44 protein-coding genes, 3 tRNA genes and 3 rRNA genes (2 of these 50 running past the window's edge) are annotated in these 57,671 nt (G+C 50.1%); 20 read left to right on the top strand and 30 right to left on the bottom strand.

Going from position 1 to position 57,671, the window contains the following annotated elements:
* From DYH27_RS10465 to DYH27_RS10495, 7 genes are all read right to left on the bottom strand, one after another.
* Window positions 1-379, bottom strand: partial view of a glycan-binding surface protein gene (locus tag DYH27_RS10465; protein ID WP_004353744.1) — the 5' end (the start) only. The gene continues 815 nt to the left of window position 1, outside the view; only the first 379 of its 1,194 coding nucleotides appear in the window; it begins with the start codon at window positions 377-379; its stop codon lies off the left edge, out of view.
* A 25-nt stretch (window positions 380-404) separates the two neighbouring features.
* A complete protein-coding gene (locus DYH27_RS10470; protein ID WP_025067262.1) occupies window positions 405-2,165 on the bottom strand; it encodes a RagB/SusD family nutrient uptake outer membrane protein in 1,761 nt (586 codons plus the stop codon).
* A gap of 18 nt (window positions 2,166-2,183) precedes the next feature.
* Window positions 2,184-5,378 (bottom strand): SusC/RagA family TonB-linked outer membrane protein, encoded by a 3,195-nt coding sequence (locus DYH27_RS10475; RefSeq protein WP_029216550.1) that lies wholly within the window; start codon window positions 5,376-5,378, stop codon window positions 2,184-2,186.
* Between the two features lie 287 nt (window positions 5,379-5,665).
* Window positions 5,666-7,930, bottom strand: coding sequence for a GH92 family glycosyl hydrolase (locus DYH27_RS10480; protein WP_025067263.1), 2,265 nt, complete (start codon window positions 7,928-7,930; stop codon window positions 5,666-5,668).
* A 31-nt stretch (window positions 7,931-7,961) separates the two neighbouring features.
* On the bottom strand, window positions 7,962-8,732 hold the full coding sequence (locus DYH27_RS10485) for a discoidin domain-containing protein (RefSeq protein WP_025067264.1): 771 nt from the start codon (window positions 8,730-8,732) through the stop codon (window positions 7,962-7,964).
* Between the two features lie 34 nt (window positions 8,733-8,766).
* Window positions 8,767-11,388, bottom strand: coding sequence for a GH92 family glycosyl hydrolase (locus DYH27_RS10490; RefSeq protein WP_029754995.1), 2,622 nt, complete (start codon window positions 11,386-11,388; stop codon window positions 8,767-8,769).
* Between the two features lie 332 nt (window positions 11,389-11,720).
* Window positions 11,721-12,713: a hypothetical protein gene (locus DYH27_RS10495; RefSeq protein ID WP_025067265.1), complete on the bottom strand. Its 993-nt coding sequence runs from the start codon at window positions 12,711-12,713 to the stop codon at window positions 11,721-11,723.
* A 1,178-nt stretch (window positions 12,714-13,891) separates the two neighbouring features.
* On the opposite strand from DYH27_RS10495, the gene DYH27_RS10505 reads away from it, so the two are divergent.
* The 6 genes from DYH27_RS10505 (at window position 13,892) to DYH27_RS10530 (ending at window position 19,848) form a co-directional block, all read left to right on the top strand.
* Window positions 13,892-15,422, top strand: a 16S ribosomal RNA gene (locus DYH27_RS10505).
* Window positions 15,423-15,591: 169 nt separating this feature from the next.
* A tRNA-Ile gene (locus DYH27_RS10510) sits at window positions 15,592-15,665 on the top strand.
* Window positions 15,666-15,681: 16 nt separating this feature from the next.
* A tRNA-Ala gene (locus tag DYH27_RS10515) sits at window positions 15,682-15,755 on the top strand.
* Between the two features lie 229 nt (window positions 15,756-15,984).
* A 23S ribosomal RNA gene (locus DYH27_RS10520) occupies window positions 15,985-18,889 on the top strand.
* A gap of 189 nt (window positions 18,890-19,078) precedes the next feature.
* A 5S ribosomal RNA gene (rrf, locus tag DYH27_RS10525) occupies window positions 19,079-19,191 on the top strand.
* Together the 16S, 23S and 5S rRNA genes with 2 tRNA genes alongside form the textbook arrangement of a ribosomal RNA operon.
* A 489-nt stretch (window positions 19,192-19,680) precedes the next feature.
* Window positions 19,681-19,848, top strand: coding sequence for a DUF362 domain-containing protein (locus DYH27_RS10530; RefSeq protein WP_007367116.1), 168 nt, complete (start codon window positions 19,681-19,683; stop codon window positions 19,846-19,848).
* Between the two features lie 496 nt (window positions 19,849-20,344).
* On the opposite strand, the gene DYH27_RS10535 is transcribed toward DYH27_RS10530, so the two are convergent.
* The 3 genes from DYH27_RS10535 to DYH27_RS10545 are packed head-to-tail and all read right to left on the bottom strand — an operon-like array spanning window position 20,345 to window position 22,051.
* Window positions 20,345-20,614, bottom strand: a complete 270-nt coding sequence (locus tag DYH27_RS10535) for a DUF4834 family protein (protein WP_025068370.1) — start codon at window positions 20,612-20,614, stop codon at window positions 20,345-20,347.
* Between the two features lie 22 nt (window positions 20,615-20,636).
* Window positions 20,637-21,341: a CDP-alcohol phosphatidyltransferase family protein gene (locus tag DYH27_RS10540; protein WP_029216665.1), complete on the bottom strand. Its 705-nt coding sequence runs from the start codon at window positions 21,339-21,341 to the stop codon at window positions 20,637-20,639.
* On the bottom strand, window positions 21,341-22,051 hold the full coding sequence (locus tag DYH27_RS10545) for a phosphatidylserine decarboxylase family protein (RefSeq protein WP_013671937.1): 711 nt from the start codon (window positions 22,049-22,051) through the stop codon (window positions 21,341-21,343). The genes DYH27_RS10540 and DYH27_RS10545 overlap by 1 nt, the downstream gene beginning before the upstream one ends.
* A 131-nt stretch (window positions 22,052-22,182) precedes the next feature.
* On the opposite strand from DYH27_RS10545, the gene dnaE reads away from it, so the two are divergent.
* From dnaE to DYH27_RS10605, 11 genes are all read left to right on the top strand, one after another.
* Window positions 22,183-25,902 carry a DNA polymerase III subunit alpha gene (gene dnaE, locus DYH27_RS10550; RefSeq protein ID WP_013671938.1) on the top strand — a complete coding sequence of 1,240 codons (3,720 nt, stop codon included), beginning with the start codon at window positions 22,183-22,185 and terminating at the stop codon, window positions 25,900-25,902.
* 79 nt (window positions 25,903-25,981) lie between these two features.
* A complete protein-coding gene (gene trxA, locus DYH27_RS10555; RefSeq protein ID WP_004354564.1) occupies window positions 25,982-26,296 on the top strand; it encodes a thioredoxin in 315 nt (104 codons plus the stop codon).
* Between the two features lie 990 nt (window positions 26,297-27,286).
* Window positions 27,287-27,371: transfer RNA gene (locus tag DYH27_RS10560), tRNA-Ser, on the top strand.
* A gap of 312 nt (window positions 27,372-27,683) precedes the next feature.
* Window positions 27,684-28,910: a site-specific integrase gene (locus DYH27_RS10565; protein ID WP_013671939.1), complete on the top strand. Its 1,227-nt coding sequence runs from the start codon at window positions 27,684-27,686 to the stop codon at window positions 28,908-28,910.
* A gap of 36 nt (window positions 28,911-28,946) precedes the next feature.
* A complete protein-coding gene (locus DYH27_RS10570) occupies window positions 28,947-29,414 on the top strand; it encodes a DUF1896 domain-containing protein (protein WP_009347101.1) in 468 nt (155 codons plus the stop codon).
* A 139-nt stretch (window positions 29,415-29,553) separates the two neighbouring features.
* Entirely contained in the window at window positions 29,554-29,901 is a 348-nt protein-coding gene (locus tag DYH27_RS10575; RefSeq protein WP_009347100.1) for a hypothetical protein, read from the top strand.
* A gap of 355 nt (window positions 29,902-30,256) precedes the next feature.
* A complete protein-coding gene (locus DYH27_RS10585; protein WP_025068371.1) occupies window positions 30,257-30,688 on the top strand; it encodes a hypothetical protein in 432 nt (143 codons plus the stop codon).
* A 5-nt stretch (window positions 30,689-30,693) separates the two neighbouring features.
* Entirely contained in the window at window positions 30,694-31,104 is a 411-nt protein-coding gene (locus DYH27_RS10590; RefSeq protein WP_009347098.1) for a PcfK-like family protein, read from the top strand.
* A 4-nt stretch (window positions 31,105-31,108) separates the two neighbouring features.
* Entirely contained in the window at window positions 31,109-32,383 is a 1,275-nt protein-coding gene (locus tag DYH27_RS10595; protein WP_025068372.1) for a PcfJ domain-containing protein, read from the top strand.
* A 24-nt stretch (window positions 32,384-32,407) separates the two neighbouring features.
* Window positions 32,408-32,662, top strand: coding sequence for a hypothetical protein (locus tag DYH27_RS10600; protein WP_013671942.1), 255 nt, complete (start codon window positions 32,408-32,410; stop codon window positions 32,660-32,662).
* A gap of 11 nt (window positions 32,663-32,673) precedes the next feature.
* Window positions 32,674-32,892, top strand: coding sequence for a hypothetical protein (locus tag DYH27_RS10605; RefSeq protein ID WP_013671943.1), 219 nt, complete (start codon window positions 32,674-32,676; stop codon window positions 32,890-32,892).
* A gap of 503 nt (window positions 32,893-33,395) precedes the next feature.
* On the opposite strand, the gene DYH27_RS10615 is transcribed toward DYH27_RS10605, so the two are convergent.
* The 16 genes from DYH27_RS10615 to DYH27_RS10690 all read right to left on the bottom strand — a co-directional run bounded on the left by DYH27_RS10615 (window position 33,396) and on the right by DYH27_RS10690 (window position 45,995).
* On the bottom strand, window positions 33,396-33,905 hold the full coding sequence (locus tag DYH27_RS10615) for a glycoside hydrolase family protein (RefSeq protein WP_029216664.1): 510 nt from the start codon (window positions 33,903-33,905) through the stop codon (window positions 33,396-33,398).
* The gene (locus tag DYH27_RS10620; protein ID WP_025068373.1) at window positions 33,892-34,377 is read right to left on the bottom strand and encodes a DUF3872 domain-containing protein; all 486 of its coding nucleotides are present in this window, start codon (window positions 34,375-34,377) and stop codon (window positions 33,892-33,894) included. The genes DYH27_RS10615 and DYH27_RS10620 overlap by 14 nt, the downstream gene beginning before the upstream one ends.
* Window positions 34,378-34,390: 13 nt before the next feature.
* Window positions 34,391-34,981, bottom strand: a complete 591-nt coding sequence (locus DYH27_RS10625; protein WP_025068374.1) for a conjugal transfer protein TraO — start codon at window positions 34,979-34,981, stop codon at window positions 34,391-34,393.
* Window positions 34,975-35,925: a conjugative transposon protein TraN gene (gene traN, locus DYH27_RS10630; RefSeq protein WP_025068375.1), complete on the bottom strand. Its 951-nt coding sequence runs from the start codon at window positions 35,923-35,925 to the stop codon at window positions 34,975-34,977. Before traN ends, DYH27_RS10625 begins: the two co-directional genes overlap by 7 nt.
* Window positions 35,926-35,973: 48 nt before the next feature.
* Window positions 35,974-37,242: a conjugative transposon protein TraM gene (gene traM / locus DYH27_RS10635; RefSeq protein ID WP_025068376.1), complete on the bottom strand. Its 1,269-nt coding sequence runs from the start codon at window positions 37,240-37,242 to the stop codon at window positions 35,974-35,976.
* Window positions 37,235-37,537: a hypothetical protein gene (locus DYH27_RS10640; protein ID WP_025068377.1), complete on the bottom strand. Its 303-nt coding sequence runs from the start codon at window positions 37,535-37,537 to the stop codon at window positions 37,235-37,237. Before DYH27_RS10640 ends, traM begins: the two co-directional genes overlap by 8 nt.
* A 4-nt stretch (window positions 37,538-37,541) precedes the next feature.
* On the bottom strand, window positions 37,542-38,165 hold the full coding sequence (gene traK, locus DYH27_RS10645; RefSeq protein ID WP_025068378.1) for a conjugative transposon protein TraK: 624 nt from the start codon (window positions 38,163-38,165) through the stop codon (window positions 37,542-37,544).
* Between the two features lie 51 nt (window positions 38,166-38,216).
* Window positions 38,217-39,254, bottom strand: a complete 1,038-nt coding sequence (gene traJ / locus DYH27_RS10650; RefSeq protein ID WP_115338017.1) for a conjugative transposon protein TraJ — start codon at window positions 39,252-39,254, stop codon at window positions 38,217-38,219.
* Between the two features lie 52 nt (window positions 39,255-39,306).
* Entirely contained in the window at window positions 39,307-39,939 is a 633-nt protein-coding gene (locus DYH27_RS10655; RefSeq protein WP_023926585.1) for a DUF4141 domain-containing protein, read from the bottom strand.
* 222 nt (window positions 39,940-40,161) lie between these two features.
* A complete protein-coding gene (locus DYH27_RS10660) occupies window positions 40,162-42,675 on the bottom strand; it encodes a TraG family conjugative transposon ATPase (RefSeq protein WP_115338018.1) in 2,514 nt (837 codons plus the stop codon).
* The gene (locus DYH27_RS10665) at window positions 42,672-43,007 is read right to left on the bottom strand and encodes a DUF4133 domain-containing protein (RefSeq protein ID WP_029216689.1); all 336 of its coding nucleotides are present in this window, start codon (window positions 43,005-43,007) and stop codon (window positions 42,672-42,674) included. The genes DYH27_RS10660 and DYH27_RS10665 overlap by 4 nt, the downstream gene beginning before the upstream one ends.
* A gap of 4 nt (window positions 43,008-43,011) precedes the next feature.
* Window positions 43,012-43,314: a DUF4134 domain-containing protein gene (locus DYH27_RS10670; protein WP_021583498.1), complete on the bottom strand. Its 303-nt coding sequence runs from the start codon at window positions 43,312-43,314 to the stop codon at window positions 43,012-43,014.
* Window positions 43,315-43,468: 154 nt separating this feature from the next.
* Complete coding sequence (locus DYH27_RS10675) at window positions 43,469-44,248, bottom strand: hypothetical protein (RefSeq protein ID WP_029216688.1); 780 nt, start codon at window positions 44,246-44,248, stop codon at window positions 43,469-43,471.
* A gap of 3 nt (window positions 44,249-44,251) precedes the next feature.
* Window positions 44,252-44,689 carry a DUF3408 domain-containing protein gene (locus DYH27_RS10680; RefSeq protein ID WP_029216687.1) on the bottom strand — a complete coding sequence of 146 codons (438 nt, stop codon included), beginning with the start codon at window positions 44,687-44,689 and terminating at the stop codon, window positions 44,252-44,254.
* Window positions 44,686-45,207: a DUF3408 domain-containing protein gene (locus DYH27_RS10685; RefSeq protein ID WP_025068501.1), complete on the bottom strand. Its 522-nt coding sequence runs from the start codon at window positions 45,205-45,207 to the stop codon at window positions 44,686-44,688. Before DYH27_RS10685 ends, DYH27_RS10680 begins: the two co-directional genes overlap by 4 nt.
* Window positions 45,204-45,995, bottom strand: coding sequence for a ParA family protein (locus DYH27_RS10690; protein WP_004353766.1), 792 nt, complete (start codon window positions 45,993-45,995; stop codon window positions 45,204-45,206). Before DYH27_RS10690 ends, DYH27_RS10685 begins: the two co-directional genes overlap by 4 nt.
* Before the next feature lie 566 nt (window positions 45,996-46,561).
* Between DYH27_RS10690 and DYH27_RS10695 the strand changes: the two genes are divergently transcribed.
* The 3 genes from DYH27_RS10695 to mobC all read left to right on the top strand — a co-directional run bounded on the left by DYH27_RS10695 (window position 46,562) and on the right by mobC (window position 50,365).
* Window positions 46,562-46,948 carry a plasmid mobilization protein gene (locus DYH27_RS10695; protein WP_025068490.1) on the top strand — a complete coding sequence of 129 codons (387 nt, stop codon included), beginning with the start codon at window positions 46,562-46,564 and terminating at the stop codon, window positions 46,946-46,948.
* A gap of 16 nt (window positions 46,949-46,964) precedes the next feature.
* A complete protein-coding gene (gene mobB / locus DYH27_RS10700) occupies window positions 46,965-48,245 on the top strand; it encodes a conjugal transfer protein MobB (protein ID WP_025068489.1) in 1,281 nt (426 codons plus the stop codon).
* A 116-nt stretch (window positions 48,246-48,361) separates the two neighbouring features.
* Complete coding sequence (gene mobC, locus DYH27_RS10705; RefSeq protein WP_115338019.1) at window positions 48,362-50,365, top strand: conjugal transfer protein MobC; 2,004 nt, start codon at window positions 48,362-48,364, stop codon at window positions 50,363-50,365.
* A gap of 108 nt (window positions 50,366-50,473) precedes the next feature.
* Here the strand turns inward: mobC and DYH27_RS10710 are convergent, their stop codons facing one another.
* From DYH27_RS10710 to DYH27_RS10725, 4 genes are all read right to left on the bottom strand, one after another.
* The gene (locus DYH27_RS10710) at window positions 50,474-50,680 is read right to left on the bottom strand and encodes a hypothetical protein (RefSeq protein ID WP_013671958.1); all 207 of its coding nucleotides are present in this window, start codon (window positions 50,678-50,680) and stop codon (window positions 50,474-50,476) included.
* Between the two features lie 105 nt (window positions 50,681-50,785).
* Window positions 50,786-55,354: a hypothetical protein gene (locus tag DYH27_RS10715; protein ID WP_025067900.1), complete on the bottom strand. Its 4,569-nt coding sequence runs from the start codon at window positions 55,352-55,354 to the stop codon at window positions 50,786-50,788.
* A 200-nt stretch (window positions 55,355-55,554) separates the two neighbouring features.
* On the bottom strand, window positions 55,555-55,821 hold the full coding sequence (locus tag DYH27_RS10720) for a hypothetical protein (RefSeq protein WP_025067901.1): 267 nt from the start codon (window positions 55,819-55,821) through the stop codon (window positions 55,555-55,557).
* A 131-nt stretch (window positions 55,822-55,952) separates the two neighbouring features.
* Window positions 55,953-57,671: the 3' portion of a helix-turn-helix domain-containing protein gene (locus DYH27_RS10725; protein WP_025067902.1), read on the bottom strand. The gene runs 21 nt beyond the window's last position; only the last 1,719 of its 1,740 coding nucleotides appear in the window; the start codon falls outside the window, past its right edge; its stop codon occupies window positions 55,953-55,955.

Raw genomic sequence — 57,671 nt, forward strand, 5'->3', positions numbered from 1 at the left:
AGGTCACCTCGCCCTGTTCGGTCTGTACGGTAATCGTGTTGGTCAGCTTCGTCGGAGCCTCGGCGGGGATGGCCACGTTTATTCTTCTGCGGACCGCATAGATCTTCTTCAGGTCGACATTTACGTCATTGAAGAGGATGGCCTTCACCTGTGCCAGGTTGTCTCCCTGGATGGCAAGCCACTGTCCCATCTCTCCCTGTGTGATGGAGGTTTCGAGCTGGTCGGCGGGAGTTATCTTCTCAATCTTCGGCGCACCGTCGGAAGAGAAGTCGTCGCCATCAGGGTGATCGACTATGTCCTTCTGGCAGGCGGACAACAGCAGCACCAGTACTGTCAGTGCCGCATAGGATATCTGATTGATAATCTTCATGTGTGTCATAACTTTTTTTTCATAAGGACGGAGCTTACCATCCCTTGTTGTTTTCTTTGATGTACTTGTTCACGCCTACCTCCGAGTTGGGGATAGGGAAGAGAAGATGCTTCTCGGTACGGGTCTTCAGAATGTCCACCTCGTCCGTGCCGCCGATGGCGTTCATTACCGGCAGATAGATTCCCCATCTGATCAGATCCCAGCGACGGTCGCCTTCCTCGGCAAATTCCATGGCTCTCTCCTCCAGGACTGCGGAACGGAATTTCACCTTGTCGTTGATGTTCCCCGCCCCGGAGAGCGTCTTCGGTGTTGCGTTGCTGCGGATGCGCACCTTGTTCAAGGCATCCAGAGCCTCCTGCGTGGGACCGCCGTTAACCTCGTTGGCAGCTTCGGCGTAGATGAGCAGCACGTCGGCAAAGCGCAGGAAAGGGTAGTAGATGTCCGTACGCTCTTTTGTACGGTCAGTAACATAGGTGTACTTGTTCAGATAAGCCAGGTAGTTGTTGTCGTTCTTGCTGTTGTAGGAAAGTCCGTCATTGAACGGCTCCACAGGCCCTACCCACTGTCCTGCTGCATTCTGGTAGCCCTGGGCCTTTTTCTTCCACTCTTCATTGTTGGGATAATAGGAGGCTACCCGATACTGGACGTCGAAGTAACGCTGCCAGCGGTGCATGACCCCCTTCGTTATCCTGTAGTCCTGCGGCTCGAACAGCTTGTACCAGTGATCGCGCATTCCATGGTGCAGTCCGTCAACGGAACCGTCAGTGTTCAGCAGGCCGACATACCCCTTTCCGAAAGAGACACCATAGATGGCATTGTCTGAAATCGTCTGGAGACTCCAGATGTGTTCGGTCTTGTTGCGGTTGGCTATCGCCCAGAGGCCGTCGTAGTCTAACAGGCCATAGTCGCCGTACTTCCCGTCCATGACCTCCTTGGCCTTGTCGCGGGCAAGCGTGAAATACTTCTTGCTGTCAATCTTCTCATAACCGGCGAGTTGTGTCTTCTCATGTTCTATGGCGACAGGGCTGGTATAGACCTTTTCTCCATTGACCATCTGGAAAGCCTTGCCTCCACGGACGATGACTTTCTCTCCTGTGGGAACAGCGCCGGATGCCATTGTCAGGTAGACCTTTGCCAGCAGCGAGGCTGCCGCTCCTGCCGACCCGTGTCCCAGGATGAACTTCCGGTCTGTGTTCTTGTAGGACAGCTGTTCGCTCTTCTTCAGCATTCCTACAATATAGTTGTACACGGAGTCTACCGGCTGGCGGGGCTGCTGGATGTCCACCTTGCCTGAATTGATCGTGTGGTCACGGATGGGGAGCGGCCCGAAAGCACGCACGAGGAGGAAATAGGAATAGGCTTTCAGGAGATACAACTCTCCCAGGGCGTTGTCCCTTGCTTCAGCCGAAGCGCCCGTCATCGGCTCGACGTGTTCGATTCCCAGGTTGCAGCGGTGGATGACGTTGTACATCTTCTCCCACATCTGCTGTGCATGGTCATCGTCCTGGAAATTGCCTGATCCGAACTTGCCGAAGGCCCAGTCCGGCCCCGTCATGTAATCACAGTCGAAGTCCAGGACGTGTGGGAAGGCGTCCCAGCGGTAGACTTCATAGGTCAGGGCACTGTATGCCCCTGTCACCCACTGCTGTGCCCCTTCGTCGGAGTCGGGGATTGTCTCTTCATTGACGAAAGAAAAACTCTTTTCATCCAACGCCTCGGCGCATGCCGCCAAGGCCAGTGAAAGCAGTCCACAGAAGAGGGTGGATGCCGTATGCTTGATATATCTGTTGCTCATTTTATAATAAATTATGCGTTAATAGTCAATCTTGAAGCCGATGGAAAAACTCCGGGAGCTTGGATAACAGTAGTAGTCGACTCCGCGACGGGAGGCATCCCATCCGAAGGCGTTGACATCCGGATCCGACCAGCTGTAGCCTGTAATGGTAAACAGGTTGGTCGCATTTGCATAGACATAGATGTTGGAAAATCCCTTCCAGCGGGGCTTGAAGTTATAACCGAGGCTGATGTTCTTCATCCGCAGATACGAAGCGTCTTCTACGTAACGGTCTGAAATCTTCATGTCACGGTTCCGTGTAGAGACGTTCTTGGGCCATCTTGCACCGACGGCATTGTCTTCCGTCCAGCGGGAGTTGTATGCGCTGACGGGGATGTTGCCGATGTCATCCAGCCGGACGTCACGGAGATTGGCGTTGAGAAGGTCGTTGCCGACGGATCCCTGCAGGAAGAAACTCATCGTGAAGTTCTTCCACCGGAAACTGTTGGTGATGCCGAAGGTGAAGTCCGGGTTCACGTTGCCGATGACCGTACGGTCGTTGTCGTTGATGACACCGTCATGGTTCAGGTCTTTGTATTTGATCTCGCCGATGGCAAGACGCTTGATGTCTGCCGAGGACATGCCGGCATACTCCTTGTTCATCCTGGCTTCTGCCTCATTGTCATAGAATCCGTCCTCGACGAAACCGTAGATCGTACCGATGGGATATCCGTTCCGCTGGATGAAGACCTGTGTCATGGCAGCGGATATGCGCTCCGAGAAGCGGTCGGACTCCAGGCCTCCTACAGCGTTCTTGTTGAAAGCGATGTTGGCATCGATGTCCCAGTTGAAGTCCTTTGTCCTGACGGCGTAGAACTTGCCGCTCAGTTCCAGGCCCTTGTTCGTGACATAACCCTCGTTCGACCACATATTCGTGAATCCATTGCTTGACGGTATCGCCGTACTCTGCAGCAGGTCACGTGTCTTCTTCCAGTACAGGTCGGCCGTGATGTTTACCCGCCCGGAGAGGACGGATGCGTCCAGACCGATGTTGTACTGGTCGGTCGTCTCCCATTTCAGATTCTTGTTCAGTGCGCCGCGCCACAGTACTTCCGAGAAGCCGCTCGTCATGGTTCCGTTATACGGATAGTTGGCTGCCACCATGTAGAGCTGTGCCTGATAGGCACCGATGCCCTGGTTTCCTGTCTGTCCGTAGCTGAGGCGGAGCTTCAGGTTGTCGAACACGTTCAGCCGCTTGATAAACGGTTCTTCTGACAGTCTCCATGCAAAGGCACCTGAAGCGAAATGCCCGATCTTGTTGTTGGACTGTGAGAACTTGCTGGACCCGTCACGGCGCAGCGAAGCCGTGGCAATGTACCTGCCGCCGCCGAAAGAGTAATTCACACGTCCCAGGAGTGACATCAGCTTCTGCTGTCCCCGGTCGCTTTCAGGGGCATTGTAGTTCAGTCCGAACCCCATGTTGTAATCCCATGTCGCATCCGTGGGGAAGTTATAGGCGGACATTGACTTGGATCCGAAGTCTGCTATTTCATAGGTGAAGCCCAGGACGGCATTCAGCGAATGCTGTCCGAACGACTTGTCAAAGGTGAGCAGCGATTCAGACGTGAGGCTCTTCCACCAGCTGTCACTCTGTCCGGCACTGCCGTTCTTCGGGTATTTTCCCTCGGCGGTATGCCGGTCGTAGTAACTTCCCCGGCTGTTGCTCGAGTAGCCCAGTCCCAGATTCTGGCGGAACTTCAGGTAACCGGTCAGTCTGGCCTCCAGATAAGAAGAGCTGAAGAAGTTGCTTGTCTTCTGCTGGTCCTTGGAGTTGTTGAGGTACACCAGCGGATTGGAGGCCAGCCAGTTCAGCTTGTCCGACTCGTAGACGCTCACGTCCGGAGCATAGGTGGCCGGGAAAATGATGGCCGACCGGATGACACCTACCTCGTTGCTCGATTTCGCAAAATCGGTCGTGGCGTTGGTATAGTTCATGGACATGCCAAGCTCCAGCCAGTCTTTTACGCGTCTGCCGATGTTCATGTGCAGGACGTATCTCTCATAGCCCGAACTCCTGATGACACCTGTCTGGTTCATGTAGTTGCCCGAGAAGGACCACCATCCGTTGTTGTCGTTTCCCGATACGTTCAGGTTGTATTCCTGCGAAAAGGCCGTACGGTAGATTTCGTCCTGCCAGTTGGTGCCCCGCACCATCGTCTTGTTGCCATACTGATCTTCACGCAGCCCCGGATTCAGGAAGTCTTCCGGGGAGGGATTATAGGTGCCCGAACCGGGAATGATCTGCCCGTTCGATTCACGGTACTTCCAGATTCCTTCGTAAGGGAGTCCGCCGCTTATCTTCCCGTTGTAGATTCTCGCATTGAGTTCCTGTTCGTTGACGTACTTCGCATAAGTATAAGGATCCAGGACATCTATCTTCTTCAGCACTGTGGACATTCCGAAGTTGGAGGTGAACTCTATCTTGCCCCGCCCTTCATGGCCTTTCTTCGTCGTAATCAGCACCACGCCGTTGGCACCACGCGAGCCGTAGATCGCCGTGGCGGAAGCGTCCTTCAGAACTTCGATCGACTCGATGTCATGCGGGTTGATGGACGCAAGTGCATTCATGTTCATCTGGCTGCCGTCGGTGGCCTTGCTCGTTGGCGTGGATGCCGTCTCGAACGGGATGCCATCGACGATGTAAAGAGGCTGCGTGCTGGTCGTGAACGAATTGGCACCGCGCACGTTGATGCTGATGGCGCCGCCCGGCGCACCGTCCGTCTGGTTGACGGTCACGCCGGCGAGCTTGCCCTGCAGCGCCTGGTTGAAGCTGTTGGAGCTGGTACCGTTCATCAGTTCGTCACCGCCGATTTTGGCCACTGCTCCTGACAGGTCGCGCTTCTTCATCGAACCGTATCCGACGACGACGACCTCGTCCATGTTCTCTGCACTCTCTTCCAAGACGACATTGAGCGTCGAGTGGTTGCCCACCTTTATCTTCTTGCCAAGCATACCCATGCTGGTAATGTTCAGAATGTCTTCGGGAGCTGCCTTGACGGAATAGTTGCCGTCGATATCTGTAATGCCGGCGACCTTGTCCTTGATTTTGATGACAGCTCCGATCACGGGTTCGTTCTTTGTGTTCAGTATCTTTCCCGTGACCTGACGGCTCTGTGCGAAGCCTGTCAGGGGCAGGAAGCACAGCACCATTAGAATAAATAAGAGTCTTCTCATAATGATAGAATCGTTTGATTGTTCACTTGCATCCCGGATTTATGTATCATGCTGGAAAACAACAGGTTATAAGCGGAAGGACAGTACGGCCCTTGCCACTGTTCCGAAAGGTGCTTAGTTGCGTTCCAAGTAGGCGTTAGTTGCACTGCAATCAGGCCTTGTTTGCATCGCAATCAGGCCTTGTTTGCAATGAGGCTGACTGCCTGATAAAATCCGGATGCTTTAGACAGAAATTTTTAAATAGAAACTTAGATTGTTTACTTGAGGATTAATTGTTTACTTGAGGATTAATAGAAGGATGGCGGTGCAGCGTTGCTTCCGGTCCCCCAGTGTCTGTCGGGCATATTTCCCATGACGAAGTCCAGTACGCCGCCATTCTCTAACTGGTGCCAGGGAATCCATGTTGAAGTCACATCCTTTTTGTTGAAGCGCACACTCTGGATATAAGGATTGACGGTCGGGGCGTTCTGTGCCGTGATGGCCAGCACCTTGCCTTTTCCGGTCCTTATCTGGACCCTGTCGAACAGAGGTCCTGTTACCGTAAATCCACCGATGCCGGGAATGCACGGGTACAGCCCTATTGCCGAGAAGACATAGAGGGCCGACATCGCTCCGGCATCATCGTCGCCTGGAAGGCCGTCGGGGGTGTCGTTGAAAGAAGACAGCACTTTCCTTACCAGAAGCTGCGACTTCCACGGCTTGCCAAGATAGTTGTAGACGAATGCACTTCCGAAACACGGTTCATTGCCCAGCCAGTAATAAGGCTGGTCGGGTGCCCAGCCACGGTTGATTTTAGAGGTAAAGGCATCAAGACGGTCTTCAACGAATTTCCGGCCGCCTGCCAGGCTGATGACGGCATCCATGTTGTGGGGGACGCTCCAGAAGTACTGTATCGCATTCCCCTCGTTATAGCCGTCGGTCCCTGTTTCCGTGAATGGAGAGAGAAAACTCCCGTCCTGTTTCCTGGGGCGGAAGAGGCGGGTCTCTTTGTCGAAGATGTTTTCAAAGTTCTGCGCACGGTCCATGTAATAGCTGTAAGCAGAGGAGTCGCCGGCAGCCTTGCAGATCTGCGCAATGGAGAAGTCGTCAATACAGTATTCCAGCGTCATGGAAGCACCGTGCCCATGTCTGTCAACAGGCACGTAGCCATAGCGCATGTAATCGTCCAGACAGACCCATCCCTGGTAGCCCTTGCACTTCAGATAGGACGTGGAGACCTTCTTCATCATGTCCTTCGAAGCCTGGAGGTCGAAGTCGCGCGCTCCCATGGCATACATGGCTGCTATGAACGGGAACGTGGAATAACCGTTCATCACGCCATACTCCACATTGTTCATGCTCCAGTTGGGATAGGCGCCGCCCTGTTCAGCATCGTGGAGGAGCGACTGTATCATGTCTGACGACTCCTTCGGTGCCAGCAGGGCCTGAAGGAAAGAACTTGTACGATAGGTGTCCCAGAGGGAGAAGTTGGCATATTGTTTCCTACCCGGCTCTACCTGGTGTACCTTGTCGTCGAATCCCATGTATGCCCCGTTCACGTCATTATAGATGTTAGGATGCAGCAGGTTATGGTAGACTGCTGTATAAAAGGTCTTCCGCTCAGCCTCCGTACCGCCTTCCACGGTCATCCGTGAAAGATAGTCGGTCCATTCATCCTGTACGGTGCTGTGGACACCGTCGAAGTCCCAGCAGCTGATCTCTGCGTTCAGGTTCTGGCGGGCATTGTCTATGCTCACATAGGAAATCGCCATCTTCATCTTCACCGGCCTGTCCTTCCGGTTGCCGAAAGAAACGAATGCGGCAATGTCGTCACCTGCCACGTTCGACTGCCGGGGAAACTTCTCACGTCCTTTCCATGTACCGTAGTCAGAGAAACGGGCATTGAACTTCGCCACGAAATAGACCCTGTAAGGCCGGTCGTGAGGGTCTCTCCAGCAGAAGCCTCCTGTAGAGACCCATCCTGTCACGGTCATTGAACTGGTCTCGATATGCAGTTCGCCGGCACCGATTCCGTTGGCACTGTTCGTCGGCATGAAGACACAATGGGCGTCATCCGCGCTCTTGAAGGCGAACTCTCCGATGGCGGAATGAGGCATGGCGGTGAACTTCGTATCTACCTGGTAGTCAGGTAGCGATACCGCATAATAGCCCGGCTTGGCCGTCTCGTGCTCATGGGAGAACTTCGAACGGTAGGCGAACCGGTCGCCGACCGGTGTCCTGTCCAGACTTCCAGTGACCGGAAGGAACTGAAGGTCCTGCATGGCATGGCAGCCGACACCGCTGAAATGTGTCATTCCGAAGCCGTTGATTTCAGTGCGGGAATACTTGTATCCCGGGCGGGAGGCCACATCTTCTTTTTTGTCGAAAGGATTGTTCGGACTGATGGAAATCATCCCGAAAGGAGCCTGTGCCCCCGGGTAACAGTTCCCCTCATTTCCCGTTCCGATAAAAGGATTGACGGCATCATAGGGCGATATCGGCTGGGATGCACCGGACAGCGGGAGGACCGACATCAAGACCGAAAGGATGATATAGAATCTGGTTCTTAGCATGGATGTTCGTATTGATGAGTGGCAAGACGGCCTACAGCTTCACGCCGTAAAGCTCAAGTTCCCAGAGACGGATGGTGAAGTCCCTTGAAGGGTCATAGGCGACGAACCTGACATACCGGCCCTTTGCCGGTGCGAAGCTCACGTCCTTGACGCTGTCGTCATTGCCGGTATCGCTGAAGGCCAGGGTCCAGTCCTGTCCGTTCTCACTTACGAAGAGTTTGAAATTCTGCACGTTGTCATAGTCGGGCTCTTTGGTCTTGCAGTCATAGAGCCTCATGCGGTAAAGTTCACACTCCTGGCCCAGGTCGACTACGACCTCGTGCTCCTTGCGGTTCTCCTCACACCATTTCTTGCTGTAGTTGTCAGGACTTGCCGTCCCGTCGAAAAGCCAGTCGGGCTTCTCTGTCCCCACATTGCCGGTGCAGGAGACGACTTTCTTCCCGACGCTGAGGAGCTCCATCTTCTTCGTGTTGGACACTTCGATATTGGACTTCAGTTCCACGTCGTCACGCTCGTCATTGCTGGACACGTCCACCTTGACGGTGTAGCTGCCTTCATCCTCAATCTTCAGGATGACCTTGCTGCCTCGCTCTGACAGCTTCCTGGCCTGCTTGGGCAGTATCCACTTGTATTTGTAGGAGGTCGACGGGGCCTGTCCTACCACCTCGAACGTCACCTTGCTGTTGGCAGGCATCAATGACTTGGAAGCCTTCAGGGAAAGTCTTCCTCCTGCTTCCTGCCCGAAAACGGCGGAAGTCCCCAATACGAGCATAAAGCTCAAAGCTGACAAAACATTCTTCATAATCTGTTATGTTTTTTAATTGTTAATCACTGGTTCATTTCTTCAATATATAATCTATCCTTCCACCGTTCCTGATGTCGTCATAGTTCATGATTCCATCAGGACATTCCTTTCCGTTCACCTTGACCGACTGGATGTAGAACGTCTTGTCTGTGTGGTTGGGAGCACTTACGACGATGTTTCCTGAAGGACGCTGTATGGTGACTTCCTTGAATATCGGGGAATTGAGATAGTAGATGTTCTGTCCGGCATTGGGGAAGAAGCCCATTGCGGAGAAAAGCCACCAGGACGACATGGCACCGCTGTCATCGTTGCCCGGCATGGAGTATTCGCCGAAGAGGTTTTCCATTACGTAATTCACCCAGTAGCAGGTGAGGTCCATCCGGCCTACGTGGTTGAAGAGACGCGTAGCAAGGAAAGACGGTTCGTTGGCAAGCTCCAGCAGGCTGTTCCTGAATCCGTAGTCCAGCTTCTTCGCGAAGGCTTCCTTCCCTCCACACAGCTCGACGAGCCTGTCGATGTCATGTGGCATGAAGAACGAGTAAGTCCAGGCATCGGCCTCGTAGAAGTAACGTTTCCACGAACCCCAGAAGTAGGTCGCGTCAATGGGAATCCACTTGCCGTCTATGGTCTTCGGACAGATAAAGCCCTTGAAGCCCCTGCTCTCAAGGTCTGGATTCCACATATTGACCCATTGGTGCGAACGGTCCAGATACTTCTTGTAGTCACATGTGTGTCCCAGTTTCCTGGCTGCTTCGGCCACGCAGAAGTCATTGTAGGAGTATTCCAGCGCAGTCGACTGTGCCATGACACCGCCGGGAAGCCATCCGTGCTTTCTGTAGAAGAGGGAGTCGTTCTGTTCCAGCCCCGGTTCGCCTATCATCAGGGGGGCTGCACGGCGTTCATGGTCGGCGCTGAACTTGAGGTATCGGTATGCTTCGTTACGGTCAAAGCCCTTGAGGTCCTTGAGGATGGCGTCAGCAACGATATTGTCCACGTCGTTGCCGCCCTGCTCCTCGGCCATGTCGTTGCCTGCGATATAGGCGTCTTTCACCTTTCCGTTCACTTTCAGGCGGTTGATAAAAGACTGCACGTTACGCGAAACGACATCGGGCTCGATGATGGTGAGCAGGGGAAACAGCGTCCGCCATGTGTCCCATACGGCAAAATGGTCGTCCCAAAGCTCCATGTTTTCAAAGCCGGGAAAATCATTCGTGCGGTTGCGCGGCATGAGCAGACTGTGATAGAGGGCGGAATAGAACATCTTCATGCGCGTGGCCGGACCTTCGCTGACGACGATGTCGCTCAGGATGGAGTTCCATCTTCTGAGACCGTTCTTCTGTACGGCGGCGAAATCCCATGCGGGAATCTCTTTTGCCAGGTACTTCCGCGCCTGTTCGATGCTCTTGAACGAGATGGCTATCTTCATGTATATGGCTTCGCCTTTCTTCGTCTTGTAAGTAAAGTAGCTTCCGATGCGGTCGTTTCCGCTGGTAAGGACAGCCTCGCATACGCCGTTCTGCAGGCTGCCGTTCTTCCATACACCGAAAGAGGCCGGCCTCTTGCTCAGTTCGGCGGAGAAGTATAGCTTGTAGTAACCACCGCTGAAGCCGCCCTCATACTCTATCATGCCTGAGAACCTGCCGGGCGAAGCAGGGTCGATGGCAACCGTGTTGGAGCGTACGGAGCCGCCGATGAATTTGGCAATGTCGCGCGTCAGACTGTGGGTCACGTCCATGGCAATGCTGGCATTGTCCGATTCTGGAAACGTGAAGCGGTAGATGGCTGCGTGTTCTGCCGGTGTCACCTCGGCCGTTATGCCGTACCGGGTGAGCGTCGCCTTATAGTAGTTGGGCATGGTGACTTCATCCGCAGCAGGCGAGTCGTGCTCTGTTTCACCCACCTTCAAGCCGATCTGCGGCGAGACAAGGAAGTGACCATATTTACCCCATCCCGTCCCGCTGACGTGCAACTGTCCGAAACCACGGATAGGCTGTCCGGGGGCATAGCCGTCATGTTCGCCTTCAGGTGTCTGCGGTGAGGGATTGATGGAGGCGAAAGGCAACTGCGGACCGATGACGCAGTTGCTTCCCTTGTCGTCTATCACGCCTACTTTCGTGTCGACAAACGGCACAAGTGAGTAGACTTTCTTCTTGCCTTCCATATAGAGGAATTCGGGCTTTACCATCGCTCCGTATTTGGATACGGCCCCTGCTCTGGATGTCATGCCTTTTCCCTGTACCCACACCTGGAACTCCATCAGCCGGACGGCATCGTCCTTGGCTGAAGCGGGTACCAGGAAACGGACGAACCGCACCTGCCTGCAGTCTATGTCATAGTTCCGTTCCGCCTGTGTGTTGGATGTCTCGTTGATGCAGTCCGTCCAGTTCTGCCCGTCCCGGCTGGTCTGTACCTTGAATATGTTGTTCGGATCCCAGTGCTCCCAGATCAGTCCGATTTTCTTTATATTGTATTCCAGCTGCAGGTCATACATCAGCCACTTGTCCTCCGACTTGTTGTCGCACCACTTCGTGTTTTTATCTCCGTCACAGGCTTTCTCCGGAGCCTCGTTCTGATTGACCCAGGATGATGCGGAAACCTCAATATGCTTGCTTAAAGCGATGTTCCTGATAGAAGTAGAATCTGTTGGGCCCATGGCAGCACATACCTTGGTCACAATAGACAGAAAGATTATTAAAACGATTTTTTTCATTCTGTTTTCAAGTAATATGTTATATTTAAAGAGGATGGGGACGACGGAATGCGGCAACCTTGCGTGTTCTGTTTTCCAGCAGCAGAATGTCAATTAAATTTCTGCATGAAAGGCAAGAAACACCCTTGTCATAACCAAGGTCCGGCAGTTTGTCTCTCGATCTTGCCTCAGTTACGATATTGGATAACAGCAGGACCATTCCATGACATAAAAGGACTTGTGCGGAGAGTGAAGCCTCCTGGCCTTTGCATGGATGTCGTCACCACAGGTGAATACTATCTTGCAATTTTCTTCGTGACTCCGTTTTTCTTCTGGATCATGATACCGCGTCTGGGAACGGTCTGGCGTTTTCCATCTAAAGAATAGTATTCCGTACCCTGATCGTTCTGTACACTTTGATAGCCGGAAATGCCTGTTGCAGGACCTTCTGAAGAAAAATAAGCCTCTTTCAGAACATAAGTTGCGCCTGCGTTTCCTTTCACGTAGACTTGGCGGAGTTTGTTTTTTCCGGAGCCCAAGGTCACGGAGACGTTTGGCGTACCTGCCTCAAAGGGAGCTGATGTACTGGTGTTGTCATCATATTCAACACATAATTCTCCTGCGGAAGACGTTTGGAAGTCTGCGACGAAGCTCTTAAAGGCGGAAAAGTCTCTGTATTCGCTGTCAAAGTACCATCCTCTGTGGGAACCGTCGCTTTCTATGGTTATCGTATGTGTGTCGGGATTGTATGAAGAACCTCCTCCTTCTTCTATTTTCTTCAGAGTGAGGTTGAATTTAGCGGCTTTGTTTTCGGCCAGCAGCTGGGCATACTCTGCACTGGTACATGCATAGATCTTGTCTATGGTTATGGTGCCTGGATATTTCGCATTTTGGATGAAGAAGTCCTTTACCATGTCTTTATGGGCAGAGTTTAAGGGGACGGCAGCTATTAACGCGCCGGGCTGTGCGGCCGCTTCCGTTCCCCATGAGTCCTGTTGCTTGGTGCCATCGGTGTACTCTACCTTCATTTTAAACATACAGGAGGTATCCGACATTTTGAGGACGATTACATCATATCCGGACAAGTCAAGACCGCCTTCATACACGCAGCCCTCGTCATCAAAGAACTTGAAAGTCATTCCATTCCAGTCACCGAGAAAATTGAGAGTGTTGCCGTTGACGACACTGTTTCCATCCCAAGGCTGGAATTCTCCGGTGATTTCTTTCATTGCATACATGCTCGTTGTAAAAAGCATGGCGGCAAGGAAACATGCTGTTTTCTTTCTCATCGATAATAGGATTTAGTTTACATTAGTTATCTTAATCTCATCTTTTGGTATCGTTGCAGCCGTTGACCAATCTGCTGCAAAAGTAAGCATTATTTTTCTATATTGATAATACTTTCTTTGCAGAAGATGATACTATAATTTTTTAATCAGACTGGTCCTGGAAATTATTATTGTGGAAGGAAACCGTACTGTTATGAATGAATGCTGCCGGTCTGAGCCGAAAGTGTGTCACATACCGATACCGTAGGGACAGACGAGGGCGTCTGTTCCTGTAGTTTAGCCGCTATAAGAATTTCTGACACAGCCCCTTGCTACCGCATTTGTCTGTCAGCCTGTCAGGTTTTTTGCATTAATGTCAGAAAACAGTCATCTTATAGAAACGATAAGCGGTGTCAGGCACTTGTCGGTCTGTACTGTTTTCAACCAGTGCTGTCCGGTAAACATCTCTTATGTAAGTTGTCTGCGTCTTGCATACAGGCATAGCGACTGCAGTGAACCGGCCTTCTTTGCAGATGTGTTGATGCCCGGCACTTATCGTGCTGTCGGTGAACGCCAGCTGTGTTGACGCCCCGCTCCTTGGTAATAATTGCCGGGATAGTCGGCTTCCTGTATTTCGTTTACAGCCGGTTGTCAGTCAGCTTTTATCGGGTACTCCCGATGAAAAGCACCCTCGTCGGCTTGTTTTCCGGGAATAATTCTTACTCGTACCCAGCGGCTCTGCCGCTCGTGTCTATGTGTCCGGCAGATATTGGCTATATATAATATAAGGTGGAATCTCCTTATGCCTCTTCAAAAGAAGGGGAAACATATTTTTTTGGAAAATAATTCTCGAAACATTTGGCTGGAAAGAATTTTCTCCATACCTTTGCACACGCTTTGCGAGACGAGCCGTCCGGCGGGTTTTCGGAAGCGACGAAAGGAAAGAGTTCTTTGAAAGGATTTACATAGACAGAGAAAGTAGTACAGGAAGCGTCCGGAGGGCATCCGTGCCGTCCGGACGGGTAGAAGAAACGAACCGATCAGTTTTTGCGTCCCTGCGTAGCGGGGGCGCGGTCGTTCTTTGGACCCTGAATTCTTGAGGATGAGCGTTCTGGAACAGAGATCACTCGGTGAGGTGCCGGGTTAGCGTGGTATTCATTATCACCTGCCACCCGTCACCTGTCACCGACACATATTTTACAGTGGAGAGTTTGATCCTGGCTCAGGATGAACGCTGGCTACAGGCTTAACACATGCAAGTCGAGGGGAAACGGCATTGGGTGCTTGCACTGAATGGACGTCGACCGGCGCACGGGTGAGTAACGCGTATCCAACCTTCCCGTTACTGCGGGATAACCTGCCGAAAGGCAGACTAATACCGCATGTTCTTCGATGACGGCATCAGATTCGAAGCAAAGATCCGTCGGTAACGGAGGGGGATGCGTCTGATTAGCTAGTTGGCGGGGCGACGGCCCACCAAGGCGACGATCAGTAGGGGTTCTGAGAGGAAGGTCCCCCACATTGGAACTGAGACACGGTCCAAACTCCTACGGGAGGCAGCAGTGAGGAATATTGGTCAATGGGCGGAAGCCTGAACCAGCCAAGTAGCGTGCAGGATGACGGCCCTACGGGTTGTAAACTGCTTTTATGCGGGGATAAAGTGAGGGACGCGTCCCTTTTTGCAGGTACCGCATGAATAAGGACCGGCTAATTCCGTGCCAGCAGCCGCGGTAATACGGAAGGTCCGGGCGTTATCCGGATTTATTGGGTTTAAAGGGAGCGTAGGCCGGGGATTAAGTGTGTTGTGAAATGTAGGCGCCCAACGTCTGACTTGCAGCGCATACTGGTTCCCTTGAGTACGCGCAACGCCGGCGGAATTCGTCGTGTAGCGGTGAAATGCTTAGATATGACGAAGAACCCCGATTGCGAAGGCAGCCGGCGGGAGCGCAACTGACGCTGAAGCTCGAAGGTGCGGGTATCGAACAGGATTAGATACCCTGGTAGTCCGCACGGTAAACGATGGATGCCCGCTGTCGGCGCCTTGCGCCGGCGGCCAAGCGAAAGCGTTAAGCATCCCACCTGGGGAGTACGCCGGCAACGGTGAAACTCAAAGGAATTGACGGGGGCCCGCACAAGCGGAGGAACATGTGGTTTAATTCGATGATACGCGAGGAACCTTACCCGGGCTTGAATTGCAGGAGAACGATACAGAGATGTTGAGGTCCTTCGGGACTCCTGCGAAGGTGCTGCATGGTTGTCGTCAGCTCGTGCCGTGAGGTGTCGGCTTAAGTGCCATAACGAGCGCAACCCCTCTCCCCAGTTGCCATCGGGTGATGCCGGGCACTCCGGGGACACTGCCGCCGCAAGGTGCGAGGAAGGCGGGGATGACGTCAAATCAGCACGGCCCTTACGTCCGGGGCTACACACGTGTTACAATGGCCGGCACAGAGCGCCGGTGCGGCGCGAGCCGCATCTAATCTTGAAAACCGGTCTCAGTTCGGACTGGGGTCTGCAACCCGACCCCACGAAGCTGGATTCGCTAGTAATCGCGCATCAGCCACGGCGCGGTGAATACGTTCCCGGGCCTTGTACACACCGCCCGTCAAGCCATGAAAGCCGGGGGTGCCTGAAGTCCGTGACCGCGAGGATCGGCCTAGGGCAAAACTGGTGATTGGGGCTAAGTCGTAACAAGGTAGCCGTACCGGAAGGTGCGGCTGGAACACCTCCTTTCTGGAGAGGACGCTCCCGTTCCCGCCTTCGTGCGGGACGTCTCGGGGCATCATGACGGTCCCGGGGACGGCCCGGTCCGTTTCTTCTTCCCGTACTCACTGCGCTCTGTTTCATGAAACAAGAGAAGAGGAAGTCCGGCAGGAAAGCCCGCATCGCTTTCTTCCGACCCAGTCCTATAGCTCAGTTGGTCAGAGCGCCACACTGATAATGTGGAGGTCGGCAGTTCAAGTCTGCCTGGGACTACTTCTTTCTTTTTTCCGGGGGATTAGCTCAGCTGGCTAGAGCACCTGCTTTGCAAGCAGGGGGTCAACGGTTCGAATCCGTTATTCTCCACTCCAAAGGGAACCGGTATGGGCTGGAGGTCTTTCCTTCCCGCTTTTCACCCTTTGCCTTTGCGGGATCTTTGACATATTGACACAAGCAAGACTGTAAAGTAGAACGGTTCTTTCCGTCAGGGAAGAATCAGTATTCTGATGATTGAAGCAAGTACTTCAGATTCTTCAGAATCACACAACAGCTGAAAGTATGAGCTACATTCTCCGCAAGCGATTGCGGAGAAGGCGAAGAAAGTAAGAAAGGGCGCATGGCGGATGCCTTGGCTCACGGAGGCGATGAAGGACGTGATAAGCTGCGATAAGCCCCGGGTAGGTGCAAATAACCTTTGATCCGGGGATTTCCGAATGGGACAACCCGGCAGGCTGAAGGCCTGTCATCACTACGAATGTAGTGAGGCGAACGGAGGGAACTGAAACATCTTAGTACCTCCAGGAAGAGAAAATAAACTAATGATTCCCCCAGTAGCGGCGAGCGAACGGGGAAGAGCCCAAACCGGCGGCGTAGCGATGCGCCTCCGGGGTTGTAGGACCACGCTGTCGTACTTGGATTGTGAGGAGAATGTTCTGGAAAGAACAATCATAGAGGGTGATAATCCCGTATTCGAAGCATGACGAGACGTAGTGGTATCCTGAGTAACGCGGAACACGTGAAATTCTGCGCGAATCTGCCGGGACCATCCGGCAAGGCTAAATACTCCCGTGAGACCGATAGTGTACGAGTACCGTGAGGGAAAGGTGAAAAGCACTCCGACGAGGAGAGTGAAATAGTTCCTGAAACCATGCGCCTACAAGCGGTCGGAGCCGCGTAAGCGGTGACGGCGTGCCTTTTGCATAATGAACCTACGAGTTGCCATGTCTGGCAAGGATAAGCGTCATGAGACGCGCATCCGCAGTGAAAGCGAGCCTGAATAGGGCGTGTAGTCGGACGGGGCAGACGCGAAACCAAGTGATCTACACTTGCCCAGGTTGAAGTCCGGGTAACACCGGATGGAGGACCGCACGGATAAGCGTTGAAAAGCTTCCCGATGAGGTGAGTGTAGGAGTGAAAGGCCAATCAAACTTGGAGATAGCTCGTACTCCCCGAAAGGCATTTAGGTGCCGCGTGCGGCGTTGTCCGCGAGAGGTAGAGCGACCGGTAGGTCAAGAGGGCTTCACCGCCTGTCGAGACCTGACGAACTCCGAATGCTCTCGGATCGCAGCCGTGCAGTAAGGGGGCGGGTGCTAAGGTCCGTCCCCGAGAGGAGAAGAATCCAGACCGCCGTCTAAGGTCCCGAAATTCTGTCTGAGTTAGTCTAACGAAGTCCGGTCCCCGTGACAGCTAGGATGTTGGCTTGGAAGCAGCCATTCATTCAAAGAGTGCGTAACAGCTCACTAGTCGAGGGTCCGGGCATGGATAATAATCGGGTATAAGTCAGATACCGAAGGCGCGGGATAGTAATGTAAATTAAAAGTATCGGTAGGGGAGCATTCCATCGACGTCGAATGGTGAAGGTAACTGATCCTGGAGTTTATGGAAAAGCAAATGTAGGTATAAGTAACGATAAAAAGGGTGAGATTCCCTTTCGCCGAAAGACCGAGGTTTCCCGGGCGATGCCAATCAGCCCGGGGTCAGTCGGGTCCTAAGTCTCAGCCGAATGGCGAAGGCGATGGCAGATGCGGTTAATATTCCGCAACTCGCATTATCAGTGACGTGGAGACGGAGCAGTGACACTGCCGCGCCCTGACGGAACAGGGCGTTTAAGTGCGTAGGTTATGATAGTGGCAGGCAAATCCGCCGCTGGAGCTGAAACACGAAAGTACAGCACTTCCTTCGGGAAGAGTTGAGTGCAGGTAATCATACTTCCGAGAAAATCCGCTAAACTTAATGATATTGCGCCCCGTACCGCAAACGGACACACGTGGTCGGGTAGAATATACTGAGGCGTTGAGAGATTCATGGTTAAGGAACTAGGCAAACTGACCCCGTAACTTCGGGATAAGGGGTCCTCATGGCGACATGAGGCGCAGAGAATAGGTCCAGGCAACTGTTTAACAAAAACACAGGGCTGTGCGAACTCGAAAGATGAGGTATACAGCCTGACACCTGCCCGGTGCCGGAAGGTTAAGAGGAGACGTCACCAGCGATGGGAAGCGTCGAATTGAAGCCCCGGTAAACGGCGGCCGTAACTATAACGGTCCTAAGGTAGCGAAATTCCTTGTCGGGTAAGTTCCGACCTGCACGAATGGTGTAATGATCCGGACGCTGTCTCGACCATGATCTCAGTGAAATTGTAGTATCGGTGAAGATGCCGATTACCCGCGATGGGACGAAAAGACCCCGTGAACCTTTACTGCAGCTTAGCACTGACCTCGGTCATCCGATGTGCAGGATAGGCCGGAGGCTTCGAAGCGGTCGCGCCAGCGTCCGCGGAGCCGCCCTTGAAATACGGCCCTTCGGCTGTCTGAGGTCTAACGCGCCTGTGGCGCGGACACTGCTTGGCGGGCAGTTTGACTGGGGTGGTCGCCTCCAAAAGCGTAACGGAGGCTTCCAAAGGTGCCCTCTGACCGATCGGTAACCGGTCTCATGGAGTGCAATGGCATAAGGGCGCTTGACTGGGAGGCAGACATGCCGAGCAGGTGGGAAACCAGGGCATAGTGATCCGGCGGACGTGCATGGAAACTCCGTCGCTCAAAGGATAAAAGGTACTCCGGGGATAACAGGCTGATCCCCCCCGAGAGCTCATATCGACGGGGTGGTTTGGCACCTCGATGTCGGCTCGTCACATCCTGGGGCTGGAGAAGGTCCCAAGGGTTGGGCTGTTCGCCCATTAAAGTGGCACGCGAGCTGGGTTCAGAACGTCGTGAGACAGTTCGGTCTCTATCTATCGTGGGCGCTGGAGTTTTGCGCGGTGCCGTCACTAGTACGAGAGGACCGTGACGGACAGACCTCCGGTCAGCCGGTTGTGCCGCCAGGTGCACCGCCGGGTATCTGAGTCTGGAACGGATAAGCGCTGAAAGCATCTAAGCGCGAAGCCGTCCGCAAGATGAGAACTCCTCACGAGGGCCGTCACAGACGATGACGTGGATAGGGCGCAGGTGTAAAGACGGCGACGTCAAAGCCGAGCGCTACTAATTGCCCGAAGCTTTCTCCCGGTCTCCCGCCTCCGGCAGTCGGAGTGCGGGGGCCGGCGGCTCAGACTTTGAGCTGTGTGTCCTTCCGGGACGGAGGACGGGTTCTATGACGGTCTTGCCTGTGGAAATACGTCACCTCATACGGCTGGCAGGGATCCTTCTCCATCAGGAACACGGTGGGGAAGGAGAGGAGTCAGTCCGGAAGTCATGTCAGGTGGTTATTGCGGCGGGGTCCCACCTCTTCCCATTCCGAACAGAGAAGTTAAGCCCGCCTGCGCCGATGGTACTGCAATGCAATGCGGGAGAGTAGGTGGCCGCCTCCTTTCACACACGGGAGAGTCCCGGAGACTTGTCTCCGGGGCTCTCCTTTTTTCGTCTGGAGGGATGAAGGCGGAGAGGGGGAAGGGTGTGATGGGCGGTGATATGCTGTGATAAGCGATGATAAGCGATGATGAGATGGCTGATGGGCGGTGATAAGCTGTGATGTTATGGATGATGATGACAGTGATAAGCAATAATAGGCGATAATAGGGGATGAGGGTAGGTTAATTTGGAAATAAGATTTGTAATTGGGTTGACTATAAACTGATAAGTGGTGATGGATGTTGATCAGGAACGTTTCCGGCAGGTCTGGGAGAAAAGTTATTGATGGAAGTGGGGAGCTTGTTTTCTATTTTGATGCCGTCTAAATATTTGTAATTTTTCTCATAATGTATAGGTATTCGAGATAATATTCTTATCTTTGCATCATCAAAGTTAGGTATCATGCCTGTTTGTAATACAAGAACATTATTAACATTATAAATTAAATTATGGCTTACGTAATTGGCAATGACTGTATCGCTTGCGGTACATGTATTGATGAGTGCCCGGTAGGAGCGATTTCCGAGGGTGACATCTACAAGATTGACGCAGATGCATGCACGGAGTGTGGCACTTGTGCATCGGTTTGTCCTAATGAGGCTATCAGCCTCCCATAAGGATTTCTAATCCTGTTACTGATTAAATTCATAAGGCGAGTCGAAAGGCTCGCCTTTTCTTGTTCTCTGAAAGATTGGTGTTCTAAAATGGGCAGTAGATATTTAGTAGCCCAAGCGAAGGGAGATGTGGAAAATGTAATCAGGTGTTATGCCCCCATGCGAGATACAGGATCTTAAGAGAAGACCGTGCAAAACATATAGGAATAAATTGCAGACAAAAAAAACAGGTCGTGTCAAAAGGTAAATGCTTTCAGAGGAAGTCTTACGGTGTGAATCGACCCAATGAGAAAAGCCCATTTCAAAACTCGTTAGTGAGCAGTGAAATGGGCTTTTCTTTGCTTGTAAATTTCGGCTTAAAGGTTGAAGGTTGTCAGGTCGTGGGTATCTTGTGTTTGGACACACCCTCTTTCCGCTGTCCATTGCCGTTTATGCGGCTGATTGTCGTGCTTTTGGGGTATGGTAACAGTATCCGAATCTCCCCTATGCTTGTTCCTTGTCACGTCTTGGGTTCGTCGGTCTCTGTAAAGTCAACGTACTCCCCTTCACTGTCAGGTATCACCTGTCTGTTCCGTTTCTCCACCGGCCTGTTGTCAATGACGGTATTCCCATGAGCTGCGCTCTCTTCCTGCTGCTGCCTGTAGGGGTTGAACTGTCGGCGTGCCTTGGTCAACTGCTTATAGAAAGAAAATGCAATCCATACGATGACAGCCAGGAAAACTATGAATATGAAAAATGCGAATTTCAGCAGGAAAGCGATAAACGTCATAGTCCTTTTATATAGTGTCCCCCTATTTCTTTACAGGGGACGGTTTTACAATAACCGACAGGATTACATACCATGCGATGATGATGGCAAACGACGAAATGCCGAAGATGGCGATCAATGGGATGCACGTAATGAGGAAGATATATTTCACTTCGTTTCCTTTCCATCCCCACTGTTTGAATTTCAATGCGAACATCGGAATCTCGGAAACCAGAAGCCAGGAGCTGACGAAGACACCGACCAGGATAAGGCAGCCCGCCCATGAAAAATCGTAGATTCTGTCACCGAGGCCCACGATGAGCGATCCCCAGAAGAGGGCGTTGGCCGGTGTCGGCAGTCCGATGAACCCCAGTGCCTGACGCTCGTCAAGATTGAACTTGGCAAGGCGGAGGGCTGAGAAAGCCGCCATGATGAATGCAGCGAAAGGCAGGTAGAAACGTAACGGCTCAAGAAACGCGGGATAGGACATCATCTGCAGCTGTGAGAAGATGATAGCAGACGGGGCCATGCCGAAGGTTATATCGTCGGCCAGGGAGTCCAGTTCTTTGCCGATAGGCGAAGATACATGGAGCAGTCGTGCCGCCATGCCGTCGTAGAAGTCGAATACTGCACCGATGATGATCCACAGCAAGGTAGTCTCCGCATTGCCAGCGAGGGCATAAACTGTGGCGATGCATCCGGAGACAAGGTTGCAGCAGGTGATACTGTTGGGAATGTGTTTCTTTATCATGCTTGCTGTCTGTTTGTTTTCAATCTGGCGATGACCGTCTGGTCACCTGTCGTCGCCTGCCCCATCTTCACGCATACTTCAGAGCCTATGGGGAGGAAAAGGTCCACCCGGCTGCCCAGTTTGATGAAGCCCAGGTGTTCGTCGATGTAGCAGTCTTCGCCTTCCTTGGCGTAAGTCACGATGCGGCGCGCTACGGCACCGGCAATCTGGCGGCAGAGGATGTCCGTCCCGTCAGGCGTTGTGATGATGGTATCGGCGTGTTCGTTCTCTTCGCTTGCCTTGGGAAGCCATGCTTTGTGGTAGTTCCCGTCAAAATGCTTCACTGACTTCACCACACCGTCCACTGGAAACCAGTTGGCATGGACGTTCCAGAGGCTCATGAAGATGGAGATCATCAGTCTCCGTTCATGGAAATATTCGTTTTCATCCACTTCCTCGATGACGACGATATGCCCGTCGGCCGGTGCGACGACGATGTCATCAGTGTCCTCGCTGCCGAAATAGCGGATCGGACAGCGGTAGAAGTTCAGCACGATGCCGTAGACTGTACCGAACACGACTGCAAAAATACAGAACGGTATCTTTGACGGAACTGCAAACCAGAGAACCAGTGCGACAAGCACAATACAGATTGCTCCATAAAGCAGCGTATCCGTACCTTCACGGTGGATTCTTATCTTTTTGAGTTTCTTTTTTATTTTTCCCATGGTCGTTGACCGACGTATTTGTTTTGTTGCAAAGGTACTTCTTTTTTGTCGTTTCCACAAATTTTCATTCTCATTCTTTTGTCATGTCGCCTTTTCATCGTAACTTTACAGCTCAAAAAACGCATGATTCAATGGAAGATTACGTACATTTGCACGTCCATACGGATTACTCTGTCCTGGACGGACAGTCGAAGGTGACACGTCTTGTTGACAAGGCCGTCGCCGACGGGATGAAGGGCATGGCCGTCACAGACCACGGTGTGATGTTCGGTATCAAGGAGTTCTCGGACTATTGTGCCAAGGTCAACAAGGGCAGGAAGGAGAAGGGCGAGGCACCGTTCAAACCGGTCTTCGGCTGCGAGATGTATGTAGCCCGTCGCACGATGCACGACAAGGACAAGAGCATGCACGACAACTCAGGCTATCACCTCATCGTGCTGGCGAAGAACTACCATGGTTACAAGAACCTCATCAAGCTCGTGTCGAAGGCATGGGTGGACGGATATTATTATAAACCCCGTACAGACCGGGAACAGCTCGAGAAGTACCACGAGGACCTGATAGTGTGCTCGGCCTGCATCGCCGGCGAGATACCCAGCAAGATCATCCATGACGATATTGAAGGGGCGAGGGAGGCCTGCGAGTGGTATCATCGGGTGTTCGGCGACGATTTCTACCTGGAGCTGCAGCGGCACGAGGTGAAGGATCCGACGCTGGTGGCCAACCGTGAGGCCTATCCCCTGCAGCAGAAGGCCAACAAGGTGCTGCTGCGTTTCGCCGAGGAATACGGCATCAAGGTCATCTGCACCAACGACTGCCACTTCGAAGACAAGGAAACGGCCGAGGCCCACGACCATCTCCTGTGCCTCTCGACGAATGAAGACCTGGACGATCCGAAGCGTATGCGCTACTCCAAGCAGGAGTGGTTCAAGACACGGCAGGAGATGAACGAAGTCTTCTCCGACATTCCCGAGGCACTGACGAACACGCTGGAGATACTCGACAAGGTGGAGATCTACAGCATCGACCATGGCCCTATCATGCCTTTCTTCCCTATCCCCGAGGATTTCGGAACGGAGGAGGAATGGCGGAAGAAGTTTTCCGAGGACGACCTGTACCGGGAGTTCACGACCGACGAGAACGGAGAGCATCCGCTTCCGGCTGAGGAGGGGCAGAAGGTCATCCGGCGTCTGGGAGGCTACGAGAAAATCTACCGCATCAAGTTCGAGGCAGACTATCTGGCAAAGCTGGCTTATGACGGAGCCGGGAAACTGTATGGCGACCCGCTGTCCGACGAGGTGAAGAGCCACATCCGATTCGAGCTGCACGTGATGAAGACGATGGGTTTCCCCGGCTACTTCCTCATTGTGCAGGACTTCATCAATGCCGCCCGCGAGAAGCTGGGTGTCATGGTGGGACCGGGGCGTGGCTCTGCCGCCGGATCGGTAGTGGCCTACTGTCTGGGAATTACGAAGATTGACCCGCTGAAATACGACCTGCTGTTCGAACGTTTCCTCAATCCCGACCGTGTCAACCTCCCTGATATCGACACCGACTTCGATGACGACGGACGCGGTAAGGTGCTGCAGTGGGTCATGGACAAGTACGGCCACGAGAACTGCGCACACATCATCACTTATTCCACTATGGCGACGAAGAACTCCATCAGGGACGTTGCCCGTGTGGAAAAACTGTCGCTGGACGTGTCGAACGGTCTCTGCAAGGCGATTCCTGACCGTCTGCCCGACGGCATGAAGATGAACCTGACGAATGCCATCAAGTGTACCCCCAGACTGCAGGAGGCGGAGGTCAGCGAAGACGCGAGGGAGCGGAACACCATCAAGTATGCCAAGATGCTGGAAGGAACGGTGCGCGGGACGGGCATCCATGCCTGCGGCTTCATCATCTGCCGCAACCCCATCGACGACTGGGTGCCGGTGTCGACGGCTTCCGACCCCGACTTCCCGGAAAAGAAAGTACCTGTGACACAGTACGACGGCCATGTGATTGAATCGACCGGTCTCATCAAAATGGACTTCCTCGGACTGAAGACTCTCTCCGAGCTGAAAGAGGCCTGCAAGGTCATCAGGCAGACGACGGGCGACGTGGTCGACCTCGACAATATCCCGATCGACGATGAACTGACCTACCAGCTCTACCAGCGCGGACAGACCGTCGGCACCTTCCAGTTCGAGTCGGCCGGTATGCAGAAGTACCTCCGGGAACTGCATCCGACTGTGTTCGAGGACCTTATCGCCATGAACGCTCTCTACCGGCCGGGACCGATGGACTATATCCCCGACTTCATCAAGCGCAAGAACGACCCCTCTCTGGTCAAGTACGACATCCCCTGCATGGAGAAGTACCTCAAGGACACCTATGGAATCACTGTCTACCAGGAGCAGGTGATGCTCCTCAGCCGCCAGCTGGCCAACTTCACGCGCGGCGAGAGCGACGCACTCCGCAAGGCGATGGGAAAGAAGAAGAAGGCCATCGTCGATCAAATGAAGCCGAAGTTCATCAAGCAGGGACAGGAGAACGGACACGATCCGCAGGTTCTTGAGAAAATATGGAGTGACTGGGAGAAATTCGCCAGCTACGCCTTCAACAAGTCACACGCCACCTGCTACTCATGGGTAGCCTACCAGACCGCCTACCTGAAGGCGCATTATCCGGCTGAATACATGGCTGCGCTGATGACACGCCGTTTCAGCCAGATCACTGAAATCACGAAACTGATGGAGGAGTGCAAGGCGATGAAGATCACCACGCTCGGCCCGGACATCAACGAGAGCCAGATCGGCTTCGGCGTGAACAGCCGCGGCGAGATACGCTTCGGACTCGCCGCCATCAAGGGGATGGGTGCCAGTGCCGCCGAGAGCATTGTGCGTGAACGGGAGAAGAACGGCCTTTACAAGGACATCTACGACTTTGCCGAGCGTGTCGATATCAGCAATGTGAACCGGAAGGCTTTTGAAAGCCTTGCCTACAGCGGCGGCTTCGACAGCTTCGGCCTGCAGCGTGAGCAGTACTTTGCCGAGACGGGGAAAGGCAGCCTGTTCCTTGACACCATCGTCCGTTACGGGCAGCTCTACCAGGCAGAGAAGGCACAGCAGCAGAACTCTCTCTTCGGCGGCATGGATGCTGTAGAGGTAATGCACCCTGTCGCACCGAAGACCGAAAAATGGCCGGCCATCGAGAAACTGAACAAGGAACGTGAACTGGTGGGTATCTACCTGTCAGCCCATCCGCTCGACGAGTACAGTGTCGTGCTGGACAATATGTGCAACACCCACTGTTCACAGATAGGACGCAATGCCGATATGGAAGTGCTGTCGAAGGTGGATGAGGTGACGTTCGGCGGCATCGTGACCGCTGTCAGCGAACGCTTCTCACAGAAGACCGGAAAGCCGTTCGGCTTTGTGACTATCGAAGACTTTAAAGGGGCGGGCGAACTGGCACTCTTCGGCGACGATTGGGCACGGTGGAACAATCTCCTGAAGGTGAACTACACCATTTATATAACAGCCAGATGCCAGCCCCGCTATCGGAACAATCCCTCGATACTGGAACTGAAGGTGCAGCGTGTCGAGCAGCTTTACGATGTCAAGGCACACCGGCTGGAGCGGCTCACCATTGCGATGGACGCATCAGCCATGGACGAAGCCCTTGTCTCGGAACTGGCAACGGTCGTGGAGCAGCATGAGGGCAGCACACAGCTCTTCATCCAGCTGCGAACGCCTGACAATACGACGGTCGTACTGAAGAGCCGTGACAGAGGGGTGAATGTAGACCGCAGGCTGATCGACTTCATAACGGCCAATGAGAAGATGGAGTTCCATATCAACTGACAGGAGAGTGGCACGGTCTTTGCAAGATATGAGACAAGGATTACAACAGTATTAAACAGAATATAAAAAGGAAACAAACATGGAAGTAGAAATTACAGCCAAGAATCTGGAGACTTACAAAAACGGTGAATTACCCTTGGTAGTTGATTTATGGGCGACATGGTGCGGCCCCTGCAAGATGGTAGGGCCGATCATCTCCGAGCTTGCCAAAGAATATGACGGCAAGATTGTCGTCGGCAAGTGCGATGTCGAAGAGAACGACGATGTTGCCATCGACTTCGGCGTGCGCAACATCCCGACCATCCTTTTCTTCAAGGGAGGAAAACTTGTCGACAAGTTCGTCGGTGCAGCCTCTAAGGATGTTCTGGACGCAAAGTTCAAGGCGTTGCTGTAGTTCCTCCGCCGCACAGGTAGGAGAGAGGTACGCTGGGAGTACACTATGACAACTGATTAGCAGGGGCAGAAACCTGCGCTTGTCCGTGACACAGCCTGTCTGTCGGACGGCGGGGTGTCTGCCCCTGCTTTGTGGATGTCCGAAGCACTCCTGTTTCCGTTAATGACCGATCGGATAACAAAGGCGTCGCTCCCATTATACACTGCCTGTCTGGCAGCTCGGAAACAGGCATATTGCCTGCTGCATGGGACCGGACAGTCGGAATCGGACTGCTCCCCTGTCAGAATACGACCAGTCTGCTCATACTGCATTGCAGACGATGCTTACTTGATTTTCAGACAGGCCTTACTTGAGGTCCGGGCAGGCCTTACTTGCAGTGCAGATGGGCCTTACTTGCGGTACAGATAGGCACCTTTTCTAATCTGATTGATAAACAGGGAGTTACAATGTTGGAAACAACAATGTGAATTACTGATTTTAAGATGCTGTTTAACAAGATTACCATGAGGCCTCAGCAAAAGTCCTCTTGTAGGAGGCTTTGGAAAATGTAACTTGTTGATAATAAATTACAGTGTTTTTTTTGATCAGATAGAGGTTTGCAGAGGTCTCATTTTGCGTAAAGATCGGCAGATGCAATTGATAACAGAGAAAGTGACATAGATGGAGAGTCTTTCTGTTTAGTTAGTAACTATTCAGCGATAAGGCGCATAAACTATATTTGATTATCAACAAGTTACATAAACATATACATGCAAATTTTGGTGAAAAATGTCATTTCGAGCCTTTTTGCCACAATATTACGTTTATAAGTTCTTGATATTCAATGTTCATTACCGCTGAATAGTTACGTTTAGTTAAAAGGTTTAGTTAAAAAGTGTTCCTCCCGCAAAAATCCTCGTTCGATATTTTGCGTTCCCAGAAATTATCCCTAACTTTGCACTCGCTTTTCGAGAGGAAGCAGATGCATATTATAATAATAATATGCTTTTTGGAGAGATGGTAGAGTGGTCGATTACAACGGTCTTGAAAACCGTCGTACCGAGAGGTACCGGGGGTTCGAATCCCTCTCTCTCCGCTAATAGGCTTCAAAAGGACTTCACAAAGGTTGTCAATTTAGCCTTCAAAAATTAGCTAATCGTTGTAAAATCAAGGTTTTACAACGATTTTTCTTTGTATATACCTCTATCGCCTGACGGCATAACCCTATGTTTTGACAGTCATCATTCGGTCAAATTCTGCTACATAAACTGCTACACAAAAATTGTAGCAATAAAAAATGTAGCAGTGACGGGATTCTGAATACCATATTGACGGCATCAATTCTTTCTGTTTCAGTATGTTATATATTAACTTTGCAGCCGAGTGCTACACAAAAGAATGATGCATTATGAGAACAAATTTCAAGGTATCCTTCTACCTACGCTCAAACTATGAGAATAAAGAAGGAAAGTCGCCTGTAATGCTCCGTGTATTCCTTAACGGAGAAATGGCAAATTTTGGCTCTACGAAAATATTCGTGACCAAGACTTCGTGGAATAATGCCACAAGCCGACTTAAAGGTCGGACGGCAGAAAGCTTGTCCGTCAATGCCGCATTGGACTCTATTTCAACTACATTGAATGGAATTTACCGCAAGTTTGAGGATGACGAATCCCTGTCATTGGAGAAAATCCGTTCTTTCTTTATAGGAAAAGACAGGGAGTACACAACTTTCCTCCCGATATTCGACAAGTTCAACGAAGACATCAAGCAGCGTGTCGGACACACCATCAGCAAAGACAGTCTGCAAAAGTACAGTGTTTTGAGAAGACATTTCTCAGAGTTCCTTATCCATAAATATGGAAGAAAGGATATAGGACTGACAGAATTCACACCATCCGTGGTACAAGACTTTGAGTTATATCTGAGTACTGTGGCAGGCTGCGCTTACAATACGTCGGTCAAGAAAATGAAGGCTCTCAAAACCGTAACCATATATGCACAAAAGCGTGGCTATCTCCTTCACGACCCCTTTCTCAATCATCGTTTCCACTTGGAGCCGGTAAACCGTGGTTTCCTCACGGACGAAGAAATCATGAAGATAGCCAACAAGGATTTCGGCATCCAGCGTTTGGAACTGGTAAGGGACGTTTTCATCTTCTCTTGCTTTACAGGGCTGGCATACATTGACGTGTCTAATCTCACACCGGACAACATCGTCACGCTCGATGACAAGCAGTGGATTATGACCAAAAGGCAGAAAACAAGCGTGGAAACAAATGTCCTACTTCTCGATATTCCGAAGCGCATCATTGCAAAGTATAGTGGAAAGACCTATCGGGATGGCAAACTATTCCCCATACTGACGAATCAGAAGACTAATGCGTATTTGAAAGAAATAGCCGACCTTTGCGGTGTCAAGAAGAACCTGACCTTTCACCTTGCCCGGCATACATTTGCCACCATGTCTTTGAGTAAGGGCGTTCCGATGGAAAGTGTGTCGAAGATGCTGGGACATACCAACATAAAGACCACACAGATTTATGCTCGCATCACCAACAAGAAGATTGAGCATGACATGGAACAGCTTGCCGACAAACTTGGTAAGTTCAACAAGGCAATGGGAATCCGATAATATAATAATGTATAACCCTAAAAATAAAAACGAACAATGGAAACGACAAAGAAAGAACTATCCTACTTCCGTCTAAAGTTGGAGAACTATCTCAGTGAGCATTTCCCCGAAATGCTGAGTGACAAACCATTCATAACGGCAAGAGCCGATGAAGCCCTTACCACCTACTGCGATGCTGTGGCACAAGGCTTTTCCCATCCCGAAGCGGAAACAATGGCAAGCGAAGTGTTGTATCAAGGACTGCACTTCTCAAAGTACGACACGCTTGTATCTGTCTTGGAGAATGAGTTTGAGAAAGAACTTCCCAGTCCGCTCCCGGAAAGACTTTCCCCGGTACTTCTGAAGAACAAGGCTGTGCAAAGCGTTTTCGACAAGTATGAACTCACGGACGATTTTGGCGCAAGTCCAGAGTACGATAAACTCTACACCGAACTGACAGGGACGATCGTTCTGCTCATCGAGGTCAATGGTCTGCCAACGATAGGCGGTGAGAACATGACTTGATGTAGCACCACACGGAGCTTTTGTAGTGTCAAGAGCCAAGATAAACGCTCCACTCCACACGACAAGAGTTTTGCAAACACTTGTCTTTGTGTAGTCTGCGCATCTTGTTATCGCTCTTGAACTATTAAAAGCTCCGATTATGAATACAATCATCATGAATCAAGACATTCACACACCTGCCTTCATCAAGGCAGACGTATCGAACAAAACCGATAAAATCAAGCAGCAGCCGACTTCTCCCAAACAAGTCCGCCGCTTCTCTTGGACACGCTTCATCGAACTCGCTATCCTGCTTTCTATCGTTATCTGTGCCATTTGGCTTATCTCAAAGATAGTAACGCCGCAAGTCGTAACCGCCATCTCAGTCATTGCAGGTTTTCTGATACTACGCTTTATAGTCAGGATAATTCTAAAAGTGACAATTACGCTGCTGAGCATTCTCTTCTGGCTGGCAATTCTCTGTGCCATCTTGCTATGCGTGCTTTGAGAAGCACAGCTTTGTAAAACCTTTCATTTATCGTTCATCAGGTGGTTATCTCACATTTCGAGATAGCCACCTTTTCTATTTCCCACTACGAGCGTTGCACTTTTGCTTCTTTTCCAATGCTCCACATGATGCGAAGTCAAGGAGACGGATGCTGTTCTCCTTTTTATCCGCAAAGGTAGTACGGGGCTTGTGGCTTTCAAAAGGTCTGTGCCGCTGGGTTTGTCTGGAAAATCTCCACACCTATGGGTAGTATTTTCCGCCAAAACCTTGTGCAAGCCTCGCCCCGCTACCTTGATTTTGCTACAAAAAGGAATCAGCATACTCCGATCTTTGGACGCATAAAAAAAATGTCGCTATGGATAAGCAGAAAGTAAATACAACATCTTCGATGAAAAGAAAAGGATATAGCTCCTCCTCTCATTACCGCATTAACCCTGTGGCTGGAAAAAGTGAGCAAGTGTTGGCAATTAAGTTTGTACAATGGGACGTTCCCCCTTTGGAGAGCCTTTGTAATAGCAAGGTTTATCTTCTTCGTCTGAAACTCAATTGTGGCGAACAGATGAGCCGTGAAGAGAAAAATTGGCTATGTGAAGCGGTGAACTCAAACACCTACTTCCGCACAGCCGTGCCCCTGCAAGGCTGGAGGTTTGACTTCTTCGATGTACTGAAGAAATACCTTATCAATCAGTACGGACAATGGACAGAGTATTATGCACCCGACAGAACAAGTCTAAGAGCCTACCTATATGGACGCATCAGTCAGATAGTAGAAATCCCAAAATACTAAGCAATATGAAAGGTACAGAACATTTTACACGGACAATAGCCGAATATCTTAATCAGCGTGCTATGGCAGACCCATTGTTTGCCCCTAACTTGATGAAACCTAACAAGAACATAGAAGATTGTGTAACCTACATCTTAAACGAGGTAAAGAAAAGCGGTTGCAATGGTTTCGACGACGATGAAATCTATTCTATGGCAGTGCATTATTTTGACACGGACAATATCAACATCGGCAAGCCTCTCAATTGTCATATCGCCGTAAACCACGTGGTACAACTCACAGAAGAGGAAAAGGCAGAAGCACGCAGGTGCGCCATTGAGCAATACCAACACGCACAACTTGCCAAGCTGCGCAACCACAGCGAGCCTACCAAGAAAGTAGAAACCAAGATTGTACAACCCTCTTTATTCGATTAAGACGATGAAACCGAGAAACAAATTTGAAAAGGCAGTTTTGGAACAAAGCAAGCATCTTCGCCCAATAACCAAGACACAGAGCAAATGGGCTTTCCGTGAGTGCATAGACCACTTTGCCTACCGCTTGCCAAAAGGTCGCACCACTTGTATGGATTGTGGGCATAGTTGGATAATGAACAAACATAGAGAAACTTGCACTTGCCCTCATTGCAGGGCAAAGTTGCAGGTCAAGGAAACCTTTGAGCGTAAATTGCAGCAGAAGCGGTATTTCACCACGCTAACCGCTTGTGGAGAGTATCAAGTATTGCGTATGTTCCTCCTTGTTGTGGGAATGGAGAAAGGCTGCAAGGCAGAGCACTATGCGCTTGAAATCGGTCAGTATTGGTGGAACGCACAAGGACGAAAGACAATTGTTGCCGTTCAGAGAGTATTGGGGAGATACGTTGATACATTCTCCTATTGTGCACCTATGGCAATCCGCAACGACAACGAAGCCTACCGATATGCAGCCTATTCGCAGATATATCCCAAGTTCAAGGTTACGGACACACTCCGCAGGAATGGTTTTAAGGATGATTTTCACGACATTGCTCCGACAACACTCATTCCTGCATTGCTTTCCGACAGCCGTGCCGAAACATTGATGAAGTCGGGACGTACAGACCACCTGCGCTATTTTCTTGGCAAAAGAAGAGCGTTTGACGATTATTGGCAATCCTATAAGATTGCAGTACGCAACGGCTACGATATAACGGATATTTCCCTTTGGTGCGACTATGTGGATATGCTCCGCAGACTGGGAAAGGACATACACAGCCCGAAATATCTTTGTCCTGCCGACCTCAGAGCCGAACACGACCGTAGGCATACGGAACTGCTCACGCAAAGAGAAAAGGAGGAGCTTGCCAAGAAACAGCAAAAGGCGATGGAAAATGAAAAGCGTTTTCAAGAACTCAAATCCAAGTTCTTCGGCATCCATTTCACAGACGGAACAATCCAAGTCCATGTATTGGAAAGTGTACAAGAGCATCTGGAAGAAGCCGTATCAATGCACAATTGTCTATTTTCCAACGAATATTATCTTAAGGAGGACTCACTTGTCCTATCGGCTACCATTGAGGGCAAGCGGATAGAAACGATAGAGGTATCATTAAAGACATTGGAAGTGGTGCAAAGTCGTGGAGTGTGCAACAAGAACACGGAATACCACGAGCAGATAGTGAACCTTGTCAATGCCAACCACAAATTGATAAGGCAGAGAATGAAAGCAACGGCATAGTGAAATAATTAAATTATCAGAGAAATGAAAACAGAGATTGAAAACATTATCTATAACTGTGCGGACGAGATACCGCACATACTCATCAGGGTTATCAACGCAATAACCCTATCCGACAACGAGAAAGAGTTAAGGACGGCAATAGGCAAAATAGCCGAAGAAACAGAACTTGACAAGTTCTTTGCATACGGCTATGGCGCACATCATTTTTGGCTTGTACACCGCAAATTATCCAATGGAGAGCCAAAGGAATACAGATTATTAAAGGTTGAATTTTAAGATTGGAAATTATGAAGAAGAAACAAAGATTTTTGGTCTATACGCAATATGTTTTTGACGGCGTATTCGATGTTGTAGCAGAGAGCAAGAAGGAAGCACTGCAGAAAGTCCTGCAAAATTGTGGGTTGGTTATGGGTGGAAGCATTCACAGCACCTTACCCGATGATGAGATAAATTGGGCGTTTGACAGACACCCCAATAAACGAATAGGCAGAATAACGAAAGTGTAGAAACAGCACCTTGAATAAGACAAAGAGCCACACAAAACGGAAATTTGCGTGGCTTCTTTTCTTTTTCTTTAAACGAGCAGGCGACCAAAGAAAAGAAGCAAAAGAAAGTCTCAGAAAATCAAATACACAGTGTCACGTTGATGATGTTTTCATTTTACCCATAAAGTTAGTCTATTTCCGATTTTATACTTTAAAATAGAGGATTCTATTGTATATTGAGATAAAATTCTTATCTTTGCTATTATGAATTTAATTTTCGAATAGTCAACCCATCTTGAGAGAGGTAAAGATGGCGACTTTAAAAGCACCTCTAAATGTTCCATAGGCTTTGAGATGAGCGGAACAACATTTGTAAAGATGATTGTAATAGTGGGATTTCTCATATTATGCTTCCTTTAGCCAGGAGCATTAACATTTTTCCTGAAAATGCTACCCTTTATTACACATTGAAGACTAAGATTCATGAACAGGCAGTGCTGCTTTTGCGCTGCCTCTTTTTATAATTAGTGAATGAAGAACAGGGCAAATTCTACTTGCCTCCGCTTGACCAATCCTCTCACGACCTTTCCCTTGTATCGGCAGAATGAGACGTACTCCCGATAGATGTTTCTATCCCCTACCTCTATCTTTCGCAGCAGTCGGCTCTTGGGATGCTTGCCATAGCCAAGCAATCGCCCCACACCCACGTTGTAAGCAAGGAGGCTGAGCAGCAGGGCATCTTTTCCATACCCTTTGAAGTGTTCAAAGCATTTCCAAAGGTCAGCACGGAGCAGGGAGTCCGCCTGCCGTTCCGTCATATCCGCCGTGAAGTGCTCTCCTGGTTGCAGCTGATGACCATACCCTACATAAGGAAAATCCTTCGGCTTATTATGAAGTCCCTCAAAGTATTTAACAACAACCACACCACGTTCGAAAGGAGACAAGTCTGCCAACCGCACCCTACGCTGGGCAAGGATGGGCTGGCAGAATAAACATAAAATACAGAATAAAGCAAAGTGTTTAGTTGTCTGCATCTTTCAATACTTTGGTAACTGTTGCGGAGGACTTTTCCTTATTTTCCGCCTTTTCGTTGTTGAAACTGAAAGTCAGTTGCTGCATTCTGCCGAAGTTGTCTTCCACATACACATCAATCGTCTGGCGGTCTGTGGAGAGCGAGGTGTAATACAGGCGGAATACATCTTTCGTGAGCGGATAGCGGTCGTTCGGCTTGAAAACCGTGCCGTTATCATTTCTTAGCAAGCCCTTGCCGTCAGACTGGAAATAACGTATCGTATAGCGAGTGTCAGCAAACTCACCGCCCCGCTTCAGCGTGCAGCGTATCTCAGCCGTCTGTCCCTTTATGATGTCCTTCTGAACCGGCATTGTCTCCACCGTAAACGGATAAGACTGCTGAACATCCAAATCCCTATCACAAGCAGATAGGCAAAACACGGCAAGGGTCAGCACACCCATTATCCATATCGAACTTAATATTTTCTTTTTCATTTTCTATTCTTGCTTAAAGATTAAACCTAAGTCCTGCTGAAACAGCCGGACGGAAACGATGCACGTCCGATCCAAAGAGGAAACGTCCCTGTGCCTTTACAAGAAAGAGCACCCTGTCCGTCAGAAACACTTCCACCGAACCATGCACGGCACCGCCATAGACAAAGCGGGAGCGGTCGAGCAGTGTTGCCCCGTCGGGCAGCAGCTTTTTATCCTCGTTCAACTGCTCATAGCCGCCCAAGGCGGATATGCCACCATAGAGAAACACGTTCTTTCCTCTATCAGAAAGAACAGGGTGCATATAGCCCACCTGCAAAAGTGCATCCTTGAGTTTTACGTTATAACTTCTGTACGGCATATTCTGCTGTTCATACTCTGCCATAACAAAAGTATAATTCTCACGCCCCAGATATCGGGCGAGTGATACTCCCATGCCGAAATTGTCAGCAGCAAGAAACTTTTCACCCTTGATAAGTGGAACACTCCCTACGACCTCTATTCCCCTTTGCTTGGGGATAAGTCGCTGTGCCTGCGATGGCAGACTGAAAGTCATAGCCACCGCTACACATACTGTTAGAATGATATTGTTCTTCTTCATTACCATTTCAGTTTGAGGTTATCAATCTTCTTTGCTGTCTGCAGGTCTTCTGCCGTTACATAAAAAGTCAGCGTACGACCGCCATTTCTCTCATAGAGCGTCACTTCAAGCTGCTTGTCCTCTGCAAGAGAAAACTGTTCGAGCGCAAACACAGTGTGTTCACTGCCTATACCACGCACCTGCATCACCTGATGATAGGCACGAAGTGGCTGAAGCACCTGCTCTTGTATGGCGGTGCGCTTTGCCACCTTTTTATCCACCACCTTAAAGGTGATAAAATCCACTGAGTACGGCATATTCGTACCGTTTTCCATACGAATGTGGAAATACAGCAAGCCATTATGGGCATACAAACCACGAAGCAGGAACTTCATACCAAACTGCTGTGCACCGATATGTTTGATGGTACGCTTGTCGTTCTGATAGATAGTCTGCATCATCAGTTTTACTAATACGGGCGACTCGTTGCCGAGTTCCTTAAAGTAAATATCAGAGCGATTGCTTGGTAGGCGTCCGTCCGTTGGAGACAAGAAGTCTTTCATCTCAATGCTGAGTTTCTCCGGCTCATCGGCATATTTTACGTTAAAGGTGTAAAAAGAGCCGTCCTCGCAGATGACACTCATGTTGGTTTCCGTCTCAAAGTCCTTCACCGAAGCCTTTACACGTAGTACGTTCTCTGCATCCTCCGCTTTTCCTGCAATGATATTCTGCGAACCTAAGTCTACATAACGAATGGCAGAAGGGAAGATAAGATGCACGGTCTTGTCAAAGGTAACGTCAAGACCATACGGCAGAACGACACGCCCCGTTGGTATGGCACGGCTCATACCTTGAAAGAGTTCGCCCGAAGTAAGTGGACGGCTTGGTGTCAGACCATCATTGTTTTCCTGTGCTGTGGCTGTTGCTCCCACCATGGCAAGCATAGCCATTGATAAAATAATTTTCTTCATTGTTCCTTTTGTTTTGATGTTATTTTTTACTTATCATTTTTGATTGTTTTATTTGGACTGAACCAAGAAAAGGCGGTAGCCACCCTTGAGCGTTACCTTGATGGTGCGCAGCTTCTTTTGAAGCAGCTGACTTGCACCCTGCATCACCCCACGGGCAGCCTCGGAGATAATCTGGTCTTTGGCAGAGGAAGCAAAGGTAAAGGATGTGCCCATTGAACCACCGATGTTCGCCCCAACTTCCTTAAGCGCATTGATATCCTCCGAACCTGGTATATACACCCCCTCCTGTCCGTCTGTGTCGTATGCCGAGAGCTTGACGGCTATGATGTGGCCGTCCACTTCTATGCTTTTGATAAGCAGATGCATACGGTTACCCTCAATCTTAGCGACGGCTATGAGTCGGCTCTGTCGTGGAATGTGCAGTCCCTGTACCTTGGCACTTTCCAGCAGACGAAGCACGACATTGTCACCCTCTTTAAGAACAGTAGTCCTGTCCACTACAACTTTCAGCGTATTGCGCAACAAAGAAGGAGAACTGCCGGTAAGCGAATGAAAGCCCTTATTCCGAGCCTTCTTGCCGTATTCCTCCATAAAGTACACATCGCTCATAGGCTGGTCAAGTGAAGATACTATCTGCCTGCGCTCCGGCAGAACTACCATTACAGGCTTTTCATTCTGCATGGTCTTGCTCTTAGCGGCTTCAGAGCCACCTGCCGTATCTTCCGTTTTTTCATTTCCTGCCGCCAGACCATTATTGAAGGTAGGTGGAGTTGATGCTTTAGGGAGATACTTCGCTGCCATCTGATAGCTCTTTTCCATCAAGGCAAGCTGCCGTTTCTCTTCATTGTCCTCCCTGCTGTCTTTGGCAGAGAGTTCCTTCTTGAGATTGTCTATCTCCGAGCGCAAGGCTTCACGCTCCTGCTCGTGTGGATCGGGAGCGTAAAAAGAGTTCAAGAGGCGATTATTCTCCTCATAGCGATGCATAGAACTTTCTATCTTTGCCGTAGAAGCAGCTGTCTCTGCACGCTGCTCCTCTGATGGAGCAGTGTTCTGTGCGAAATAGTCCGACAGCCTGCCCATCTCCTCACGGGTCTGTTCCTCCTCGTGTGCCTTGTCGCCTAATTCGTAGGCTTTGAGCTTATTCTCGGTGAGCTTTTCCGTCGTTGCCTGCGGGATGCTGTCATTGAGTCCCTGCTCCGCTGCTGTCTTATCCTTGCCCGAAGGTGCGAAGATAAACCACATCGAAAGGGCAAACAGCAGTCCTAATCCTCCGAAGACCAAGCCTTTCTTCATTTGTTCTTTCTGTTTATTATCCATTTTCCTTGATTGTTTGATGATGTTGTAGATAAAAATTGCCGTGTAACTCTTGTAAAGTGCTGTCCGTCCGTATCGGACTGTCCGTCAGCTTTCCCGTGGGGATGGGTAGTTTTTCCTTCTTTGGAGGAAGGAAAAACTGCGCTATCATCCAAAGCGAGCAGAGCAGATAGATGAAACTCAGCCCATAGACGATTTCCTTTCTCTGCCTTATCGTGAGCCTTTCACACCGATGGCGGAGCCATAGGTGAAAGCGCAGATATTGGCGTGAGAGTAAAAAGTTTCTTTTTCTTGCCATAGCCTTATCGTTTATAAGTCTGTATGTCTCTGTTCTCCTTGACGAGGAAGTTCTCCATCAGGAAGCCTTGTGGGTTGTTATCCGAACGGACAGAGTTCTGCAGCGTGCAGGTCGTAATGAGACTACGCTCTGTAACGTTACTCTGACGGACGATAAACTCCCGTGCATAGGTCGTTACCGCATAAGGGTAAGTATTGAAGTTACAGTGGATAGAGTCCACCTCTATGCGCTGATTGACATTACCCGATATGGCACGGTTATAATACCCCCTCTCCGCTAAGTCCTTGTAATAGTTGAAAGCCGACTTGTCACACAGCACGAAGGCACGTTCCATGTTCTTCTCAATGGCATCCTTGTCAGGTGCAATGGTGAAGAACAGCTCATGGAAGCGACGTACATGCTCCCTTGCCTCTACCGGACGGTTTCGACTTGCATCCTGACTGAGAGCCAGCATGAGCGACTTGCCTTGGTCAAGCACATAGATTTTCTCCCGCTGCTCCTTGGCGAAGCTGTACGAGGCATAGAGGGCATAACCACTTACTGCCACGCAGACGATGGCAAAGACAATGGCGTAGAGCCTTATCTGTTTGAATGAGGTCTCGATATTTCTGAGTGATTTGAATTCCATTTCTTTATCATTTAAGTTATTGTTCTATCTCTAAATTCTCACGTCTAATCTCTATTTTCCTTTGAGCAATGCACCCTTGATACGTCCGATGGCATTGCCCGCAACGGCACCTGCTCCGCCTGCCAAATATTTACCGCCCGTGTATGCACCCTGTGCGCCACGTTGTGCGGTCTGATTGACATTCCGCCCGTAAGAGCCGATACCGCCTCCGGCTTCGATAATCCAGCCTGCAACCGTAGGTACGCAGAAGTAACCCACGATGCCGATAAGGAAGAAGACGATGTAGTACCACGTCCCCGAATCGGGCAGATAGTTCGGATCGCTGAGTGCCTCGATGTCCTTCTGCACCATCAAGACCTGTATCTTGGTGAGAAGTGCTGTGAGAATACTGCTGACAGGCAGCCACAGGTATACAGAGATATAGCGTGAGAACCATGCTGTGAGCGAACCCGACAACCCGTCCCATACGGCAATGCCGAAGACTATCGGACCGAGAATGGCAAGAACGATGAGTATGAAGGTGCGCAGTGTGTCGATGATAAGCCCTGCAGCATGGAATAGGAGTTCTAAAAGGTCGTGTACCATCTTCATAATCCATTGCTTGGTCTGATAGGCAGCACGCTCGGCATACATACCCGCTATCGTCACGGCATCTTCAGGTCCGATGATGCCCATCTCCTCTATCTTTTGGTCGAACTTCTCGTTGGATACCAAGTAGGCTGTTTCGGGATTGCGCAGGTAGGCTTCCTCCTGCAACTTATCCCGTTTGGCGGTAAGCTCCGCCAAGTTGGTCTCCTGTTGGTGCACCATGCTTTCCGTTCCCTGCACTACGGGCGAGAGAACGGCATTCATCGTACCCAGTACGACTGTCGGGAAGAACATGATGCAGAAACCCAAGACAAAGGGACGGAGAAGGGGAAAGACGTCTATCGCCTCGGCACGGGCTATGGAAGCCCATACCCGAAGGGCAATATAAAAGAGCGCACCCAAGCCCGCAATACCCTTGGCAATACCCGTCATCTGGGCACAGAGGGGCATCATCTCGTCATAGGTCGAGTGTAGCAGCTCGTGTAAACTGGCAAAATCCATAAGCAAGTGTGTTTTATGAAAGTTCTTTCAAGTTCTTTTTTAGTCTGTGGATTTACCAATACCTGCTTGCCGTATTGCCGTAGAGTGCCTTGACGGAGGCAAGGTTGTTCTTTTCTCTTGCACGCACGTAGCTTACGGAGATGTTCTTCCTTGTGTAATACGACACGAGCGAGCGGTTTTCCCTAAGCGTGGTATAAATACGGTCGATGGCTTGCATACGCTCGTGGTCGTTCATCGAGAGGACACCCGACTTGACGATGGACTTGAGTTCCTTGAGACTCTCCCCACTCTGTTCCAAGAGCTTGGCATAGCCCGAAGCCATTGCAGCAAGTTCTGAAGGGCGGAAGTTCTTGTCCGAGAGCATTTTCTTATACGAGGTGACGTAAATCTCCGAGATGTCGCCCACCATCAGGATGCACTCCTTGACCTTGTAGGCATCTCCTATAAGGTTGTTCACCTTCTTCAGGGCATCATAATACTTCTTGGTGTCGTTGTAGAGTTTCTCCACCTCCTTGAATCCGTCAAGGGTGTTCTTCACCGTCTTGGAGGCGGTGGCAATCTCCTTGACCGAATTGACGATGTTGCCGGCAAAATTGCCGGGATCGGTTACCACCCACTGTGCGTGGGCCTTTCCGCTGAATAAAAGGACGGAGCCAATCAGCAGCATTAAAATTCTTGTTCTCATTGTTCTTTTTGTTTATGATGTGAATACTATGTTTGTCTGAATGTCCACTAAGGGATGTCTATTCAGCTTGCTGTTATAGGGATAAGTTGGACAAGTTAGTCCAAGTATTTGGACACGACTGTCTAATTGATTGGACACGTTTGTCCAATTGATTATCCACGTTTGGAGCATTATTTGTTTACGTTTGGCTAAACCAATACATTCTTTACATGTCTTGTCCGATTAACGATTTCGTGCAGCCCGTTTCTCTTGTGCAAGCTGCCGGATAGCCGTTTCGATGTCTCCACCGAGCTGTGCTGCCCTGTTCATTACCTCCACCTTCTCGGTTTCCTCCGTGGTGTAGGTCAGGTATTCCTCCATGCTCACTTCCGTGGCATAGACTGCACTCTGCATACCGCCCAAGCCTATCCATACCTCCTTGTAGAGCCTATTCGGGTCGTTGTTCTGGTTGATGGAGAGTATCTGGCTCTTCTCCTTTTCCGAAAGACCGAGCATCGCCTGTATGCCGTCGAACTTGGTCATGTACTTGCGCTGGTCGAGCAGTATCTTGCAGTCAGAGTTGTTGATGATGCTCTCCTTGACGATGGGCGACTGAATGATGTCGTCCACTTCCTGCGTTACGACAATGGCTTCCCCGAAATACTTTCTCACCGTCTTGTACAAATATTTTATATAGTCTGCCATGTTAGCCGAAGCAATGGCTTTCCACGCTTCTTCAATGAGTATCATTTTCCTGATACCTTTGAGTCTTCGCATCTTGTTGATGAAGGCTTCCATGATGATAATCGTCACCACGGGGAAGAGGTCTTTGTTGTCCTTCACTTGATCAATCTCGAAGACGATGAAGCGTTTACTGAGCAAGTCGATGTTCTTGTCCGAGTTCAATAGGAAATCGTAATGTCCCCCTCGGTAGTATTGCTTGAGGGTTGTCAGGAGATTGTTGATATTGAAGTCCGAGAGTGTTACCTTGATGTCCCGTTTCTCCATATCCTTGCGATAGACGTCTCGCAGGTATTCATAGAAAGTATTAAAACAGGGCGTAACACTATGGTCTGCACATATCAGCTCGATGTACGAGTTCACGGCAGAGCCAAGTTCGCCCGCCTCGGTCTTGGTGATATGCTCATCGGCACTTTTCCAGAGCGTAAGCAACAGCGTGCATATACTCTCCCTCTTCTCTACATCGAAGAAATAGTCGTCGGTGTAGAAGGGATTAAAGGAAATCGGGCTTTCATTTGTGTAGGTGAAATAAACCCCATCTTCGCCTTTGGTCTTGCGGTGGATGAGTTCGCACAATCCCTGATACGAGTTTCCTGTATCGACCAAGAGGACGTGCGCCCCTTGCTCGTAATACTGGCGTACCATGTGGTTGGTAAAGAAACTCTTGCCACTTCCCGAAGGACCCAAGATGAATTTATTACGGTTTGTGATGACTCCCTTTTTCATCGGTAAGTCCGATATGTCCAGATGAACAGGCTTTCCCGATAGGCGGTCTGCCATCTTGATACCAAAGGGTGATAGCGAGTCCTTATAGTTCGTCTCTGCCGTAAAGAAGCAGAGGGCAGGCTCGATAAAAGTATAGAATGACTCTTCTGCAGGAAAGTCTGCGGCATTGCCGGGTATGCCCGCCCAGTAGAGCGTTGCAGCATCAATGGTGTTATGACGAGGGTGGCATTCCATAAGAGCAAGTGCAGAACCCACGTCATTCTTGATCTGGCGAAGTTCTTCCTTATCGCTGCTCCATGCCAGCACGTTGAAGTGGGCACGGATAGAGGTCAGTCCCTGTGAGTGGGCAATATTGAGATACTCCTGTATCCACTCCTCGTTGATTTGGTTGCTACGGCTGTAGCGTGCCAGCGAGTGCATGTTCCTTGCCTGCTTTTCAAAGCGTTCCAAGTTGACATCACTATCCTCGATAAAGAGGTACTGGTTATAGATATGGTTGCAGGGCAACATCAGACCCACGGGAGAGGCAAAGGAAAGACGGCAGTCGCTTCGGTCGGTGGATAACCGTTCATATCGGCTGTCCGTGCTGACCGTTGTCGGCAGGTCGTCCGTGTCGGAGAGTGTATGCAGACAAAGCATATTGTCGCCCACACGCACAAGGTCTGCGCCCAGACGGATGTCCTCCAAAGAAGCGTGTCCTTCTTCTGAAAGAGAGAAGTAGCGGTCTAAAAGTCCACCTTTCTCGGCTGTACCCACCAATTCCTCCTCCGTCATACGAGTAAGTCGAATCTGCTCCGTGTCGTTGATGATACGTTCGAACTGATCGACGGCTTCCATGAACTTCATCACCTCGTCCTTGTTGGTAATCTCCTTGGGAATGAGGTGTCCACGGCAGAGCGAGGAAAAGTTGCTCTGCTGTGCCATACGCTGCTTGTTCGTCTTGGTAAGGAAGAGATAGACTGAGTGGTGGAGATAGGGACGCTCATTGAAGTGCCGTTCAGATGCACGGGCAAGGAAGCTCAGTCCGCCATCGGAGAGCTTTCCTTGATAGTCTTCCTTAATGAACCAGTCTTGCTTGTGTACGATGCTGTAATTGGGTAGCACTTTTATAGCCTTATGCCAGGCAGAGTGCATTGCCTCGTATTCTGTAGAAGTGACGGTAAAGAGTTCGGGCAGCTCCACACGGAAAGCCACCGTGATGTCAGCATCCTTGCTCACCAGACAGCCCTGCTCTATGGAGAGCAGCGGAAACTTCGATTCCAAGGTTGTTATCTTGCTATTGTTTCTCATTTCTTCGCTTTCTTTGGTTGAAGGTTACGGATAAGGTGAAAGGCGGTACGGCGGTTTACAAGGTAGCGTGGGTGCATACGCACTGCTCCTTTTTTCATCAGCCCATATTGCCCGTACTTTCTATTCATGGTGAACGTTTGCCATACCACAAGGCTGGCACCCACTACACCTATGACAAGACAGGTAATTTGGCTGATGCCACAGAGATAGAGCACGACAACGAGAATGAAGACAGCCAGCAGTCCTCCTGCAAAGAGGAAGAGGTACTGTGCCTTCAAGCCCTTGAACTCTACCGTCCGGCCTACACCCTTGTTGATTTCAAATGCTGCCATCGCCTTACAGGAAGAAACTTCTCAGGATAGTGGCAGCCACAATGAGAAAGATACACGCACCGAACCAAGAGGCTGCGGTCTTGCTCGTATCGGGGTCACCACTTGAGAACTTGTTGTACACTTTTATTCCTCCTATCAACCCCACTACCGCCCCCACGGCATAAATGAGTTTCGTGCCGGGATCGAAGTAGGAGGTTACCATTTTCGTTGCTTCATTGATTCCGGCAATGCCGTTGCCCTGTGCGTATGCTCCTGCTGTGGTCAGTGCCATCAGGAGCAGCATTGTGATTTTCTTTTTGTTGTTCATTGTTCTTTTTATTTTATGTTGTTAAATGAATTGTTTTCTTTTGGGTAGAGATGGTAAGGGGTGGCTCGGTTTTATCGTATGACAGATATAGTTTGATTGTTTTGCTTTTGAGCCACCCCTTGATCACTTTACAATATGAATAAAAACATTAGCCTTACAGATAGTATGACAGTGGACGGTCGGCTTCTTCCAAAACATCGTTGTTGCAGCTCTCTACGTTTGAGTCTGTTTCAGAATCAGGAGAAGAGCTTATATTACTTTCCTCTAATTCCGCTTCCTCCGCTTTGCGAATGGCAGCAAGGAGCCTTTGATGGTCTTTTTCCTGCTTGAGCGTTGCCTCCTTGATATAGTCCATGAGCTGTGTGCCCCGTATGCTTTGCAGCGTATCCTGCACTTCGGCTTCGTTTTCCTCATCAAGCGTGTCATCATTCCTGTGCCAGCCGTTTACACGGGACAAGTCCCTTGTAAGAATAGCTGATGATGAGACTTCGGGTAAAGAATCGTCTGCAATCTGCAGTTCCTCACGGATGATAGTGTCTTCGTCCGGTTCGTCCATTGTGTAGTCAACCTGCATTTCATTGCCCTCGTCCTTTTCATCCGTATGTTCGGGTGCGGATTGAGGTGTATTAGTTGCCTCTGTTTCATCTTCCTTGCGTACATTTTGCGTCGCAAAGGTACTGGGATTATCGGCTGAATTTTCAGACGAGGAAACAGCGGGAGTTTCGGGGACAGACGGGGAAGTAAAGGGTTTACTCCTGCCCACCAAAACGTGCCTGGCATGTTCTACCTGTTCTTTTGTGACAATAGGCTTTCCTGTGGTTTCATCCACAGATTTGGGGACTGGTCGTAAGCAGATTTTCCAGAGGTATGCGATACCTAAAAATAGCCATATCACACCCAAGAAAAGGAGAATATCTAATAGAATTGTTTCCATTACTTACAGTGTTACGGTGGTTTTACTTCTCTGTTTATCGGCTGCATCATTGATTAATTTCTGATGTTCCCGTAAATGTTCACGCAGGATATTCTCTATGTAGGAAGTCATAGACACACGCTGATTCAAATCATGTAGAATATTGCGAAGCACCTGCAAGGTTTCGACATTCATGGTAAAGGCTGTTTTCCTTGGAAAGCGTGAAGTATGAAGAAAACGATTGCGATAATCTTCAAAACTATTGTAGTCCGAATGTACGGAAGGGGAAGAAGTATCTTCTTCTGATAATACTACCTCTGCTGTTTCCTCCATGGTTTCCACAACAGGTTTTTCCATAGAAGACAAAAGCCTGTCCAAGCGAATACAGAAATAGACAATGCTGATAAGCATCCAGATAATCCCCATGAGGAGAAATGTATCCAATAACAATGTTTTTATCATAAATTAAGTGTTTGATTACGTTTATACTGTGCCGCTGTCTTGTTCAGCATGGCTTGGTTTTCTTTCAAATGCTCAAGAAGGATATTTTCAATGTAGGCAGTGAGGGTCGTCTTTGCACGGACATCCCGAAGGACATCTCTGAGCAACTGCAAGACCTCACTGTTAATGGTGAATCCGGATTTACCATTACTGCATTGAGAATGGCTAAGGTAGCGTTCACGATATTCCTCAAAAGAGAGTTTGGCAGACAGGGCATCTTCCCTGCTTCCTTTGTCTTTATTTTTTTTAGCCCGTAAAGGTTCTGCTGTCTGTTCTGCTGCAGAAGTCCTTGCAACAGGTTCTTCTTCTTTCGCTTCTTGCGGTTCATCCGATTGGAGTTTTTCCAAATCACGCTCAAGATCTGTGGGCCGGTCATAAAAGGGGGATTCTTCCGGAGAACGTTCCTGTACACCGTAATTGCCCATCTCCTTGAGTTTGCTCCGGAGGACTTTCTTTCGTTCTTCACTAATGGAGGTCATAGGCTATCCGGAATGAGATGGCATTTTTCGATTACTTCCTCCACCCACAAGTCTATACCAGTAGGAAGGCGTAAGGTAAGTGCCGGAGGTAAGTAAGAACTGCGGAAGACACCCTTCACGCCACCTAACTCCAATTCCCTGGAGAATCTCACGGAATGGTATATGCGGGCATCAAATATACTGATGTCCTCTTCCTTTGCATATTGTGTGTAATAGTCCATAACGATGGAACTGGCGCTACGGTTGATTTTGTTCCATAGTAAGAGCAGGTCACGGATACGGGCATCGCTAAGTCCGACTCCCAAGTCCCTGATGGTCCTGGCATAGGCAAAGCTGGACACCAAAGATTGGGGATCCGCCTCTATAGGGGTGATGATATAGTCCATGTCTATGGAGAGTTGGAGCAAATCCTCGGTTGAAGCATGACCGGGAAAATCAAAAATTACGAGGTTTACCTTTATATCATGCGTCCTGATGTATTCGTTCACATATTTAATGACGTTTTTCGGTGTCGAGCGAATAATGGGATAGGCATGTTTCCCAAACTTGGTGAAGAAATCCTTCATCTGTTTAGAAATGGTTTCACTTCCCTCTATCACGCGGCGTTCTCTCTGCCTCAACTTGAAGAACGACTCTTGCGTTCCGTCACAATCTACGACAAGAAGAGATATTCCTTTTTCGTAATATAGAATGGACGCGAGGATTTCGGCAAGGCTACTCTTGCCAACCCCTCCTTTTTGCGATGCGAAGCCCAGATAGACGGGCTGATTTTTAACTTTCTGCTTCATCGTTGTTGAATATTGTATGATTAACTCTATTGTTACTTTCTTACAGACCGAGTTCAGTCAGTCGGATAGACAGTGAGTTGGTAGATAGGTATCGAGCCTTGAACTGACAGAATTTTTGACTGAGTGTCATAATTACTTTTTGACTGACTGATCTATAGACTTTATTACCGTCTGTCCAACTTCCTGAAGAACTCTTTAGCTGAGTTTTGTCGGTCGGTAGATGAGTTGATAAATTGGTATGTTTTGACCTAAATCCACTGCAAAATAAGTCAGTAATTTAGTTATTTCCAACCCTTGGGGAAATGCAGGGAAATGAAAGGAAAAAGAGTGAATATCATTGATAATGAGATATTTGGAAATCCGCCGTAACTTTGCAGGCGGATAGAGAATGTGGAGGTGATCTCCCCGAAGCGGACACCCTGAAAGGGTGGATACTTCAATCGTATCAACTCTTGATATTGGCAAGGTGTGTCTTTGTCCGACAAACTCCGTTTCTGCCGACAAAGACCCTTGTCCCGAAGGGGAGAGAATTACTCCAAAGTCGTAATTAGATAAGGATAAAAACAATGAACGAAAAGATAGAACGATGGGACAGATGGGATACCCGTCTTCCCAAGCCCAAAGACCAGCAACGGGCGATTGATTTGTTCCATAAATCAGGTGCGGAAACCAAGTCGGATTTCGTGCGTGGTCGTATTCTTGGAGAGAGTTTCAAGGTGATTACGGTGGATAAATCCGCTGTGGAATATTACCGAAAACTCTCCGAACTAACGGCACAAATCCATAAGATTGGCGTGCTGTATAACCAAACCGTGCGTGCCATCAACAGCTATCATAGCATAAAGACTGCACAGATTATGCTTGAGAAGTTGGAGAAATTGTCGGCTCAAATCATTGCCTTGCAAGAGCAGGCTATCAATCTAACCATTGATTATAGAAAGAAGAAGTATTGATAATTTAGTAAAAAAAATGATAGCAAAAATTTCAGCAACGGAAAACCTTGGAGGGGCACTCGGCTACAACTTCAAAAAGGTTGAAAAAGGAGAAGCGAATATTCTTCTTGCCGCTGAATTGTATCAGAGCAAGGAAGGACGTTATACGATGGAGGACGTGCTTGCTGATATGGAGGCATTGATACCGAAGAACTGCCGTACCAAGAAAACGGTGTTCCACTGTTCGCTCAATCCGCACCCGGACGAGAAACTATCCGATGAAACACTCTCGCAGATAGCCAAGGAGTATATGGAGGCTCTCGGCTACGGCAAACAGCCTTATATCGTGTTCAAACATAACGACATTACCCGTGAGCATATCCACATCGTGTCACTTCGGGTAGACAGTCGTGGACAGAAGATTAACGATAAGTTTGAGAAACAGCGGAGCAAGAAGATTACCGATGCCTTGGAAAGGAAATTTGGTCTCATTCCAAGTTCAAAGGTTACTGACAAGGCGATGAAAAAAACGCCCAAGATAGACACCAACAAAGGGAATATCAAGGAACAGGTGGCAAATGTTGTCCGCATGGTGCTGAAGCATTATTGTTTCTGTTCCTTGGGCGAACTGAATGCCGTACTGAGTAAATATAATCTTGCCACAGAGGAAGTCAAGACGGAGTTTCGGGGAAAGAAATATGATGGGCTGGTCTATGTTCCGACCGATGATAAGGGAGGTAAAATAAGTACACCCATCAACGCATCGGACATCGGCCGTGGTGTGGGCTATACTGCTGTGCAGAACAGGATACAGAAATCGAAGCAAGCCATCAAACCACTGATACCAACCATTAGAAGGAAGGTATTGGAAGTTATGCGTACTTCTCCTGATACAGAAGAAAAACTGCGACAAAGGTTGGAGGAACAAGGCTTGCGTGTGGTAATCCGAAAGAACGAAAGCGAACGCATCTATGGTATTACCTTCATTGACGATAAAGAGGGCATTGCGCTCAATGGCTCCCGATTGGGCAAGGGATATGCTGCCAATGTATTCAATGCCTATTTCTCCAATCCTGCCCATAACCCATTCTTGGACGAAACATTGTATGGCAGTCCGTCTGTCCGTTTGGAACAATCGGCAATCGTTCAACCCTCGCAGCCAAATACGGAGGAAAGCGACAACCTTGTCGATGAACTTATCGAGGATATGGCAGATGGTTCTTTCCTACCTATGGGCAACGATGATTGGAAGGAAACTGCATGGCAGCGTAAACTCCGCAAGCAGAGCAAGGTAAATCTTAGACGAAGAAAGCGGTAATTCTCTCGTTTAAACAGCAATCAAAAAATATTCTAACAACAATGTAAACCACCGCCCGAAAATTGTCTTATAAGATAATTTTAGACATAAGGACGGATACAATTTTTTATTCAATTATGGCACAGGAAGACGATTTAAGGGCGTTAGGTAAGGTCATGGACTTTATGCGGGGTATATCGGTGATATTCCTCCTTATCAACTGTTATTGGTTCTGCTACGAGGCGTTTCAGCAGTGGCACTTCACACTTGGTATCATCAATAAGATACTGATAAATTTCCAGCGAACGACGGGATTGTTTTCTTCCATCCTTTGGACGAAACTCTTTTGTGTAGTGTTTCTGGCTTTGTCCTGCCTTGGGACAAAAGGCGTTAAGGAAGAGACAATCACATGGCCGAAGATTTGGACGGTGCTTTTCTCCGGCTTTGTCTTTTTCTTTCTCAACTGGTGGCTGTTGGCATTGCCCATAGGAAAAATTGGTGCAGCTTCGCTCTATATCTTTACGCTGTCTTTGGGCTATATCTGTCTGCTGATGGGTGGCGTGTGGATGAGCCGATTGCTTAAAAACAACTTGATGGACGATGTGTTCAACACGGAGAACGAGAGTTTCATGCAGGAAACACGATTGATGGAGAATGAATACTCTGTCAATCTCCCTACACGTTTTTACTATAAGAAGAAGTGGAACAAAGGTTGGATTAACGTGGTCAATCCATTTCGTGCCTCAATGGTGCTCGGCACACCGGGTTCGGGTAAGTCCTACGCTATCGTGAACAACTATATCAAGCAACAGATAGAGAAAGGCTTTGCGATGTATATCTACGACTATAAGTTCCCCGATTTGTCGGAGATAGCCTACAATCATCTGCTTCATCACTTGGATGCCTATAAGGTAAAGCCGCAGTTTTATGTCATCAACTTCGATGATCCGAGAAAGTCGCATCGGTGCAATCCCATCAATCCAACCTTTATGACAGACATCTCAGATGCCTACGAGAGTGCCTACACCATCATGCTCAACCTCAACCGCTCGTGGATTCAGAAACAGGGTGATTTCTTTGTGGAGTCACCAATCATTCTGCTGGCTGCCATCATCTGGTTTCTGAAGATATACGAGAACGGGAAGTATTGCACCTTTCCCCATGCCATCGAGTTCCTGAACCGCCCCTACGCACAGATATTCCCGATACTTACTTCCTATGATGAGCTTGCCAATTACCTTTCTCCTTTCATGGACGCATGGGAGGGTGGAGCACAGGATCAGCTACAGGGACAGATCGCCAGTGCCAAGATACCACTATCCCGTATGATTTCTCCTGCACTTTATTGGGTGATGACGGGTGATGATTTCTCGCTCGACATCAATAACCCTAATGAGCCGAAAGTCCTTGTTGTGGGCAACAACCCTGATCGACAGAATATCTATTCGGCTGCACTCGGACTTTACAACAGCCGTATCGTGAAGCTCATCAACAAGAAGAAACAACTCAAATCCTCGGTTATTATAGACGAGCTGCCTACCATTTATTTTCGTGGACTTGATAATTTGATTGCCACAGCCCGAAGTAATAAAGTAGCAGTGTGTCTGGGCTTTCAGGACTTTTCGCAGTTAACCCGTGACTATGGAGACAAAGAAAGCAAGGTGATTCAAAATACGGTGGGAAATGTTTTTTCCGGGCAGGTAGTCGGTGAGACGGCTAAGACGCTTTCCGAACGGTTTGGTAAGGTACTTCAGCAACGACAGTCCATGACCATCAACCGCAACGACAAATCCACCTCTATCTCCACACAGATGGACAGCCTTATCCCTGCAAGCAAAATCAGTAATCTCACACAGGGTATGTTTGTGGGTGCGGTGTCCGACAACTTTGACGAGCGTATCGAGCAGAAGATTTTCCATGCTGAGATTGTGGTGGATAGTGCCAAGGTATCTGCAGAAACAAAGACCTACGAACCTATTCCTACGATTGCAGACTTTACAAACGAAGATGGCTCCGACAATCTCAAAGAGACCATAGAAGCCAACTATAAACGTGTCAAACAAGAGATTCTCTTACTTGTGGAATCGGAGAAGGAACGCATCAAGGCCGACCCGGCTCTTGCCCACTTGAACAAGGAGTAGATCATTTACCAACCGATGTCTCAAAGCATCTGTTCCTTGCAAAGGTTTCCGAGAAAAGTTACTCATCGGGAGTGCGGCACCTGTTGCGCACCGCTCCCGAAGATAGGATTAATCATCCCACTGCGATGTCGAGGTACGTCTCGGAGCGCCATACTCCTTTTCGTAGTCCTCATCGTCAAAGAAGTTGTTGCCTTTCGAGAGTGCTGGTCCCGTGGCAGGACCTTCGCCGATGCCCACGCTGGTGGAACCAGCGAGGATAGAGTTTTCTAACTCCATGGGAACTACATTGATTTCCGGTTTGATGTAATTGTTCATTTTTTTATTAATTAACTGTTTGTTTTAAATCATCGGGGGGAGCGCACCGCCCGTTTCCGTGGGATTCGGGGCGTGCCGCCCCCCCCGATGAGAGAGACATCTTTTTTATTTCACTACCACCTTGCGTCCGCCTACGATGTAAACGCCTGCGGGCAACCGGTGGCGTGCGGCGTCATCGAGGCGGTCGGCCACGCGTCGGCCTTGCAGGTCATACACCGGACCGTTCTTTCCGTCAGTAGCCTCGTTCGTCACGTTGCCGATGCCCGTGGTCTCGCCGTCGAGGACGACAGAGAGCTGTTTGGCACCTGACGCCTGCGGTGGACAGATGATGTAGGCACGGTAGGCAGGAATGGTGGCGGCGGAATTGGCCGTCGTTACCTTGTGGAACTTGCCATCGTCCTGCAGAATGTAGGCGTTGGCAGCGGCAGCGGTGGCGTTGCTCACGCCGGCTACCGTACCCGTGAATTTGTAACCTGCGGCGGGGGTCGTCATCTTGTCGGCCTTGTAGGCTTTCACCTCGATGTTTCTGCCGCCGAGCTGTGGCATACCGTTAGCCGTGATGTAATACGGCGTGTATGCCGTGAGCTTGTCGTCCACTTCCTTGAAATGGACTTCGTTTTTGTTGCCGCCCGAGAGGGTGTAGACCTTGAAGCCCTGAGCATACAAGTCGTAAGGCAGACAAAGGGTGGCTTTCCCTATGGAAAGGTCGCGCTCGTAGGTAACGTTGGCGGCGGTGAAGTCGATGCCGATGGGCAGCTTCGTGCCGTCGGTGAGGTGGAAGTCGTCGCACACCCAGCTGTTGTTCTCCTTATTATAATATACATAGTTCACCTCTGCCTTGCCGGTCTCGCGGTAGGGGCTCGGCATCTCGCCCAAAGCCTGCGCCCAGTAGCTGTTGTCCTTGCGGTCGCCCTGCAACATTTTGGCCACCTCGCCGCTCTTCAGTTGGTCGGCGGTTACCCTGTCGCCCTGTACCTTGCCGCAGGGGTTGAGGTAGTAGCAGTTGTTGATGCGCGTAAAGCCGGTGCCCTCGTTCAGCTCACTTCCCGAGCAGAAGGTGAAGCTCGAAAATCCCTTGTCGCTGGGTTTGGGGCTGGCGTTGTTGGTGCCGAGGTAGAGGCAGTTGTTCAGCGTGCAGGCGGCATCTTTGTGCCTATGAGCTATAAATCCGGATATAGTTCTACTTGTACCGCCATTCAGGTCGGACGTGGCGTGGAAGTTTCCCTTGACTAAGCAGTCGTTAATGGTGATATGGGCAGTGTCATCCGGCCATTGAAGTATGCCTGCCAATGAGCTTCTCCCCTTGAGGTCCACCTCGCTGACACAGCCCGAAATGGTGGTGTTGCCATAAGCATAATTAATCAATCCGGATAACTGGCTATCGTAACTGCTCGACGTAATCTTCCCTTGGGTGCGCAGGTTGCGGATGGTGGCGTCCTTCACATTCTTGAAGGGGGCAATCTCTCCTCTGTTGCCGGCATCCCAGTTGAAAGAGAGCGTGTGCCCCTGTCCGTCGAACGTGCCGGAGTAAACGTTGGGCAAATAATAGCCCACCATCAGGATTTCGGTACCGAGATCGATGTCCTTTGTCAGCTTGCCATCGACGGCGGTATGTCCATCGTTCACGAGGTCGCGGAACGCTTTCCAGTCTTCCTTCGATGCGATTTCGTAGTAATCCTTCTCGGTGACGGTGACGGGCACGCTGCGGTCTCTATCGACGGGTGTCGTGGGCGTGAAGCCGTCGCCGAAGGCGAGGGCGTAGTAATGGTGGGGGTTGTAGCCCTCGCCGAGGAATTTGCTCAGGGCGGGCAGGCTGACGGTCTTGCCGCTGTTGGCGTAGGCGGCGGCTTTGGCTTGTCCGTTGTGGGTGAACTGCACCCGATAGACGTGCTTAGCGGCTTCGTCGGTGGGCAGCGGCTCTTTGTCCGTGCCTATCTTCTGTCCCCACGCCATGTCGGCGCGCTTGCCCTGTAGCATATATGCCACGTATCCGTTTCTTAGCTGTGCCTCGGAAATCTGCTCGCCCTGCTTCTTGCCACAGGCGTTGAGATAGTAACAGTTGTTGAGGGTGGTGGTGCCGCCAGAGGTATTGGTCGGGGCGAAGGTGTTGTTTTTTTCGCCGTCGCTGTAGGCGTTATTATTGCCGGCGTAGAGGCAGTTGTTCATCACGAGAGTGCCGTTCTGCACATACACGAAGCCGCCCATGCCCAGCTGGCCTTTGTCGGTAGTGGCGTTGATACTGCCCTTCACTATGCAGTCGTTGATGGTGGCGTGGGCATTGGTGAATACATAGTTAACCAGTCCCGCCGCTCTGCACGGGTCGTTGTGGGTGCTGGTGATGTTGACGTTGCTCACGCAGTTCGATACGGTGATGTTGCCGCCAGCCGCTTCGTCAATCAGTCCGCTGAGATAGTGATAGCGCGCGGTGATGCTCCCCTCGGTGCGCAGGTTCTTGATCGTGGCGCCACTCACTCTCCTGAAAGGGGCGATGTCACTGTTTGCGTTGTCTGTCCAGTTTAAGGTGAGCACGTGGTTCTGCCCGTCAAAGGTGCCGCGATAGGGGGTGTAGGACGTTCCCGCCTTGGCGATGTCGCTGCCGATGTTGACGTCGGCGGTCATCTTGACGTTCATGCCGTTCTGCCCGGCGTTGTTCACGAGTTCACAGAAGGTTTTCCAGTCGGCGGCCGACTTGATTTCGTAGTGGTCTTTCTCGGTGAACGACACGCCTACGGTCATGTTGCCGTTGACGGGCGTCGAGGCAGTAAATCCGCCGTCGAAGCTGAGGGCGTAGAAGTGGTTGGCGTTGTAGCCCGAGCCTACGACGTCTCTCGCGGGAATCGTGGCGAGGAAGCTGCCTACGCTCTTGCCTGGGTTGGCATAGCGGGTGGCCACGACTTTGCCGCCTCGGGTGAACTCCACCTTGTAGAGCTGCTTCGCGGCGTCGGCGGTCAGGTCGGGCGCGTTGTCGGTGCCGATGACCTGCCCCCATACTTGGTTGCTCCTGCTGCCTTGCAGTTTGGCGGCCACGTAGCCGTTGCGTAGTTGCTCCTCGGTTGCCTGCGTGCCTTGCCCCCTGCCGCAGTTGTTGCGGTAGTAGCAGTTGGTGACGGTGGCGTTATGGGCGAAGGTATTTATTCTTTCGCTGCTGCTGTTGGCATTGTTGGTGCCGATGTAGAGGCAGTTGGTAAAGGTGCAGGTGCCGTTCTGACTGTATACAAATCCGCCCATGCCGGTCTTTCCTTTGTCGGTGCTGGCGTAGATCGAGCCTTTCACGATGCAGTCGGTGAAGTCGACGCGCGAGTTGGAGCCGATATACGACACCATGCCTCCTGCACCGCAGCGGTCGTCGGCATAGGTGCTGGTGAGGTCGACGTTGCTCACGCAGCCCGTGACGGTGGTTTCGCCATACGCCTCATCAATCAGTCCTCCTATATACATACGGCTCGACTTGATTGTCCCTGCGGTGCGCAGGTTCTTGATGGTGGCGCCCCTCACATGCCGGAAGGGGGCGATGTCGCTGGCGTTGACATTCCAGTTGACCGTGAGCGTATGTCCCTGTCCGTCGAAGGTACCGGAATAATACTTGGAGGAAGTGCCCACCTGCACGATATCCCCTCCGAGGTCGACGTTGCGCATCAGCTTAGCGTCGACGGAAGTCTGACCGCTTTCCACAATGTCGCAAAACGCTTTCCAATCGTCTTTCGAGGCGATTTCGTAGAATTCCTTTTCAGTGAACGACACCTCCACGGTCATGTCGTCATTGACGGGAGCGTTGGCATTGAAGTCGCTCGCAACGGTGAGGGCGTAATAATGGTGGGGGGTGTAGCTCGTGCCCTTGATGTCCTGCACGGTGGGTGCCGTCACCTTACCGCCCTTGTTGACGTATCGTGAAAAGACAGTCTTGCCGTTGTCGATGAAGTCCACCTTGCAGATTTTCTTAGCCTCGTCGGCGGTGAACTGCGGCTGCGCATCCGTTCCAATGGTCTGTCCCCACACCATTTGGCTTCTGCGGGCTTGCAGCATATAGGCCACCGCGCCGTTTTTGAGTTGCTCGTCGGTAATTTTCGTGCCCTGTGCCTTGCCGCAGGCGTTCAGGTAGTAGCAGTTCTTGACTTCGGTGTTGTTCCCGGCAAAGGTGTAGCTTTCGTTGTTGTTGGCGTTGTTCGTGCCGAGGTAGAGGCAGTTGGTCAAGGTACAGTTGCCATACTGACGACATACAAATCCGCTAATTATTTCTCCCTTTTTCGTGACAGTGAAGTCGCCCTTGACGATGCAGTCGGTAATGGTAAGCTTGCCATAATTGATTACCCAACGAACCATGCCCGCTAAAATAGTTTTTGCCTTGAGATTCACCTCAATGATGCAGCCCGAAATGGTGGTAGTGCCATACACGTTAACAATCAATCCGCTAAGACCATCTCCTTTAGACTTGATCTCCCCTTTGACGTGCAGGTTTTTAATGGTGGTGTTCTCCACACTTTCGAATGGTGCTACCCGAACACGTGTGCCGGTATTCCAGTTGATCGTGAGCGTATGCCCCTGCCCGTCGAAGGTACCGGAGTAAAGATGGTATTGATTGCCCACCATGACAATTTCCTGGCCGAGGTCGATGTCGGCGTTGAGTTCAATGTCCGCCGTCATCTTGGCGTTGAGCGTGGTCTCGCCTTTGTTCACACGGTCGCAGAAGGTTTTCCAGTCGGCTGCCGAGCCGATGTTGAAGGTACCCCCCCCCGCTCTTTCTGTGCCAACGCCGGTACGGCGAGCACGAGGACGAACAGAAAGAGGCAGAGCCTCTGAATGATGTTTTGTTGTTTCATATTGAATTTGAAATTAAAAAAATAAATATTCTTTTGGTTATCGGGGGCGTGGCGTAGTTACTGCGTTTTCTGGAAGACTTCCTTGTATATTTCTGTCTGTTCCCGATTACGTCGTACAAGATGGTTGATCGTATCTTTGGAAAGGGAATCCAAAAGATGCTTATGCGCCAAGCCGTCAAACGGTTCTTCAAACGGACGGAGATAAGACAGCTTTTCCTTTCGCGTGGAGATTTCGGTGAACTTTTTATCCATATCGAGTGAAAAGCCGATGATGAATTCTCCGGTTTTATTTTTTAAAATATATACCCAACAGTTCTTTTTCATGTTTGCTGTTTGTTGATTCTGTTGCAAAATTATTCTACGAAGACCAACAGGGCGTTTCATATTTGCAAAAACTTGTATCATATTTGTAATTCACTAAGAATTGACGATTGATTTATAAATGTCCGGAACACCTATGCCCTCTCTTCGGATGAGCCCTTTTGCGTTTTCTTTTTTTCTTTGGAAACGGCTTTGTATTCTGAAGGCGACATCCCGAAGAAAGCCCGAAAACAACGGTTAAATGTGGCTCGGGAATTGAATCCTGACCTATATTCCACCTCGTTGATGTTCAAGTCGGGATTGTTGGTGAGCAGCGATGCCGCGTGCCGCAGCCGGTAGCCGTTGATAAATTCGTTGATTGTGGCTCCGTCGGCATACTTGCGCACGGCATTGGTGATATAGACGGCATTTGTTCCAATCCGCTTTGAGAGAATGTCGCGGTTCAACTCCGTGTCTTTATATACTTTCTCTTTCTGCATCAGCTCGCACAACTGGCGATAGATTTTTCCTTCACGGTCGAGTTCTTCCTCGGGAACAAGCCTTGCCGCGGTCTCCATGTCGCTTTCCGCCTTGCGGTATAATAGAATAGAGTCGTACAAAGCCCTGTTTTTGCGGCGCAAGCGGCGGGTGTAGATAATGTAAAGTACGACGGTGGCAAGCAGCAATGCCACGATGATGAGTGAGAGATAGAGCCGTGTTGTGATAACCTCGTTCCGGAGTGTGAGCTTGTCAACCTCGAAAATGGTGCGCAGTTCGTCGAGCTGCTTGGCAAGCTCAGTGTTGCGCAGTTTGTCTTTGTGTGGGATGACAAGGCTGTACAATTCTGCGGCTTCCTTGTATCGTCCGGCCTGCATGTAGAGGTCGGCTTGCTGCATCTGCACGGTGAGCAGGCTGACAGAGTCGCCGGCGGCAGTCATGATGCCCATGTTCTCGTTGTTGCAGGCAATGGCCCGGTCGTACTGTTTTGTGGCTGCATAGTAGCGGGCTTTCACTTGCAGAAGCTTGAATCGGGCAACGGCTTTGCGTTCCTCGGCATATTTATCGGCGAGCTGCAGCAATTCCTTGGCGCGGTCGTAATGGCCTGTTTCCAATTCAGCGACGGCAGTTGCCAGCGTGCAGTAGAGGTAGCGTCCGTTGAGCGAGGGTGTGTAGCCTTTTTGTAGGGCTTCCTTCTTGTATTTGTCGATGATCGCTTTCCATTCCGCGCATTTCACCCTTAGCTTTTCATATTTCCGCAGTCCGTCGAGCGTTTCGCCCAAGACGTTGTAGGCAGAGAGCAATTGTGAGATTTCATCAACCTTGGAAAGTGCGACAATGCTCTCCTCGATGGTCTTCTCGGCTTCGCGGAAGCGTCCCATTGTCTGATAGATGCATGCCATGCCGTAGGTGGAAGTGCCTAATCCATAGTTGCTCTTTCTTTTTCGCGCGTCGGCATACATCTTTTGCGCTTCAAACAATGCGGTCTGCACCTTGTCTTCGTAGAGATAACTCTCAATCAGCACGTTCCACGCATTGTAGTAATAATCCCATGTGCCGTTCTTTTTCATTGCACTGAGGACTTCGGGCAAATAGTAGCTAATGCTGTCGGTCATCTCGTAGTTGTAATAGCAATACAACTGGGTGATGCGCGCCTGGGCTTCCGCCTCCTTGTCTTTTTGACGTAAGGATTCGGCAAGATATTCACGGATGCAGCGTAATTCATAGCCCATATTATCTTCGGCAGCTGCCAACCGGCAAAGATGATGGTAGGCCTGCAAAAGTTTTTCTCCTTTGAGGTGCTTCATCTCTTTGCGGATGGAGTCTGCCGGAGTGGCGGCATACATTTCTCCTGCGCAGAGTGTAATGACAAACAG

This window comes from Prevotella denticola (genome assembly GCF_900454835.1).
In the GTDB taxonomy this organism is placed as follows: Bacteria; Bacteroidota; Bacteroidia; order Bacteroidales; family Bacteroidaceae; genus Prevotella; species Prevotella denticola.

Excerpts from the sequence above, each read along its gene's own strand:
- DYH27_RS10470 (WP_025067262.1), bottom strand. The coding sequence starts at position 2,165 with ATGAGCAACAGATATATCAAGCATACGGCATCCACCCTCTTCTGTGGA.
- DYH27_RS10475 (WP_029216550.1), bottom strand. The coding sequence starts at position 5,378 with ATGAGAAGACTCTTATTTATTCTAATGGTGCTGTGCTTCCTGCCCCTG.
- DYH27_RS10480 (WP_025067263.1), bottom strand. The coding sequence starts at position 7,930 with ATGCTAAGAACCAGATTCTATATCATCCTTTCGGTCTTGATGTCGGTC.
- DYH27_RS10485 (WP_025067264.1), bottom strand. The coding sequence starts at position 8,732 with ATGAAGAATGTTTTGTCAGCTTTGAGCTTTATGCTCGTATTGGGGACT.
- DYH27_RS10490 (WP_029754995.1), bottom strand. The coding sequence starts at position 11,388 with ATGGGCCCAACAGATTCTACTTCTATCAGGAACATCGCTTTAAGCAAG.
- DYH27_RS10495 (WP_025067265.1), bottom strand. The coding sequence starts at position 12,713 with ATGAGAAAGAAAACAGCATGTTTCCTTGCCGCCATGCTTTTTACAACG.
- DYH27_RS10530 (WP_007367116.1), top strand. The coding sequence starts at position 19,681 with ATGGCTTACGTAATTGGCAATGACTGTATCGCTTGCGGTACATGTATT.
- DYH27_RS10535 (WP_025068370.1), bottom strand. The coding sequence starts at position 20,614 with ATGACGTTTATCGCTTTCCTGCTGAAATTCGCATTTTTCATATTCATA.
- DYH27_RS10545 (WP_013671937.1), bottom strand. The coding sequence starts at position 22,051 with ATGGGAAAAATAAAAAAGAAACTCAAAAAGATAAGAATCCACCGTGAA.
- dnaE (WP_013671938.1), top strand. The coding sequence starts at position 22,183 with ATGGAAGATTACGTACATTTGCACGTCCATACGGATTACTCTGTCCTG.
- trxA (WP_004354564.1), top strand. The coding sequence starts at position 25,982 with ATGGAAGTAGAAATTACAGCCAAGAATCTGGAGACTTACAAAAACGGT.
- DYH27_RS10565 (WP_013671939.1), top strand. The coding sequence starts at position 27,684 with ATGAGAACAAATTTCAAGGTATCCTTCTACCTACGCTCAAACTATGAG.
- DYH27_RS10570 (WP_009347101.1), top strand. The coding sequence starts at position 28,947 with ATGGAAACGACAAAGAAAGAACTATCCTACTTCCGTCTAAAGTTGGAG.
- DYH27_RS10575 (WP_009347100.1), top strand. The coding sequence starts at position 29,554 with ATGAATACAATCATCATGAATCAAGACATTCACACACCTGCCTTCATC.
- DYH27_RS10585 (WP_025068371.1), top strand. The coding sequence starts at position 30,257 with ATGGATAAGCAGAAAGTAAATACAACATCTTCGATGAAAAGAAAAGGA.
- DYH27_RS10590 (WP_009347098.1), top strand. The coding sequence starts at position 30,694 with ATGAAAGGTACAGAACATTTTACACGGACAATAGCCGAATATCTTAAT.
- DYH27_RS10595 (WP_025068372.1), top strand. The coding sequence starts at position 31,109 with ATGAAACCGAGAAACAAATTTGAAAAGGCAGTTTTGGAACAAAGCAAG.
- DYH27_RS10600 (WP_013671942.1), top strand. The coding sequence starts at position 32,408 with ATGAAAACAGAGATTGAAAACATTATCTATAACTGTGCGGACGAGATA.
- DYH27_RS10605 (WP_013671943.1), top strand. The coding sequence starts at position 32,674 with ATGAAGAAGAAACAAAGATTTTTGGTCTATACGCAATATGTTTTTGAC.
- DYH27_RS10615 (WP_029216664.1), bottom strand. The coding sequence starts at position 33,905 with ATGCAGACAACTAAACACTTTGCTTTATTCTGTATTTTATGTTTATTC.
- DYH27_RS10620 (WP_025068373.1), bottom strand. The coding sequence starts at position 34,377 with ATGAAAAAGAAAATATTAAGTTCGATATGGATAATGGGTGTGCTGACC.
- DYH27_RS10625 (WP_025068374.1), bottom strand. The coding sequence starts at position 34,981 with ATGGTAATGAAGAAGAACAATATCATTCTAACAGTATGTGTAGCGGTG.
- traN (WP_025068375.1), bottom strand. The coding sequence starts at position 35,925 with ATGAAGAAAATTATTTTATCAATGGCTATGCTTGCCATGGTGGGAGCA.
- traM (WP_025068376.1), bottom strand. The coding sequence starts at position 37,242 with ATGGATAATAAACAGAAAGAACAAATGAAGAAAGGCTTGGTCTTCGGA.
- DYH27_RS10640 (WP_025068377.1), bottom strand. The coding sequence starts at position 37,537 with ATGGCAAGAAAAAGAAACTTTTTACTCTCACGCCAATATCTGCGCTTT.
- traK (WP_025068378.1), bottom strand. The coding sequence starts at position 38,165 with ATGGAATTCAAATCACTCAGAAATATCGAGACCTCATTCAAACAGATA.
- traJ (WP_115338017.1), bottom strand. The coding sequence starts at position 39,254 with ATGGATTTTGCCAGTTTACACGAGCTGCTACACTCGACCTATGACGAG.
- DYH27_RS10655 (WP_023926585.1), bottom strand. The coding sequence starts at position 39,939 with ATGAGAACAAGAATTTTAATGCTGCTGATTGGCTCCGTCCTTTTATTC.
- DYH27_RS10660 (WP_115338018.1), bottom strand. The coding sequence starts at position 42,675 with ATGAGAAACAATAGCAAGATAACAACCTTGGAATCGAAGTTTCCGCTG.
- DYH27_RS10665 (WP_029216689.1), bottom strand. The coding sequence starts at position 43,007 with ATGGCAGCATTTGAAATCAACAAGGGTGTAGGCCGGACGGTAGAGTTC.
- DYH27_RS10670 (WP_021583498.1), bottom strand. The coding sequence starts at position 43,314 with ATGAACAACAAAAAGAAAATCACAATGCTGCTCCTGATGGCACTGACC.
- DYH27_RS10675 (WP_029216688.1), bottom strand. The coding sequence starts at position 44,248 with ATGGAAACAATTCTATTAGATATTCTCCTTTTCTTGGGTGTGATATGG.
- DYH27_RS10680 (WP_029216687.1), bottom strand. The coding sequence starts at position 44,689 with ATGATAAAAACATTGTTATTGGATACATTTCTCCTCATGGGGATTATC.
- DYH27_RS10685 (WP_025068501.1), bottom strand. The coding sequence starts at position 45,207 with ATGACCTCCATTAGTGAAGAACGAAAGAAAGTCCTCCGGAGCAAACTC.
- DYH27_RS10690 (WP_004353766.1), bottom strand. The coding sequence starts at position 45,995 with ATGAAGCAGAAAGTTAAAAATCAGCCCGTCTATCTGGGCTTCGCATCG.
- DYH27_RS10695 (WP_025068490.1), top strand. The coding sequence starts at position 46,562 with ATGAACGAAAAGATAGAACGATGGGACAGATGGGATACCCGTCTTCCC.
- mobB (WP_025068489.1), top strand. The coding sequence starts at position 46,965 with ATGATAGCAAAAATTTCAGCAACGGAAAACCTTGGAGGGGCACTCGGC.
- mobC (WP_115338019.1), top strand. The coding sequence starts at position 48,362 with ATGGCACAGGAAGACGATTTAAGGGCGTTAGGTAAGGTCATGGACTTT.
- DYH27_RS10710 (WP_013671958.1), bottom strand. The coding sequence starts at position 50,680 with ATGAACAATTACATCAAACCGGAAATCAATGTAGTTCCCATGGAGTTA.
- DYH27_RS10720 (WP_025067901.1), bottom strand. The coding sequence starts at position 55,821 with ATGAAAAAGAACTGTTGGGTATATATTTTAAAAAATAAAACCGGAGAA.